This window comes from Paenibacillus shenyangensis, from assembly GCF_000346635.1.
GTDB classification, from domain to species: domain Bacteria; phylum Bacillota; class Bacilli; order Paenibacillales; family Paenibacillaceae; genus Saccharibacillus; species Saccharibacillus dauci.
The window spans coordinates 1-57,671 of record NZ_AOIG01000017.1; the positions used below are offsets into that span (position 1 = coordinate 1).

The 57,671-nt window shown below is 47.2% G+C and carries 43 protein-coding genes, 2 tRNA genes and 1 riboswitch (1 of these 46 running past the window's edge); of the genes, 29 read left to right on the forward strand and 16 right to left on the reverse strand.

Annotated features, from left to right (window positions below; all coding sequences use genetic code 11):
* The first annotated feature begins 252 nt into the window (after positions 1-252).
* From H065_RS0114235 to nrdR, 12 genes are all read left to right on the forward strand, one after another.
* Complete coding sequence (locus tag H065_RS0114235; RefSeq protein WP_017813750.1) at positions 253-1,113, forward strand: SDR family oxidoreductase; 861 nt, start codon at positions 253-255, stop codon at positions 1,111-1,113.
* Between the two features lie 844 nt (positions 1,114-1,957).
* A complete protein-coding gene (locus tag H065_RS0114240) occupies positions 1,958-2,944 on the forward strand; it encodes a bile acid:sodium symporter family protein (RefSeq protein ID WP_017813751.1) in 987 nt (328 codons plus the stop codon).
* A 12-nt stretch (positions 2,945-2,956) separates the two neighbouring features.
* A complete protein-coding gene (pnpS, locus tag H065_RS0114245) occupies positions 2,957-4,774 on the forward strand; it encodes a two-component system histidine kinase PnpS (protein WP_017813752.1) in 1,818 nt (605 codons plus the stop codon).
* 212 nt (positions 4,775-4,986) lie between these two features.
* Complete coding sequence (locus H065_RS0114250) at positions 4,987-5,718, forward strand: response regulator transcription factor (RefSeq protein WP_017813753.1); 732 nt, start codon at positions 4,987-4,989, stop codon at positions 5,716-5,718.
* Positions 5,719-5,883: 165 nt separating this feature from the next.
* Entirely contained in the window at positions 5,884-7,158 is a 1,275-nt protein-coding gene (locus H065_RS0114255; RefSeq protein WP_017813754.1) for a methyl-accepting chemotaxis protein, read from the forward strand.
* 139 nt (positions 7,159-7,297) lie between these two features.
* Entirely contained in the window at positions 7,298-8,053 is a 756-nt protein-coding gene (gene pstB / locus H065_RS0114260; RefSeq protein ID WP_017813755.1) for a phosphate ABC transporter ATP-binding protein PstB, read from the forward strand.
* Positions 8,054-8,197: 144 nt separating this feature from the next.
* Complete coding sequence (phoU, locus tag H065_RS0114265; RefSeq protein WP_017813756.1) at positions 8,198-8,857, forward strand: phosphate signaling complex protein PhoU; 660 nt, start codon at positions 8,198-8,200, stop codon at positions 8,855-8,857.
* A gap of 154 nt (positions 8,858-9,011) precedes the next feature.
* A complete protein-coding gene (polA, locus tag H065_RS0114270; protein WP_017813757.1) occupies positions 9,012-11,696 on the forward strand; it encodes a DNA polymerase I in 2,685 nt (894 codons plus the stop codon).
* Positions 11,697-11,719: 23 nt separating this feature from the next.
* On the forward strand, positions 11,720-12,565 hold the full coding sequence (mutM, locus tag H065_RS0114275; RefSeq protein ID WP_017813758.1) for a DNA-formamidopyrimidine glycosylase: 846 nt from the start codon (positions 11,720-11,722) through the stop codon (positions 12,563-12,565).
* A gap of 9 nt (positions 12,566-12,574) precedes the next feature.
* On the forward strand, positions 12,575-13,171 hold the full coding sequence (gene coaE, locus H065_RS0114280) for a dephospho-CoA kinase (RefSeq protein WP_017813759.1): 597 nt from the start codon (positions 12,575-12,577) through the stop codon (positions 13,169-13,171).
* Positions 13,168-13,743, forward strand: a complete 576-nt coding sequence (locus H065_RS0114285) for a lytic transglycosylase domain-containing protein (protein WP_017813760.1) — start codon at positions 13,168-13,170, stop codon at positions 13,741-13,743. The genes coaE and H065_RS0114285 overlap by 4 nt, the downstream gene beginning before the upstream one ends.
* Positions 13,744-13,789: 46 nt before the next feature.
* Positions 13,790-14,320, forward strand: coding sequence for a transcriptional regulator NrdR (gene nrdR / locus H065_RS0114290; RefSeq protein WP_017813761.1), 531 nt, complete (start codon positions 13,790-13,792; stop codon positions 14,318-14,320).
* Between the two features lie 273 nt (positions 14,321-14,593).
* Here the strand turns inward: nrdR and H065_RS0114295 are convergent, their stop codons facing one another.
* The 5 genes from H065_RS0114295 to H065_RS0114315 all read right to left on the reverse strand — a co-directional run bounded on the left by H065_RS0114295 (position 14,594) and on the right by H065_RS0114315 (position 20,558).
* A complete protein-coding gene (locus H065_RS0114295) occupies positions 14,594-16,702 on the reverse strand; it encodes a serine hydrolase domain-containing protein (RefSeq protein WP_017813762.1) in 2,109 nt (702 codons plus the stop codon).
* 202 nt (positions 16,703-16,904) lie between these two features.
* The gene (locus H065_RS0114300) at positions 16,905-18,203 is read right to left on the reverse strand and encodes an ATP-binding protein (protein ID WP_017813763.1); all 1,299 of its coding nucleotides are present in this window, start codon (positions 18,201-18,203) and stop codon (positions 16,905-16,907) included.
* A gap of 1 nt (position 18,204) precedes the next feature.
* Complete coding sequence (locus H065_RS0114305; RefSeq protein ID WP_026136236.1) at positions 18,205-18,945, reverse strand: LytR/AlgR family response regulator transcription factor; 741 nt, start codon at positions 18,943-18,945, stop codon at positions 18,205-18,207.
* Positions 18,946-19,175: 230 nt separating this feature from the next.
* Positions 19,176-19,259, reverse strand: a tRNA-Leu gene (locus tag H065_RS0114310).
* A 324-nt stretch (positions 19,260-19,583) separates the two neighbouring features.
* Positions 19,584-20,558, reverse strand: a complete 975-nt coding sequence (locus tag H065_RS0114315) for an ABC transporter substrate-binding protein (RefSeq protein WP_017813765.1) — start codon at positions 20,556-20,558, stop codon at positions 19,584-19,586.
* Positions 20,559-20,923: 365 nt separating this feature from the next.
* Here H065_RS0114315 and H065_RS0114320 point away from each other — a divergent pair.
* Positions 20,924-20,996, forward strand: a tRNA-Ala gene (locus H065_RS0114320).
* A 184-nt stretch (positions 20,997-21,180) separates the two neighbouring features.
* Here H065_RS0114320 and H065_RS0114325 read toward each other — a convergent pair.
* Positions 21,181-21,765, reverse strand: coding sequence for an NAD(P)H oxidoreductase (locus H065_RS0114325; RefSeq protein WP_026136237.1), 585 nt, complete (start codon positions 21,763-21,765; stop codon positions 21,181-21,183).
* A 239-nt stretch (positions 21,766-22,004) separates the two neighbouring features.
* On the opposite strand from H065_RS0114325, the gene H065_RS0114330 reads away from it, so the two are divergent.
* From H065_RS0114330 to H065_RS0114345, 4 genes are all read left to right on the forward strand, one after another.
* Positions 22,005-22,376: a winged helix-turn-helix transcriptional regulator gene (locus tag H065_RS0114330; protein WP_017813767.1), complete on the forward strand. Its 372-nt coding sequence runs from the start codon at positions 22,005-22,007 to the stop codon at positions 22,374-22,376.
* 242 nt (positions 22,377-22,618) lie between these two features.
* On the forward strand, positions 22,619-23,590 hold the full coding sequence (locus H065_RS0114335; RefSeq protein WP_017813768.1) for an aldo/keto reductase: 972 nt from the start codon (positions 22,619-22,621) through the stop codon (positions 23,588-23,590).
* A 510-nt stretch (positions 23,591-24,100) separates the two neighbouring features.
* Entirely contained in the window at positions 24,101-24,937 is an 837-nt protein-coding gene (gene licT / locus H065_RS0114340) for a BglG family transcription antiterminator LicT (RefSeq protein WP_017813769.1), read from the forward strand.
* Between the two features lie 143 nt (positions 24,938-25,080).
* Complete coding sequence (locus H065_RS0114345; RefSeq protein ID WP_017813770.1) at positions 25,081-26,985, forward strand: beta-glucoside-specific PTS transporter subunit IIABC; 1,905 nt, start codon at positions 25,081-25,083, stop codon at positions 26,983-26,985.
* A gap of 247 nt (positions 26,986-27,232) precedes the next feature.
* On the opposite strand, the gene H065_RS0114350 is transcribed toward H065_RS0114345, so the two are convergent.
* A complete protein-coding gene (locus H065_RS0114350; protein ID WP_017813771.1) occupies positions 27,233-27,511 on the reverse strand; it encodes a hypothetical protein in 279 nt (92 codons plus the stop codon).
* Positions 27,512-27,825: 314 nt separating this feature from the next.
* Here H065_RS0114350 and H065_RS0114355 point away from each other — a divergent pair, with 314 nt between their 5' ends.
* The 3 genes from H065_RS0114355 (at position 27,826) to H065_RS0114365 (ending at position 31,350) form a co-directional block, all read left to right on the forward strand.
* The gene (locus H065_RS0114355; protein ID WP_017813772.1) at positions 27,826-29,604 is read left to right on the forward strand and encodes an acid phosphatase; all 1,779 of its coding nucleotides are present in this window, start codon (positions 27,826-27,828) and stop codon (positions 29,602-29,604) included.
* A 275-nt stretch (positions 29,605-29,879) separates the two neighbouring features.
* Entirely contained in the window at positions 29,880-30,227 is a 348-nt protein-coding gene (locus H065_RS0114360; protein WP_017813773.1) for a hypothetical protein, read from the forward strand.
* A gap of 97 nt (positions 30,228-30,324) precedes the next feature.
* The gene (locus H065_RS0114365) at positions 30,325-31,350 is read left to right on the forward strand and encodes a hypothetical protein (RefSeq protein WP_017813774.1); all 1,026 of its coding nucleotides are present in this window, start codon (positions 30,325-30,327) and stop codon (positions 31,348-31,350) included.
* A 258-nt stretch (positions 31,351-31,608) separates the two neighbouring features.
* Here the strand turns inward: H065_RS0114365 and H065_RS0114370 are convergent, their stop codons facing one another.
* Positions 31,609-32,766, reverse strand: coding sequence for a cation:proton antiporter (locus tag H065_RS0114370; protein ID WP_017813775.1), 1,158 nt, complete (start codon positions 32,764-32,766; stop codon positions 31,609-31,611).
* A gap of 517 nt (positions 32,767-33,283) precedes the next feature.
* On the opposite strand from H065_RS0114370, the gene H065_RS0114375 reads away from it, so the two are divergent.
* Positions 33,284-35,428: an ATP-dependent Clp protease ATP-binding subunit gene (locus H065_RS0114375; RefSeq protein WP_026136239.1), complete on the forward strand. Its 2,145-nt coding sequence runs from the start codon at positions 33,284-33,286 to the stop codon at positions 35,426-35,428.
* 230 nt (positions 35,429-35,658) lie between these two features.
* Here the strand turns inward: H065_RS0114375 and H065_RS0114380 are convergent, their stop codons facing one another.
* From H065_RS0114380 to H065_RS28260, 6 genes are all read right to left on the reverse strand, one after another.
* Positions 35,659-36,678, reverse strand: a complete 1,020-nt coding sequence (locus H065_RS0114380; protein WP_017813777.1) for an alpha/beta hydrolase family protein — start codon at positions 36,676-36,678, stop codon at positions 35,659-35,661.
* A 44-nt stretch (positions 36,679-36,722) separates the two neighbouring features.
* Positions 36,723-37,385, reverse strand: a complete 663-nt coding sequence (locus tag H065_RS0114385; protein WP_017813778.1) for a GNAT family N-acetyltransferase — start codon at positions 37,383-37,385, stop codon at positions 36,723-36,725.
* Positions 37,382-38,266: a helix-turn-helix domain-containing protein gene (locus tag H065_RS0114390; protein ID WP_017813779.1), complete on the reverse strand. Its 885-nt coding sequence runs from the start codon at positions 38,264-38,266 to the stop codon at positions 37,382-37,384. Before H065_RS0114390 ends, H065_RS0114385 begins: the two co-directional genes overlap by 4 nt.
* 387 nt (positions 38,267-38,653) lie before the next feature.
* Positions 38,654-40,369 carry an ABC transporter ATP-binding protein gene (locus tag H065_RS0114395; protein ID WP_026136240.1) on the reverse strand — a complete coding sequence of 572 codons (1,716 nt, stop codon included), beginning with the start codon at positions 40,367-40,369 and terminating at the stop codon, positions 38,654-38,656.
* 347 nt (positions 40,370-40,716) lie between these two features.
* Entirely contained in the window at positions 40,717-40,905 is a 189-nt protein-coding gene (locus tag H065_RS0114400; RefSeq protein WP_017813781.1) for a hypothetical protein, read from the reverse strand.
* Positions 40,906-41,047: 142 nt separating this feature from the next.
* A complete protein-coding gene (locus H065_RS28260; RefSeq protein WP_017813782.1) occupies positions 41,048-42,991 on the reverse strand; it encodes an adenine deaminase in 1,944 nt (647 codons plus the stop codon).
* A 75-nt stretch (positions 42,992-43,066) separates the two neighbouring features.
* Positions 43,067-43,166, reverse strand: a riboswitch (purine riboswitch).
* Positions 43,167-43,505: 339 nt separating this feature from the next.
* On the opposite strand from H065_RS28260, the gene H065_RS0114410 reads away from it, so the two are divergent.
* Positions 43,506-44,933: an FAD/NAD(P)-binding protein gene (locus H065_RS0114410; RefSeq protein WP_017813783.1), complete on the forward strand. Its 1,428-nt coding sequence runs from the start codon at positions 43,506-43,508 to the stop codon at positions 44,931-44,933.
* A 172-nt stretch (positions 44,934-45,105) separates the two neighbouring features.
* On the opposite strand, the gene H065_RS28265 is transcribed toward H065_RS0114410, so the two are convergent.
* Positions 45,106-46,872: a GDSL-type esterase/lipase family protein gene (locus H065_RS28265; protein ID WP_017813784.1), complete on the reverse strand. Its 1,767-nt coding sequence runs from the start codon at positions 46,870-46,872 to the stop codon at positions 45,106-45,108.
* A 178-nt stretch (positions 46,873-47,050) separates the two neighbouring features.
* Between H065_RS28265 and H065_RS0114420 the strand changes: the two genes are divergently transcribed.
* A complete protein-coding gene (locus tag H065_RS0114420) occupies positions 47,051-49,294 on the forward strand; it encodes a helix-turn-helix domain-containing protein (protein WP_017813785.1) in 2,244 nt (747 codons plus the stop codon).
* Between the two features lie 223 nt (positions 49,295-49,517).
* On the opposite strand, the gene H065_RS0114425 is transcribed toward H065_RS0114420, so the two are convergent.
* Positions 49,518-50,402, reverse strand: a complete 885-nt coding sequence (locus tag H065_RS0114425; protein ID WP_017813786.1) for a carbohydrate ABC transporter permease — start codon at positions 50,400-50,402, stop codon at positions 49,518-49,520.
* A 396-nt stretch (positions 50,403-50,798) separates the two neighbouring features.
* Here H065_RS0114425 and H065_RS0114430 point away from each other — a divergent pair, with 396 nt between their 5' ends.
* The 6 genes from H065_RS0114430 to H065_RS0114455 all read left to right on the forward strand — a co-directional run.
* A complete protein-coding gene (locus H065_RS0114430) occupies positions 50,799-51,656 on the forward strand; it encodes an ABC transporter permease (RefSeq protein ID WP_443146860.1) in 858 nt (285 codons plus the stop codon).
* A gap of 67 nt (positions 51,657-51,723) precedes the next feature.
* Positions 51,724-53,238, forward strand: coding sequence for an extracellular solute-binding protein (locus tag H065_RS0114435; RefSeq protein WP_017813788.1), 1,515 nt, complete (start codon positions 51,724-51,726; stop codon positions 53,236-53,238).
* A gap of 27 nt (positions 53,239-53,265) precedes the next feature.
* Positions 53,266-54,435, forward strand: a complete 1,170-nt coding sequence (locus H065_RS25990; RefSeq protein WP_017813789.1) for a glycoside hydrolase family 88/105 protein — start codon at positions 53,266-53,268, stop codon at positions 54,433-54,435.
* Positions 54,422-55,777: a glycoside hydrolase family 28 protein gene (locus tag H065_RS0114445; RefSeq protein WP_017813790.1), complete on the forward strand. Its 1,356-nt coding sequence runs from the start codon at positions 54,422-54,424 to the stop codon at positions 55,775-55,777. Before H065_RS25990 ends, H065_RS0114445 begins: the two co-directional genes overlap by 14 nt.
* Before the next feature lies 1 nt (position 55,778).
* A complete protein-coding gene (locus tag H065_RS0114450; RefSeq protein ID WP_017813791.1) occupies positions 55,779-56,672 on the forward strand; it encodes a dienelactone hydrolase family protein in 894 nt (297 codons plus the stop codon).
* A 65-nt stretch (positions 56,673-56,737) separates the two neighbouring features.
* Positions 56,738-57,671 carry the 5' portion of a pectinesterase family protein gene (locus tag H065_RS0114455; protein WP_017813792.1) on the forward strand. 188 nt of this gene lie beyond the right edge of the window, so 934 of the gene's 1,122 nt are visible here — the first part of the coding sequence; the start codon lies at positions 56,738-56,740; the stop codon falls past the right edge of the window.

A 57,671-nucleotide genomic window follows, 5' to 3' on the forward strand; every position in this document is an offset into this window, starting at 1 on the left:
TCTACAAAATAGGGGCTTGACCATCTAACGGTGGAGGCTCTTTTGCTGGTTGAAAAGGCAAAAAATGCAAAATCAATTGTTTAGACATTTAGAACGTGTGGTAATAATGCAGCGTAGCGAAATGAAGAGCAGGCACGGTTGAATGAATAGAAGTACAGTTGATACAGGCGTACGATAACCTTATTCTTCATCCGGCACGATCGGCTCATAATGAACAACCTAGATAATCCAATGATGAGAGGAGAATGAATGATGTCGAACAGACCCGAAAGTTTACCTCCACAACATCAGGAGAGACACCCTGGTATTGAATCCGAAATGACACCACGCCCGCAGTTTGATGCACCCGAATACAAAGCAGCAGGCAAACTGGAGGGCAAAGCAGCTATTATCACAGGTGGTGATAGCGGGATTGGTCGCGCAGTCGCGATCTATTTTGCCAAAGAAGGTGCTGACGTTGCGATCTTCTACAAAGATGAGCACGAGGATGCAGAAGAAACCAAAGCTCTTGTTGAAAAAGAAGGACGCAAATGCATAGCGATTGCCGGTGATATCGGAGACGAATCCTTTGCGAAAAGTGCTGTCGAAAAAGCCGTCGCAGAACTTGGAAAACTCGATATTCTGGTAAATAATGCTGCAGAACAGCATGTACAGCAGACCATCGAAGATATTTCTGCAGAGCAATTGGAGCGTACATTCCGTACTAATATCTTCGGTATGTTCTTTACGACCAAAGCTGCGATGCCGCATCTGCATGCAGGCGCATCCATTATCAATACAACATCGATCACTGCTTATCGCGGTGAGCCGGTACTGCTCGATTATTCATCCACCAAAGGAGCGATCCTGTCCTTTACCCGTGCGCTGTCCATGAACCTGGCAGAGAAAGGTATCCGTGTGAACGGTGTAGCTCCAGGCCCAATCTGGACACCACTGATCCCGGCTTCCTTTGATGAAGAGAAAGTCAAGGAGTTCGGTCAGAGCCAGCCAATGAAACGCCCAGGCCAACCAGAAGAACTCGCTCCAGCCTATGTGTATCTGGCAAGCAGCGATTCCTCTTACGTAAGTGGTCAGGTGATTCACGTCAACGGTGGCGAGATTATAAACGGTTAATACTTTGGTTTACAACGAGCGCTTAGTGAAATGAATTCTGCAGTGAGTGTAGATTACATTATGCGTTAGCGTATAGAAATAATAGAAGACGAAGGTCGTCCATGTTTGATGTGGGTGGTTCTCGTCTTTTTTTGTAGCATGGTACGGGGGATCGTTAGCCACTCCGGAAAGGAATAAGGGTATCTCCTTCAGTTAAGCCTGGAGATCCTGAATAGGATAGAGAAGCAGAGGATCTCCAGGCTTAAATGTCGTTTATTCCCTTATTCCCTTTCCTGCGTTCCATGCGTCGCGTATCATTCGTATAAGCAAAATCCGGCGGTATATCGTAGGTCTGTGAAGTGCGAATTTCTGAAGTATATATTATATATTGTTTAATATCAGCGGGATCATACAATTGATGAGGACTTAGAGAATCTGCGGAAGCTAGGAATAAGTACAACGTACTCGCAATGAACTCCTACAACCAACTATATTTTTATTAAGAACTTAGCATTAAGAATGTAGTACTCTGGATAAAATTCGCGAATGACACTGCATGCACGGAACGGAAGAAAGGAAATAAGAGCAAAGGACGACCTTTAAGCCTGGAGATCCTCATTTTCTACAACTATTAAAGGATCTCCAGGCTTAATCGGAGGACGTGCTCTTATTCCTTTCTGGAGTGCTTTATCATCAACCCCCAAGCAATCCGATATCTGCAAAACTTAACACAATAACCATTAGACTACTAAAATGCACACGTTAAACTTTTTTTGCTGTCAGTTACCATTTTCACCTTTGCTGCTCGCATACGTGTGTTATCATGGTACATACAACAATTGTAAAAGGCTGGAGATGAAGAGAAATGAGACAATGGACAGCAGCATTTACCCGTAATTTTGAAAAGTACATGTTCGCGATTATTCCTTGTACTTTGCTGCTTGGATTCGTATTATCCGATTATCTGATTGCTTATACCGGCTGGATTCCCTATCTGTTCGCTTATGTGACATTCGTGATGGGAATTGGTTGCGGACGCAAGCATTTACAGGGTGTTTTGCAAAAGCCTGCACCTGTGTTTGTAACACTGCTTTTTGCCCATGTAGCTGCACCACTGCTGGCTTATGGACTGGGTGAGCTAATGTTTGGTCAGGGTTCGCCGTACACGATTGGTCTGGTGCTGTTCACTGCTATTCCGCTGGGCGTATCCTCTGTACTATGGGTGAGTATGTCAACAGGCAATGTAGCTCTTGCCCTGGCGATGGTGATTGTGGATTCGGCGATCAGCCCGTTTGTCGTACCAGGTATTATCGAGTGGTTTTTTGGCGCCAATATCCAGTTTGATACGCTGGGCATGATTCAGGATCTGATGCTGATTATTGTACTGCCTACGCTGCTTGGTATGATTGTGTACGAAGCATCCAAAGGAAAGTTCAAGGAATGGTCTGCACCAGTGACACTGCCCGTCTCCAAACTTTGTTTTGCTGGCGTGGTCTTGCTTAATGCGGCTGCAATCGCTCCACAGCTCAGCGCACTGCGCAGCGATCTGCTGCTGGTTGTTCCGGCTGTGTTTATTATTGTGGCACTCTGCTATGGACTCGGTTACGTATGTTCTGGTATACTTCGCGCAAAAGGCAGAGAGCTGCCGGTGACGCTGGCTTATACGTCGGGAATGCGCAATATCTCGGTAGGTATGGTCATAGCCATGTCGTATTTTAGCCCGCAGACGGCTGTACCAGTCGTGCTGGGCATTATGCTTCAACAACCTATGGCAACGCTTCAATATTCTATATTTATGCGTATTGCCAGCTACCGGAGCAAGCAGAAGCTGCAGGAAAGCAAAACATCGTAAAAGGAGAGAAGCATGAAACCGTTCCGTGTCCGCCTGACCCTGATTATTATGCTGCTGCTGGGAGTGCTTGGTCTGGCAGCTGCCTTTACCATGGGGAAAATCTACAAAGATTCCCATGTGCAGACCCTGGAAGATAATATGCTGCGGGAAATTCGTCTGCTGGAGACTACATTTGATTTTAAAAATGAAGGAACACTTGGTTCGCCTACTCAAGCTGTACTCGATTATTACACGAGCCAGTCAGTGGCGATTGGCAAGCTTACTGATTCCAGAGTGACCTTTATCGAACAAGATGGAACCGTTATCGGGGACTCGCAGAGTGATCCGCGGAGCATGAATAACCATAAGGATCGCGAAGAAATTGTAGCCGCCCAGGCCAACGGGCTCGGCAGCGCGATCCGGTACAGTAATACTTTGCAGGAGAATATGCTGTATGTGGCCGCACCTGTACATAAGCAAGGGCAGTTTGACGGTTATATCCGTTTATCCATGAGTCTGCAAGCGGTAGAGAATGGGGTCCGCAGTGCATGGACTGTCATGGGCATCAGTCTCGCGGTATTATTCCTCGTGGCAGCGCTCGTCAGCTATCGGGTTGCGTCCAGTCTCACCCGGCCACTGGAGCATATTACCCGTGTCGCCAACCGGATCTCACGGCTGGATTATGGAGCCAGAGTGAAGCTGGAACGGCAGGACGAGATCGGCGATCTGGGTAAAGCGATCGATAATATGGCCGACAGTCTGGAGATGCAGCTCAAAGTCATCCGTGACAATGAAGATCTTCTGCAAAGTGTACTCGCCAATATGACCGGCGGTATGGTTATGGTGGAATTCAATGGCAATGTAGCACTGGTGAACCGCTTTGCAGAAGAGATGCTGGGGATTAGTTCCAAGCGAATTATCGGCAAATCGTATCAGGAGTTCAAGCAGCACTACGAGCTGAGCAAGCTGCTTGGTGAAGGGCTGCGCCGCAAGGAACGCATCCATGATGAACAGACCCTGTATAATCCGGAGCCACGATTGATTGAGATTGACGGAGTGCCGATGTTCGAAGACGATGATACGTACCGGGGCATGCTGTTCCTGATCCAGGACGTCTCCAATATCCGTCGTCTGGAGCGGATGCGCAGTGAATTTGTTGCCAATGTCTCCCATGAACTGAAAACGCCGATCGCTGCAGTCAAAGGCTTTGCCGAGACCTTGCTAAGCGGTGGTGTACAGGATGAGCAGACTGCACGTTCATTCCTGCAGATCATTTATGATGAAAGTGAGCGGCTGAATCGATTGATTGGCGATATTCTGGAATTATCCAAAATCGAATCCAAGCGCTCGCCGTTGAATTTCTCACCGATTCATTTGCAGCCCTTTTTTGATACAATTCGGGAAATGTTGAACTCTTCGGCAGCCAAGAAAAATATTACGATGACAATGAATGTACCGGAAGAGTTGTTTATGGAGGCGGACGAGGATCGGCTGCGGCAGATTGCTGTAAACCTGATCTCCAATGCGATCAACTATACGCAGGATGGCGGCAAAGTCACGCTCGATGTCAAAGAGGTAATGTCGCCGGAAGGTGAGGAACGCATTCAGTTTGATGTGAGTGATACAGGGATGGGCATCCCGCGCAAGGATCTTCCGCGTATCTTTGAACGATTTTACCGGGTGGATAAGGCACGTTCACGCAGTTCAGGCGGTACTGGGCTTGGATTATCGATTGTGAAGCATCTGGTGGAACTGCATCATGGAATGGTCACGGTAGAGAGCGAAGTGAATATCGGTACTACATTTACCGTGAATCTGCCGCTGCTGCAGGAGGATGAAGGAGACTTCTAATCCGGATCATATGTGACACAGAAAATACAGCTTCTCACTGATTTTAACAGATCTCTGCACACGATAAATGTAATGAAAATGCAGGCTGGCAGCTGCGGATTTGATTTACCGCTAACTGCTGGCTAATCAAATTCTATATTTTTACACTGTGTTAACAAAATAGTGATATGCTGTTCAAGGTGGATGAAATGTGAACCCATATGGAGGTTATCATGACTAAACGATTGCTGGTCATTGAAGATGAATCAACGCTGTCCCGACTGTTGTCCTACAACCTGACACAGGAAGGATATGAAGTTACAGTAGAAGACCATGGCAGTGCCGGTCTGGAACGAGCTCAGAATGAATCGTTTGAGCTGATTCTGCTGGATTTGATGTTACCGGGAATGTCGGGATTAGATATTTTACGAAAACTGCGCAGCTCCGGCATACGCACGCCTGTCGTTATTTTGACAGCCAAGAATGCGGAAGAAGAAGTCGTCGAAGGTCTCAAAGCCGGCGCCGATGATTATATTACCAAGCCTTTCGGCGTATCGGAGCTGCTGGCACGTGTAGCTGCTGTACTACGCCGGGCAACCGGTCGTGAAGATCAGCCAGTGGAAGAGAATTCCCAGGAAAGCCGTATTGAGCTGGGTGATCTGATGATCTATCCGGACAAATACGAAGTAGCACTCGGTTCCCAGCAGATTACACTGCGTCCCAAAGAGTTTGAAGTATTGCTGTATCTGGCACGCAAGCCAGGCGTGGTTATGACACGGGATGATCTGATGAATGCGGTATGGGGATTTGATTATATCGGCGGTCAGCGTACTGTTGATGTGCATGTGAGTTCTCTTCGCAAAAAGCTCGAATTGGATCCGGAATCGGTACATATCGATTCAATCCGCGGCGTAGGCTACAAACTCGTTGTCCGCAAAAAAGCAGGTGCTCCTCATTCCGGTTAACGGAATGACGGGCATCTTTTTTTGTGCAAAAAGAAGAAGAACACGAAATCAGAAATTTTTACTTGGATGATTACATAATCGCGTATTAATCTGCAAATTAAATTTACAATCATGAATTAGTCTGAGAGGAGAAGTGATACTAAAGAACTAAGGGAGACGATAGGTTTGTCTAATCTATTGCTGGAAAATCCACAAAATAAAGTAAAATATGGAGATCACCAAACTATAATAAAACAGGCAAGCACAGAGGATGCCGGTACAGAAATAACGGAGATTCGGGAAGGTGAAGAGACGAGAAATCAGTTGCCGGATACTAACGAACTGGATCGCACTTTGAGGGTCCAAAGTCCTGTCGGGCAATCATCTACACCCATAACAAACAGCGATTCTGAACAGATACTGCTGCATTACCGGATTACGATTCCATCGATTACGGCTGATGAGACATGCGGCGTGACCCTGCAGCGTTTTCGCAGGGAAGAGCAGCTGCCCTGTATTGCGGTATGCAGTGAAGCAGGAGAACCGATCGGTCTGATTATGAGGGAGCAGTTCTACCGCCGTATGGCGAGTCGATTTGCTACCGAGTTGTATGAAGGACGTCCGACCAGCCAATTTACCCGTCCGGGTATCCTGGTCATGGATATTCATACTGATGCAGCAGCAGCCGTAGATGCGGCTCTGGGGCGGGAAGGCGAAGCTTTTTATGAATGTATGCTGCTCACGGATCGGGGACAGTTGGTCGGAGCGGTCACGATTCGGGATATGATGGAACTGTCCCGTTATTTGCAATCTCTGGCGGAACAACAGCGAGTACAGTCGCTTCGGGAGACTAGTGCTTTCGTTATGCAAATCGAGCAGGCTGTGCAGACAGTGACCGGAGCTGCCTTGCATACTTCCAGTCAACTGGCAGCAATCAAGAGTCGTACGATATCCGGGCATAGTGAGCTGCAGGCAGCGAACGAAAGCTTCCGGGAGGCACAACAGCTGGTCAGCCGCCAGCGTCTTCAGGCGGAAGAAATGCTCCGGCAGACCGTTCAGGCACGTAAAGTGCTGGATGATGTCTCCCAATTGGCTGGACAGAGTACCATGCTGGCACTCAATGCTTCTATCGAAGCAGCGCGTGCTGCTCAGGCTGGCAGCGGATTTGCAGTGGTCGCTGGCGAGATGCGGCATCTGTCCAGCCGAATTACTACGCTCTCTGCCGATGTGACGAGGCTATTGAATCATCTGAATAAGATGATTGGACAATCGGCCGTATACAGCCAGACAACAGAACAGACGATGGAACAAAGTATGGCTTCTATTGTCCAGGCGGATCGTCTGTTTATCGAGATGGCCGCAGGTGCGGATGAAGCTTCGCTCCATGCGAATCAGCTGCTGGAGCGAGCCGCAGAGGCAGGTCGTCTGACCACTCTTGTATCGGCTGGATTGCAGAGCTGACAGACGATCGGAAGTTTTACATTCTCTTTACAATACGGGAGCTCTCGGTTTACAAATATCACGTATGATGTATAGATGCCAGTCGGAATCATGACCCGGTTGTGATTGCCAGACAAGAGAATCAAGGGAGTGTGACTCTGTGTCAGACATTATTCGCATTGAAGAATTGAATTTATATTATGAGAAGCATCACGCTCTTAAAAATATCGGACTTACTATTCAGGAAAAAGCAGTCACTGCATTTATCGGGCCGTCGGGCTGCGGTAAATCGACGCTGCTGCGTACATTAAATCGGATGAATGACATGATCCCCGGCACACGGATCGAAGGCAAGGTAGAGATCGCCGGTTCCGACATTTACGGAGATGAAGTGGAAGTGGAGGATCTGCGCCAGCAGGTGGGCATGGTATTCCAGCAGCCCAATCCGTTTCCCAAATCCATTTATGAAAATGTAGCCTATGGACCTCGCCTGCAGGGAATTACCTCCAAATCGCAGCTAAACGAGATTGTGGAACGCAGCTTGCGACAGTCCGCTCTGTGGGAGGAAGTCAAAGACTATCTCAAAAAGTCGGCGCTGAGTCTGTCCGGCGGTCAGCAGCAGCGTCTGTGCATTGCACGTGCGATTGCCAGCCAGCCGGATATTCTGCTGATGGATGAGGCGACTTCTGCCCTTGATCCCATCTCTACTCTCAAAATTGAAGAGTTGACGCAGGATCTCAAAAAAGATTACACCATCGTTATGGTTACCCATAACATGCACCAGGCAGCACGGATCTCCGACCAGACGGCATTTTTCCTGAATGGAGAAGTGGTAGAGTCTACGGATACGACAGAAATGTTCTCGAATCCGACCGATTCCCGCACGGAAGATTATATTTCCGGCCGATTCGGCTAAGGCGGCAGTTCTTCGCTTGTTGAATAGCTGACCGCTCCAAGCCGGTACCGGAAAAGATCAACCTGTCGTCCGGGCGCAGAAACCGACCAACTGTCATAAGCGGTGTAATCTGCATTATTCAACCAGCCTAGAGGAGGATTATGAATGCCTAACCGCAAAGGATTTGATGAAAGTCTCGGTGAACTCCGGCAACTGCTCACTGCCATGGGAGATCATGTGATCGAGGCACTTGAAGACGCGGTAAAGTCATTGCAGACGCTGGATACAGCCAAAGCCAAAGCCGTCGTGGACAATGACTATCGCCTGAATGAAATGGAAGAGAAGATCATGGATATCGGTTCACGCCTGATTGTGACCCAGCAACCGGTTGCCAAGGACCTGCGCCGTATTATTGTCGCATTCAAGATCTCCAGCGATCTGGAACGGATGGGGGATCTGGCTCGTGATGTAGCCAAAGTTACGTTGCGTATGCAGGGCTCCAACCTGATTAAACCTCTGGTAGATATTCCGCGCATGTCGGATATCGTTATGCAGATGACCCGGGATTCTATCCAGTCTTATCTGGACGAGAATACGGATCTGGCTCATAAAGTCGGTAACGATGATGACCAGGTCGATCATATGTACAGCGGCATGATTCGCGAATTGCATCAGCATATGATGGAGAATGCGGCTGACGGTCCACAGGTTATGCTGCTTAATCTAACTGGACGTTATATCGAGCGTATTGCTGATCATGCAACCAATATCGGCGAAAGTGTCGTATATCTGGTTACCGGCAGACGTCCGGATTTGAATAACTGACAATTTCATCGCAATACCACCCAAGCACCGGAACTTATCCGGTGCTTTTGTTTTGGAAAAGGGGGCCTTGTGGTATCATAGAATAAGCAATGTTATTACTGAAGAACCTCAAAATACTTACTTGTACATGTACGCTTTGACTATAGGAGGATCTATGGAAAAATTTATGTTAATAGATGGAAATAGCATTATTTACCGCGCTTTTTTTGCGATGCAGCAGCCGATGACCACATCGAGCGGTATGCATACCAATGCGGTGTACGGATTTACCAATATGCTGCTGCGGCTGCTGGAAGAGGAGAAACCGACTCATGTGATGGTCGCTTTTGATGCCGGAAAAATTACGTTCCGTCACAGCAGTTATCAGGAATACAAGGGTGGTCGTCAAAAGACACCGCCCGAGCTATCCGAGCAGTTTCCTTTACTCAAGGATTTATTGACAGCCTTTGGCATCAGCCACTACCAGCTGGAAGGTTATGAGGCCGACGATATTATCGGTACACTCTCCCTGCAAGCCGAGCAAAAAGGCTGCGAAGTAATCGTCATCAGCGGGGACAAAGATATGCTGCAGCTGGCTTCCGAGCATGTCAAAATCGGTCTGACGCGCAAGGGTGTCAGTGATATTGAAGCCTACGGACCTGCCGAGGTGCAAGAACGCTATGGTCTGACTCCTGCGCAGATTATAGATCTTAAGGGACTCATGGGTGATGCTTCCGATAATATTCCCGGTATTCCGGGTGTGGGCGAGAAGACAGCACTGAAGCTGCTTCATCAATATGGAACAGTCGAAGAAGTGCTTGATCATACGAGTGAGCTCAAAGGCAAAATGAAAGAGAAAATCGAGACCCATGCCGACGATGCACGCATGAGCAAGGAACTGGCGACCATTTTCCGTGAAGTTCCTTTTGATGAGACATGGGATAGCATGAAGTATGAAGGCATCCAGGCTGCTACCGCTGTATCTGCGCTGCAAAAGCTCGAATTCAAGTCGATTCTGCAGCGATTGGATCTGTCATCTACAGCTCCGGACGCTGTACTGGATCATCTGGATCTGGATGAATCTGCCGGACAGCAGGCTGAAGAACTAGCAGTGACAGTGATTGGTGAGGGAGAAATGGCCGAGCTGGAAGCTGCGCTTCCGCAAATTGATGTGGTGCACATCGAGAGCCGCGGAGAGAACCCGCATCATGCCAGTCTGGTTGGTATTGTACTGTCTGCACCGGATCAATATTTCTTCCTGACGCCTGAGACGCTGAAAAGTGAAGCGGCGGCTCCGATTCGCAGCTGGCTGGCGGATGAATCGATTCCAAAGGATGGTCATGATCTGCATCGCGCCGATCTGGTGCTGTTCTGGGACGATATTCCTTTTGCCGGTGCACGGTTTGATATTCAGATTGCTGCCTATCTGCTGGACCCGACCGATTCGGGTCAGAGCCTGAGCGTACTCGCTGGCCGCAGCGGACTGCCGCAGCTGCCGGAAGATGAGGCGATATTCGGCAAGGGTGCACGCTACAAGGTACCGGAAGCAGACGTACTCAGCCTGCATCTCGCCCGCAAAACAGCGACGATTCGTCAGCTTGTGCCGCTGCAGCGTGAACAGCTGGAGCAAAATGAGATGACCAGTCTGTTCGTGGATCTGGAGATGCCATTATCCCGCATTCTGGCAGATATGGAAAAGCAGGGTGTTGCTGTAAATGCCGATGAACTGCGTGCACTTGGCAAGGAGTTCGAAGGTCAGATTAATAAGCTGGTTACACAAATCTATGAGCTGGCGGGCACCGAGTTCAATCTGAATTCACCCAAACAGCTTGGTGATATTTTATTCGAGCGGCTTGGATTACCGGTGGACAAGAAGACCAAGACCGGATACTCCACCAGTGCGGATGTACTGGAAAAGCTGGCACCCTATCATGAAATTGTGCAGCTGATTTTGAATTACCGTCAGCTTGCCAAACTTCAATCCACTTATGTGGAAGGATTGCTCAAAGAGATTCATCCCAAATCCGGCAAAGTGCACACGTACTTCCGCCAGACGATTACTGCCACCGGACGCTTGTCCAGCCAATTTCCTAATCTGCAAAATATCCCGATTCGTCTGGAAGAAGGGCGCAAACTGCGCAAAGTATTTGTGCCTTCCGAGCAGGGCTGGTCGATGCTGGCGGCAGACTATTCGCAGATCGAGCTGCGTGTACTCGCCCATATTTCCGATGACCCAAGACTCAAAGACGCCTTCCTGCATGATATGGATATCCATACCAAAACGGCGATGGATGTATTCGGAGTAGACCATGAACAAGTCGACAGCAATATGCGCCGCTCTGCCAAAGCTGTCAATTTCGGAATTGTATATGGTATCAGTGACTATGGATTGTCCCAGAACCTGAATATTACGCGTAAGGAAGCATCGGAATTTATTGCCCAGTATTTTGAAGTATTCCAGGGTGTACGCCGCTATATGGATGATATCGTGAATGAAGCCAAAAAGAACGGCTATGTGAAAACGATGCTGGAACGTCGCCGGTATTTGCCAGAGATTCGTTCATCGAATTTTAATTTGCGTTCTTTTGCCGAGCGTACAGCGATGAATACGCCAATTCAGGGAACCGCAGCAGATATTATCAAACTGGCGATGGTGCATATGGACAAGGCACTCAAAGATCGGAAGCTTATCAGCCGTATGCTGCTGCAGGTACATGATGAATTGGTATTCGAAGTACCTGCCGATGAAATGGAAGAAATGAAAACTCTCGTTCCACAGGTGATGAAGGAAGCCCTGCAGTTGGCCGTTCCGCTCAAAGCGGATGTGAGCTATGGCTCCAACTGGTACGAAGCGAAATAGTATATAAAGGATAGGTGAATCATATGCCGGAATTGCCGGAAGTAGAAACAGTCAGACGCACTCTTAACACCCTGGTCACCGGCAAACAAATTGAACGGGTTACCGTATCGCTGCCACGCATTATCCAGCGTCCGGATGATCCACAGCAGTTTGCACTGGAACTGCAGGGACATACCATAGAAACCGTAGAACGGCGCGGCAAATTTTTGCGAATTGTTATGGATGGACTTGTCATGGTATCCCATTTGCGGATGGAAGGACGCTATGGTGTATATGAACAGAATGAACCGGTGGAAAAACATACCCATGTCATTTTCCATTTTACTGATGGTACGGAACTGAGATACAAGGATGTACGCCAATTTGGAACCATGCATCTGTTCAAAACAGGTGAAGATCTGGAATCCAAACCGCTGATGCAGCTCGGCCAGGAACCACTCGATCCGGAATTTACAACAGAGCAATTTATCCGGGTAATCGGCAAGCGCAAGACGATGATCAAACCGGTACTGCTTAATCAGGCGTACGTGGTAGGAATCGGAAATATCTATGTGGATGAGGCCTTATTCCGTGCCGGTATCCATCCCGAGCGAATCGCCGAGGATCTGAGCGAAGAGCAGCTGATTCGTCTGCATGAAGCTATTGTCTCGACATTGACCGATGCTGTAGCAGCAGGTGGATCATCCATCAAATCCTATGTGAACGGCCAGGGTGAAATGGGCATGTTCCAGCATAGTCTGCGCATCTATGGACGCAAAGCACAGCCCTGCTATGAATGCGGGACGTTGATTGAGAAGACGGTAGTAGGCGGCAGGGGTACACACTTCTGTCCGGTCTGCCAGCCTCTTCCGATACGACAGAAACATTGAGGTGACAGCATGAATATAGGATTAACCGGAGGAATCGCTACGGGGAAAAGTACAGTCTCCGCCTGGTTGGTACAGCATGGAGCTGCACTGGTCGATGCTGATCTGATCGCACGGGAAATCATGATGCCTGGTCACCCGGTACTGCAGCAGGTCAGAGAGCGCTTTGGAGCACATATGCTGAATATGGACGGTACACTGAACCGCAAGCAGCTGGGCGAGCATATTTTCACTCATCCCGAGGAACGACAGGCGCTGGAAGGCATTACGCATCCGGCGATCCGCGCTCTGATTCACAGCCGTGTAGCTGAGCTGGAAGCAGCCGATCCGCAGCGGCTGGTCATTGCGGATATTCCTTTGCTGCTCGAAGCAAAGGATGCTTACCAGTTCGACGAAATTATGGTCGTATATGTACCACGCGAGGTACAGCTGCAGCGGCTGATGCAGAGGGATGGATTAACAGCGGAGCAGGCAGAGAAACGGCTTGCTGCACAGATGGATATCGAGGAGAAAAAACGGATAGCGGATATTGTGATCGATAACAGCGGCACACTGGAACAGACACAGCAGCAGCTGCAGCAATTCTGGGTGAATAGAGGCCTGTCATGAACCACCTCAAACATCAACTGATCCGTAAACGGATTCTGCTGCCGCTGTTTTTGGTTGTATTGGTATTGGTATTGTTCAATACCCGCTGGCTGGCATGGATCTATCCGATCGAATACAAGAATGAAATTCGTGCCCATGCTTCGGCATATCAGGTCGATCCATTTCTGATTGCTTCCATTATCCGGGTAGAGACGAATTTCCAGCCTAGTAAGGAATCCAAAAAAGGTGCTCTTGGCGTCATGCAGCTGATGCCTGATACGGCTCAGTGGGTGATGGACAAAGCACATCTGAACAATGTATCCATGGATACGGTCAAGCATGATGCCGATCCGAATATCGAGATTGGTACCTGGTATCTGGGCAATCTGATGCAGCAGTTTGGTGGCAATGAGATTGCGGTGATCGCAGCCTATAATGCCGGCCCGAGCAAGGTGAAAAGCTGGATCAGCAGCGGCCAGTGGGATGGTACATTGGAGCATGCCAAAGACATTCCCTATGGCGAGACAAGACATTATGTGCAACGTGTATTATATTATTATAAGCAATATACCAAATTATATGACGCCTTCTGAATAGATGGAATAAACGGCATAAAGGGAAAGGAAGGTGACACTGGAAATGAAATGTCCTTATTGTGGTCACAACGGAACAAAAGTGCTGGATTCCCGTCCAGCCAATGATAACAAGTCGATCCGTCGCAGGCGGGAATGCGAGAGTTGCAGCCGCCGCTTTACCACATTCGAGATGGTGGAGGTTACTCCGCTTATCGTCATCAAAAAAGACGGCAGTCGTGAAGAGTTCAGCAGGGACAAACTGCTGCGCGGTCTGATTCGTGCCTGTGAGAAACGCCCGGTATCAGTTGACCAGCTGGACGCGATTGTATCAGAGGTTGAGAAGAGTCTGTATGCAACAGCCCTGGCCGAGGTAGAAAGTCGTGCTGTAGGGGAACTGGTGATGGAACAGCTGTATCCTGTTGATGAAGTGGCTTATGTGCGCTTTGCCTCGGTATACCGTCAGTTCAAGGATATCAGCATGTTCATGAAAGAGCTGGAAGGACTGCTGAATGACGATTCCAAACAGGACAAAAAGCATTCGATCAAGCAGGATTCTATTCTGTCACAGCATGATCGCGAACGCGAAGATCAGTAATTTGGACATATGGTTTGCCGTATCGAAAAAACAGTAAAAGAAAGCATCACCGCTTGGAGTCTCCAGCAAGGGAGACAGGAAGCAGTGATGCTTTTTTGTATAAGGTCAGAATAAAACCGCATTGCTGCTGCATACCTCCGGGGAAGGAGAGCGGCAGAAATACGGTTTATTTAGTTGAAGCAGGATTCCGATTACAGAGGTTATCGAGCTTTTATTTCTATAGAACGGTATAGCATGATTTCTGCATCAATTTGTTCCAGACGTACCAATGATTTAGCGGTTCAGCGATAGCTTGAAGTGGTCTCCTGCTTTGCCGCCGAATACGATCATACCGCTTTGTGGCAGTTTAGTGCTGTGACCACCATTAACGATAGAAGAATACGTGATTTGTCCTTTGTCATCATAGACGACAAAACCTGCACCTTTCGGAAGAGTTACATTTATTTTCTGTCCAGCCGTTTTTTTGCCCAACTTCATCCATGTAGCATGATGATCTGCCGGGATTTTCAGGGAAGAGGACGCTGAGAGAGTAGATAAGCCATCTTCACTGATAAAGGATTGTCCGTTGATCTGCAGATATTCTGTTTTGCCCTGACGGGAGAAATTCAGATCAAATGTATCACGTCCGGACATAACCGGAATCTGCATAATATTCACACTCTTGTTTGCATCTACAATTTTCGTACCCAGTGCATAACCCAGTTGAGTGTCTGCCTGGATCGTTTTGCTGATTTCTGTCGGAATCAGGTAGAATGCCGAGTTGATTTTTTCGTCAATATTATAATAGATTTTGCCATTACGCTGCTGCCATGTCTTTTTGACAGCAGAAGGGAGAGACTGTTTGTCCAGCTTTTGTCCGACATACAGAGCCATCTGGGATTGCTCCAGCTCAGGTATATTGAGATATGCATTCAGCTTCAGATACGTACTGCCATTTTTCTGGCGTTCAAAGCTGGCGAGAGCAGAGCCATCTTCACTACGGAATTTGCCTTTACCTGCATAGATATACTGCTGTGCCGGAATCATGCCGGACATCTGTGTAGCCAGTTTGAATTTGCCATTACGAATATTAACGTCAAATGTCTCACCGACGACGCCATAGGTGCCGTTATACTTTTTCATATCAGCTGGCATAGCGACTTTATCAGCTGTCGGGAACTGCTGATCTGGCAGAATACGTTTAATTGTGCCTTTATCTTTCAGTACGCGCAGCATCACTTCACTGGCTACCGCTTCATTGTACATGGAGGAACCGCCGGACGTTAATACAGCCATACTGAGCCGCTGCTCCGGTACACTAATCAGACTGGCATGATACATAAGTGTATCGCCGCCTTTGGATACAGCTTTTAATCCGTAACGATCAAATGGAGACAGCTGTACGGAATCCCAACCCAGTCCATAGTTGAAAATATTGCTTGTCTCGGATACCCACATGCCGCTGCGATATTCGGGACGTGTCATTGCATTGGTCGAAGCAGTGGACAGCAGATCTGGACGGTGTCCGGTAAGTACTTCGGCAAATTTGACTACATCTTCTGCGGTAGAGTATACGCCGCCGGTACCGATAATATTGGTATTTTCTACTGGCAAAGCCTTGTCGGTCAAGGTAGGGAAATACGTTTTCACCAGACGACTCCGGTCAAACTGATCTAGCGGTGTCAGTGTCGACTTCAGCTGTAGCGGCTTGGTGATCCGCTCCTGGATAAACTGCGGATAGCTTTTGCCACTTACTTTGGCGACCATGAGTTCAAGCAACTGGAAGCTGTCATTGGAATACACAGAGAAGGCACCCGGATCAGCTTTCAAAGTTTCATTTTGCAGCGCAGGCAGTAGATTGTCGCGATTGAATGTATTATTGTCATTGAACAGGATAGAGTTGCCATAGTGACTGCCATACAGTCCGGAAGAATGATTCATCAGAATACGCGGTGTAATCTGTTTGTATCGTTCATCCTTCATTTTGAATTCAGGCAAATAGTCGGTCAGCGGACGATCAATATCGATTTTGCCTTCATCGGCCAGCATCATTGTTGCCGCTGTTACATACATTTTGCTTGTAGAACCGATACCGAACATATCATTTTTACCAATCTTGCTGTTGCCTTTGCGACCCGATGTTCCTGCACTGCCGGAGAGAACAATTTTGCCATGATCCATTACGGCATACTGCACCCCGGTCACGCCGTATTTGTCCAACAACACTTGGGCCAGCTGTTGAGCCCGGGAGGAAGTAGCGGCAGTTACAGTCTGCGGCTTGGCAGCAGCTGCTGTTTGGGTTTTGGTTTGTTCAGCAGCAGAGATACTGCCGGTTGGCAGTAATGCCGAAGTAACGATCACGATACTCAGCAGACATTTGCTGACTTTGTTCATTGTATTCATTCTATTCAGTCCTTTCGATAGGTAGTCAGATGTCATCTCATCTGTACACAACTGAAGCATACCGCAGATTGGAATCAATAGACCGAAAATGGGCTGAAACGAATATCTTTATCCCTGAATAGCAAAAATGAACCGGCATTATCGCCAGTTCATTAAAAGGTACAGCTTATTATTGATCTGTCCATCTCTATCCTTATTGGCATCATTCTTCATAAAAGGGTAGCACGACCATATTTTCAACCCGATTATTGTGATTCTCGATCGTCATATGACCTCCATATTTCTCGCATAGACGGGAGATGTTAGTCAGTCCCAATCCATGATAACCATCACCTGGCTTGTTGCTGCTCCAGTCCGTATTCGGTGTACTGGAGTGATTGATAATGTGGATATACAACGTAGATTCATTGGAATGAATCTGGATAGAGATATATCGGTCGTCTGCCAATCGGATGTGCTTGCTCGCTTCGATCGCATTATCCAGCAGATTGCCGAGTACGACGCACAGATCATAGCGTTCGATGCGTACAGTCGGCGAGTGCAGACGCAGCCGGGTATCGATCCGTATGCCATTGGATTGTCCAATACTGAGCGTATTGCTAACAAGAGCATCAATTACCAGATTGCCGGTATTAACGCGATGGTAGGCCTGATCAACCCGGTTCAGCGTCGTCTGAATATGCTCGATCGCCGCTTCCGGCTCCTGGCGACGTATACATTCTTCGATATAAAGCAGATGCTGGTTCGTATCGTGAATAACACGCTTGATATCCTTGAACGTATGCACCGTCTTCTCATAATTGGCATCCTGATAATCCATCTGCTGCTGCAAATAAACATTCTGATTGAGCAGCCGGAACCGCTCCATCAGCATATCGAACATATAAATAACAAATACATTCAGAAACAACAGCCCCAGTACGGACACTACATAATAGCTATTTTTCTGACTGTAGGCAAACAGCACATTGATCTGCCAGATCGAGATCAGCGGTACAATCAGAAATAGCAAATAATAGCGCGGCTGCAACACGATGCTGCGCCGCCGACTGATCAGCCGAATCAGCTGGGAGACCATTAGCATCACCAGGAAACTGAATAGCAGCAGTTTGATCGAGCGATTGTAATGAGTTTGCATCAACTCATAAGGCGTTTCGATCGAATAATTGACCCCACCAAAAAAAAGATAGACACCCATGGAATTGATTATGGTCTGCAGGACTACATAGATAAAAGTAAACACGATTATCGTACCCAGCTGCACTTTGTAAGATAGTGCCATACAGAGAATCATTACTATAGCCAGAATTGAAGAGAGGGTCGACGGCATATTCACCAGATAATACACAAGGTGCAAAATAACAAATCCGATAATATATCCATATCGATTCTGTCGACGGTTCACTTTGCCCAGTACGGCATCAAAGTAAAACTGACCCAAAAACAACGTAGGAATGATAAATAGCAGAACAAGCAGCATATAGCTTATATTCGTCGGCATCTCAGTTCAGCTCCTTGATCATAAAGCGTGTACAGGCGTCCTTGACTTCCTTTACCCGGGAGCGTCCGATTGGCAGCTCCAGTCCATTGGACATCAATACCTGATTGCCGGCGAACTTTTTGGCATGACGCATATTGATAATAACAGAGCGGTGAATTTGCAGAAAATTTTGTTCCTTGAGGGCAGAGGCGTAAGTAGCCAGCACGCCTTTGCTCTCATAGGTATCCTGAGCAGTAATGAAATGTAGTTTGTTTTTGAAAGTCAGACTTTTGACAGCTTCAATCGCGATCAGTTCATCATGCTTGATAACCAGTTCATCATAGCCGGATTTGATCACGAGCAATTTGTGCTCCTGAGACTCCCAGTAGCGATAAAGAGACAGAATTACTTCATCAAATCGCTCAGGCTGCACAGGCTTGATCAGATATTGAAACGTCATCACATCAAAGCTGTCGACCATATATTCCGGATAGCTGGTGAGGAATATAATCTGTTCGTCCATGTGCTGCCATTCCCGCAGCTTGCGCGCCGTCTCGATACCACTGCGACCAGGCATCTCTACATCCAGAATCCAGGCATGAAAAGAAGGCTGTGCCTGTTCGTAATGCTGTAGCAGCAGTTCCCCGGAAGCAAATTCCTCAATGACAAATTCAACACCTGTACGAACCGACAGCGTAGTCAGCAGCTGATGAACCTGCTCACGCTGTTGATCGGAATCATCGCAAATCGCTACTCTATACATAATAGACACCTCCGTTCCGGTATGACTGCTCCAGCTCCAGTGTAGCATGGGAGAGAGCAGCAAACTGCCGATATTGCCGAAAAGCAAAAATCAACCCCTGAACAGCAGCACCAGGAGATACAGGCTCCCTTTATGAATGCAGGGGATATACAAAATCAAAATCATATTTCAATAAAAGCATCAAAAAAAGCCTGCTTCACCGAAGTGAAACAGACTTGATAGATAAGGTATGCGGTCGAGAGGACTCGAACCTCCACGGGGGTAAGCCCACACGGACCTGAACCGTGCGCGTCTGCCAATTCCGCCACGACCGCAAAAAAAATATGTAACTTCCTGATCCTCATGTTGTGTGTTCTAAGATGTCAGACAGGAAGTGGTGAACGAATCACCGTAATTAAGAGTATACGCTTTTTGGAAAGGGGATGCAAGCATTTTTTGAAAATAATATATGCTGATTGGATAGGTTATACTACTGACGCTTTAAAGATTATCCAGTGGCGCTACAAAAGCTTTCTGAAAGAAACAATGGAGCAGACTGTAATCACCTGAAAAAAATAAGGACGCAAGGAGATCCGGAATACAAACCGGTATACAGCAGATCTCATTTTGCGCCCTTGATTTTCTTGCATGTATTACAGTTACTTGTCGGATAATTGCTTCACCATCGTGTCGATCGCATACGATTTGGCGAGCGGCGTATCATTGAAGAAGCTACTGTCTACAATATAGACATGTTCTGACTGAACGGCAGTCAGCTGATTCCAGATCGCACCCTCAGGAGAAGCGGTCATGCGCTTGTTCAGTGCCGCTATTGTATCATCTTCTATACCGGTGGAGATCAACAGATAATCCGGATTCATCGTTTGCAGCTGCTGCAGCGTAATCGGCGAAGACTCACTGCCAGTCGTCATGCCCTGTGGTGTTTTGAGTGCCAGATCCTGATACAGCACTTCACCTACACTGTCTTTGACATTATTGTGCAGAGTCAGCTGATTATCCTGCATACTCAGCGCAGCGATGGTAGAAGTCCCGATAATAGGTGCCAATTTGCTTTTGGCTCCGTTAAATTTTTGTTGGTATGCATTCATAAACTGCTTGGCTGCTGTATCATGGTCCAGGAAAGTGCTGTACATGTACAGCTCGTTACGCCAGTCCAGCGCCGGATCGATATAAGCGGTCGGAGCGATTTTGGTAAGTGCATCGTAAGTGGCACGGTCGCCATTATTGGTAATGATCAGATCCGGTTTCTCGGCAGCGAGAGCATTAAGATCCAGCTCGCCGTTCTGACCTTCAATTACAGTCAGTTTGTCACGCTGCTCCTCACTGGTGTAGGGAGGAAATACATAGTTGCCCGCTGCAGGCTTCGGTGCCAGCGAGATGTCTGCGCCAATTGCATTCATGTAGTCCATCGCGTACTGGCTGGTAACTGCGATGCGTTTGGCAGAGATCGGCACATTGACCGTACCATACGAGTCTCTGACCGGCATTTCCTTAATACCGTTTGGGTTAAAAATATCCGCCCGCGTCTCTTTGGGTTGTCCGCAGGCTGTCAACAAAACGAGGAACAGGGATAGTACCAGTCCTGCTCTGATATAAGCTGTTGAATATTTCAAAATCATCCGCCTCTTTTCCGAGTATGCTTGGATATTGGAATGGTGATGGTGGCAGGTCGGCAATCTACCTGTTATTATAAAATACCCAATAACTTTATTATACCAATAGCAGAGGAACGAAAGTCAACGCATTGACACAACTGTCACCGGCTTGTCACAGAGTGTAGACACAGATGTGAAAATACCCGTTGAATGACTTGAAATTCAAATCAGAAGCCTGGTAAATCTCTGTTTATATTCAAGCAAGTAGACAAGATCATATAGATAGGAAGTACAAATAGAAACGAGAAAATCTCCGATAAAAATGTTGACTGTTTTGCTAATTCATGATACATTAAAAAAGTTGTTGAACAATTACATATTATGGGGCCTTAGCTCAGCTGGGAGAGCGCATCGCTGGCAGCGATGAGGTCAGGGGTTCGATCCCCCTAGGCTCCATTATCAAAAAGTCCGTCAAACACAAGTATTATCAAGTGTTTGGCGGACTTTTTTGATGTATATACTTTTTTGTTCAGGTAGGAAGAGGTAAATCCAAATAAGCTTTTCCATGTAATTGTCTTATTCTGTTATTGCATATTTCGGCTATACCTTACTGCAAAACCTTACATAGTACAGATCTGGCTTACGATTGCTGTTCCTTGCCGTAATTCAGACCCAACTGATAAGCATGCTCAAGCAGCCGATCATAATGTTCGGGCGGGGAACCCAGTGTCTCATATAACAGCTCCACTGTGGAGTTGGTCACACCGCAATAATCGGCAATACCCACATTCAGCAAATGCGAGATCATTTGATCGTAATTCCGCTTTTTCATCTGTTGTTCCGTGATGCCTGATAGCCCGATCCACAATACCTGTTGGTGATGAAGATGATTCGCACCGTATGCAAATCCGTTGTTCCATACCCGGTCAATATAACCTTTGAGCATGGCTGGCAGACTCCACCACCAGACCGGGAAAATAAATGCCAATGCATCATGTTCCTTCATTCGTGCCATTTCCTTTTCAATCTCCGGGCTAAAGCTTTGCTCTTCGAGGGATGGATTTGGTTCATCCATCCCCTGGAGTACAGGATCAAAACCGATTCGGTGCAGATCCAGTATCTCATATTCATGCCCGGCAGCAGCCAGTCCCTGTACAAAACGATCGGCAACTGCAAAGGTCAGGGAATCCTGTCTTGGATGCGAGACGACAGTTAATACTTTCATGGTATCTTTCACTACCTTTCTCCTGTTTGATCTTTCTCCTAATGGATGACTGATGCTATTATAAACAGGAACCCAAAAACCTGGAAGTACGCACTTTGATGTCACATAGGATCGTTCAGGTGCCCTGGGAACATAGAGGTTCCCGAAATAACGATTGCTCCAAACCTGTCTGAAAATGAATGGAAGCCTATCAAGCAAGGCTTTTCCAGTATCATAGCCTGCTCATGGAGGGATAACAGATGGAAGAAGAAAATAAAAATAGCACTGAAAAAAAATATAGAGTAGGTGTGGAAGCGGCTCTGGAAGTAATGGGAGGCAAATGGAAGCCTCTGATGATTTATCATCTAATGACCGGACGGAAACGGCCTTCGGAGTTTCGGCGATTAATACCCGACATTACCCAGAAAATGCTGACTACACAGCTGCGCAGTCTGGAAAAGGATGAGATCATCACACGGCAGGCGTATACAGAAATTCCGCTTCGGGTAGAGTATGAGCTGACGCCGTACGGCTGGGGACTCAAACCCGCACTGGATCTGCTATGTTACTGGGGTGAAGAGCATCTGGACAAAGTATACGGCGATAGATCTGCGGTGCTTGAAGAATTTTAAGGTAGTATATAGAAGAATTATACTTATATACTTGAACAAGATGGAGTTGTACCAAACATCGTAGCGTCAAAGGACAATCCTTTTATATTCAGATAAAGTCTCGCTGCATACAGATCTCCTCCAGCCTGTTAGTCCCATTACCAGTATAAACACACTGTGGTTGCTCTTCGGCAGAACTCCTACAATAAGAATTGTTCACGACGTACAACAATTCATCCGCTAGGCGGAAAAGGAGCGAATAGATGAAAACACGTAAACTGGGTAATCAGGGATTGGAAGTATTTGCACTGGGACTGGGAACAATGATGATGCCAGATAATGAGGAGTCTATTCATACCCTCCAGGGAGCAATCGATCTGGGAGTGAGCATGCTGGATACAGCAGATATTTACGGTGGATTTGAGCGCGGACGTTACGGAGAAAATGAAAAGCTGGTAGGACGCGCACTGCGTGGACGACGCGATCAGGTCATAGTTGCCACCAAATTCGGTATTACATATAGCGGTGAGAAGCCCAAGGGCGATGCTGCCTATGTACGCAAATCCGTCGATGCCAGTCTCTATAGTCTGGGACTCGATTATATTGATTTGTATTATCAGCACCGTCCGGATATAACCGTGCCGATCGAAGAAACCATAGGCACGATGGCTGATCTGGTCAAAGAAGGCAAGATTCGCTATATTGGCTTGTCCGAAGCTTCACCCGAACGAATTCGCCGTGCCCATGCCGTCCATCCGCTGACTGCGATCGAATCAGAGTATTCCCTTTGGAGCCGTGAGACCGAAGACGAGATCCTGCCGCTGACCAAGGAACTGGGTATCGGTTATGTAGCATTCAGTCCGCTTGGACGCGGATTTCTGACGGGTCAGATCAAGAGCTTTGACGATCTGCCGGCTGATGATTATCGCCGCATGTATCCACGCTTCCAGGGAGAGAATTTCAATAAGAATCTGGAAGTGGTCTCATTGATCGAAGAGATGGCTGCGCGCAAGGAATGTACTCCGTCCCAACTGGCTCTTGCCTGGCTGCTGTCGCAGGGAGAACAGATTGTACCGATTCCGGGAACCAAGCATCTGGATCGGGTCCGTCAGAATCTGGGCGCACTGGATGTACAGCTGTCTGCAGATGATCTGGCAGAGATCGAACGAATCTCTCCGCAGGGAATAGCTGCAGGTCAACGTTTTACCGAATTTGAACTGAATTGGGTAGAATAATTCTGTTAGTGGAATCGGCGCATTTCAGTTAAGCTAGTATATGTGCATGAACGTACTCTTTTAGGCTGAGGATTTAAATTATAAATAAAGTATGAATTTACTTATAAGAAGACACCTTCCACCTAGTATATAAGGGAGGGTGTCTTCTGTTATAGGTATGTATCTGGAAGGGAGAAGCGGAATAGAAATAAAGCGAATTAAAGATATAATAATAGTGAATTCAAAGTAAAAATCATTTTTTGTAAAAGACCAAAAGAAAGCGCTTGCCAAATTGCAAAGTAGGTGTTATTCTAACTTTGGGATTGTTACTGAAAAGGCAAAACCCAGTGCATGTACAGCTTGTTATGAGCTGTCCACATGTGTTGGGTTTTGCCTTTTTCTGTATCCTGGTGAAGCTGTACGATCAGGGAGGTATTCCATCATCACTATGGATAATTTCCTGATATCCAAAAGGGTAGGGTGACAGATTCATCCCGTATACACCTGTGGGATCAAAGGAGGGCAGACTGGATGATTATCCGGAAAATTTTTAACAATAATGCCATTATAGCCAGCGATCCCGGTAAACAGGAGTTTGTCGTAATGGGTCGTGGAATCGCTTTCAAAAAAAGTGCTGGCGAACCGGTAGATCAGAGTTTGATCGAGAAAATCTTTGTACTGCAGCAGACGGAAGCATCGGAGAGGTTCAAGGTGCTGCTCGAAGATATACCGCCCGAATACGTATCGGTCTGCTACGATATCATCGAGTATGGCAAGAATAATCTGAATGTCACATTGAGCGATTATATCTACGTCACGCTCACCGACCATCTGAACAATGCGTTCAAGCTGCATGATGAAGGGATACGCAATCCGAACCCGCTCAGCTGGGAGATCCGCAAGTTTTATCCCAAGGAATATGGTATTGGTGTCAAAGCGCTGGAATTTATCGAATCCACGCTGAAGCGCAAGCTGCCTGAAGATGAAGCGGCGAATATTGCACTTCATCTCGTCAATGCCGAGCTGAACGGCTCCAGCAGCCGTATGGCAGATGTGTCGGCACAGGCGGAGAAAATTCAGGACATCCTGAATATTATCAAATATACCTACCGCCTGGAGCTTGATGAACAGTCAATTAGCTATGAACGCTTTATCACGCATCTCAAGTTTTTCTTTCAACGATTGGCCCAGCCGCACAGGCAGGTGCTGGAAGATGATTTTCTGCTCCGACAGGTCAGAACCAAGTACAAAAAAGCCTATAATTGTATGCTCAAAATCGAGAAATACCTGAGCACAGAACTGTCGGATGAAGAGAAATTATACCTCACGATCCATGTCCACCGGGTCACAAGCGATACAACTTCATAAAAATATTGGATTGTTACTGGTAATGCAGGCGAAACCAAGATCAGATCGTGCAGGAGTTATGCTGCTGCAGACGGTGTGACTGGTTTCGCCTTTTTTGATAGATATGAGGCTCTATTCGGATACCCCATAAAGGAGGAAGAACGATGAAATACGAACAGCTGGCAAAAGATATTATTCAAAACGTTGGTGGCAGGGAAAATGTAAACAGTCTGGCGCACTGTGTAACACGCCTTCGTTTCAAATTAAAGGACGAGAGTAAAGCCAATACCGATGTACTGAAAAATATGGATGGTGTAGTGACGGTCATCCAGAGCGGTGGACAGTATCAGGTCGTTATCGGCAACCATGTATCCGAAGTCTATGCGGATGTGAATACTGTCGCTGGATTTAGCGGCGACTCCTCTGCAGCCAGTGATGACTCCGGACAGAAGGTAAGTCTGTTCAACCGATTTATCGATATGATCTCCGGTGTATTCGCACCTACACTGGGTGTGCTGGCAGCGACTGGTATGATCAAGGGTCTGACCGCATTGTTCCTGTCACTCGGCTGGCTGGTCAAAGAGTCCGGCACCTATATTATCCTGAATGCGATAGGTGACTGTCTGTTCTACTTCTTCCCGATCTTCCTCGGCTATACGGCTGCCAAGAAATTCAACGCCAATATATTTATCGGGATGGCGATTGGTGCAGCGCTCGTATATCCGACGCTGTCAGAGGTAGGAAAAGGCACACCGCTGTATACATTGTTCGGTGGAACACCATTTGAATCACCGGTGCATATTACATTCCTCGGTCTTCCGGTTATTCTGATGACGTATTCATCGAGTGTTATTCCGATTATCGTATCGGCTTATGTAGGTTCCAAATTCGAGAACTTCTTTAAACGAGTTATTCCTAGTGTAGTACGTACATTCATGGTGCCATTTTGTACCCTGTTGATTACAATTCCACTGGCATTTCTGATTATTGGTCCGGTAGCTACCTGGGCAGGACAGCTTGTAGGTGCAGCGATTCTGGGCGTGTTTAACCTGAGTCCGATCATTGCAGGTCTGCTGTTGGGTGCATTCTGGCAGGTATTCGTTATCTTTGGTCTTCACTGGGGCTTTGTGCCAATCGCGATGAACAACCTGAGCAATCTGGGTTCGGATCCGATTCTGGCTGGTATGTTTGGTGCTTCTTTTGCACAGACAGGGGTCGTTCTGGCAATACTGATCAAAGCCAAAAGTACCAAACTCAAATCGTTGTCTATTCCAGCCTTTATCTCCGGGATCTTCGGCGTTACCGAACCGGCGATTTACGGAATCACCCTTCCGCGCAAAAAGCCGTTTATTCTCAGCTGTATTGGTGGCGCTGTCGGCGGCGCAATTATCGGAGCCATGGGAACCAAAGCATATATTGTCGGCGGCCTGGGTGTATTCGGTATCCCGTCCTACATCGGACCTAATGGAATTGATAGTGGATTCTACGGCGCCATTATCGGTATGATTGTCAGCTTTATTGTTGGTTTTGTACTGATGTTCTTCACTCGTCTGCAGGAAGATGAAGCACCAGGTACAGGCACCAAGGAAAAGACAAGCGCAGATGCTGCCGTGAAGCAGGAGACAGTATTCAGCCCGCTGAAAGGCGAGGTGATCTCGCTGACACAAGTAAAAGATGAAGCGTTCTCTACCGGTGCTCTTGGTAAAGGAATTGCTATTGAACCGATTGAAGGTAAAGTATATTCTCCGGTAGACGGCGTACTGACTTCGCTGTTCTCCTCGGGACATGCAATTGGGATTACCAGTAACAACGGTGTAGATATTCTGATCCACGTAGGACAGGATACCGTCAAGCTCAAAGGCAAGCATTTTACTCCAAAAGTGAAACAGGGCGATACAGTTAAAAAAGGTGATCTGCTGATGGAGTTTGATGTGGCTGCGATCAAAGAAGCCGGCTATGTGTTGACTACTCCGGTAATCATCTCGAACTCCGGCAACTATCTGGATGTTATCGAGACCGACAAGAAAAAGATCGGCTATCAGGAAGATCTGCTGACGGTTGTGATCTGATGTCTTGATCTAAAATAAAGACTAGAATCACAGCTGGCTCAAAATAAAATAAAAAATAGCAAAAAAGCTTCTACAGCGGGCACCGGGAGGTGTAGCAAGTAGAAGCTTTTTTGCCTGTCATAGAGTGAATAGAGACAGACTGCAGAAAAATATGCAGACACAATAACCAGCTGTTTGTTGCAAGGAATAAAATCTATTATGTACATATTAATGACCTGCTCTTATCCAATGATCTGATTAACATCGATTATTCAACCCATAAGGCAATATACACAAATCCAATAATCGAAAAGACCGGAATGATAATAGCCAGTATATATAGCCAGCGTATGAGCGGTATACTCAAATACGTTTTGATCCGTTCCCAATCGGTTACCGTATAATCTTCACTGACTAATGAGCTTTGCTCCTGTTTTTGCAGATCATCTATAAGATAGGTTAGAATACGTTGTTGTTCCTCAGGATCTCGCTTGTTTAATTCCTTATGTAGTTGCTGTTGCAGGCTGGCTAGATGGGAATGATTCACTTTATTACCTCCTTGAATAAAAGTCTTCAGATAATAACTATAAAATAGATTGGAAGAAAATTCTATTTATCGGCTTTTTTTTCTTTTCGACAATTCATTATAGTATTCGTCAAAGTTCTGAATAATTAACATTTGCCAAACAAACCATTATGATCCCGTTAACAAATGAGCTTTACCATGTAGTAGTACATACGGGCTGAGCATGCTGCTATCGAGTAGATGCGCCCATTACGGATGATGTGCTGACCGATTGCAGGTCTGCATATGATTTGGCATGTAACGCTGCAGGAAATATGAGGAGGATTATCGGGAGTATGAAGAGTCAAAAAAACAAAATTATCGGGTTATCTCTATCTTTGTCCGTACTGGCTGGTTCACTGGGCGGTACATATGCGCAAGCTGCCGATCTGCCTTCCAATGTAACACCACCCAAGCCGACATGGGGTTATTTTGTCGATAATTACAAAAACAATACAAGTGATAATATGTCGGTTACATCCAATCCGGCGATCGGCGTATTGTCTGAATTCAATAAAATGTGGAAACCAGGTACAACCTGGGATTCCGGTACCAAGCTGAACAGCGAGCTGCTGGATATGAATATCCAGAAAGTGATTAATACGGCCAAGAAGCGTACCGCAGCACAAGAAGAAGCTGCCTACCTTGATGATCGCCGCAATCAGAGCTACAGTGTGATCGAAGGTCTCGGTGCGCTGACCGATATTTACCGCAAGCAAGCGGGAGCAACGACGACCATTACGGAAGTACAAGCTGATGCGACCACCAAAAAGTATGACGATGAAGGCACCAATTCCGGTGATCCAAACTCCAGCCTTGGCAGTATGGTGACACTGGTCAATACGCTGCGCGGCAGTTACTCTTCGACCAATCCGGCGAAAGGCTTCTATAACTACAAGCGTCCATTCCGCTGGAGTCCGGAGGCGACGGTGCTGCCTACTCTGGTACCGGCGATCAAAGCGGATCCGACTACCGATGGCGGCTATCCGAGCGGTCATACCAATGCCGCTTATTTGACTGCCTTTGCCATGGCTTATGCCGTGCCGGAACGCTATCAGGAACTGCTAACCCGAGCTTCCGAGCTGGGTAACAACCGTGCAGTATCGGGTATGCACTCGTACTTTGACGTAATGGGTGGACGGGTCATGGCAACGGCATTGTCTGCATCCATTCTGAATGATCCGGCGAACAAAGAGATCAAACAGGCTGCCTATGAGCAAGCCCAGTCCAAGCTGCTGACCCAGACAGGTACAGCCAAGGATCGCTTCAATGATTATAAAACCAACAAAAAAGAGTATACAGAGCGTCTGACTTATGGATTCCCGCAAGCCTATGCCAAAGACAAGCCGGTTCTCGTACCGAAGGGAGCCGAAGTACTGCTGGAGACACGGCAGCCTTATCTGGATGCAGGTCAGCGCCGCTGGGTGCTGGCAACAACAGGCATTCCGTCCGGGTATCCGGTGCTGGATGATGCCGAAGGCTGGGGTCGCTTGAATCTGTTTGCAGCTGCTGACGGTTATGGGGCATTCGTTAACAATGTAACGGTGAATATGGATGCTGCCAAAGGTGGATTCAACAAAGAAGATACCTGGCGTAATGATATTGCCGGTAAAGGCGGTCTGACTAAAAAAGGGACCGGTACACTGAATCTGGATGGCAAAAATACGTATACTGGCAAAACCCGAATTGTACAGGGGACACTGGAAGGTGGCAGTACAACTGCATTTGGCCGCGGCGATGTATCCAATGAAGGGGGTACGCTGGTAGAGAATGCGATCGGCAAAGTGAAGATCGGCGGCGACTACAAGCAGTCTTCCAAAGGTACACTGACGCTGACTATTGGTAGCAAAAAGGATGTACTGGATATCGACGGAACTGCAGTCTATGCTGGCAAGCTGCAGCTGAATTTTGTGGATAGCTATGTACCGAAAAATAACAGTACGATCATCGTTAGCGACAAATCTCCAAAACACGGCAAGTTCACTTCTGTACAAGCCGCAGGTCTGCCAGCAGGTTATACAGTGAAAGCTGTATATACGAATAAAAGTGTGAAGCTACAGGTGAAAAAGAAATAATACGAGTTACCATATATTCAGCTAGACACCAAATCCGCCAATCATGTGTATTCATGCTGGCGGATTTTTATTTGCTTAATTGGTTATTCCAGCTATTGAATGTGAAAAACACTTATGATCGCTTGGCTTGATCAGGGTGCTTTTTGTATAGAGGGAATCGGCATCATAGAGCATAGAACGCCCAACGGACAGGATAAAAAGTTATCCGCATTGATATGAATATGATACAATTACAGCATTTACAGCTGCATGTTGATAGCGAAAGGAAGAAGCCGATGAGTCTTCATCAACTTACATACACACTGCAAAGTGGAGAAGTTACTTATACCAACGAAGCGATTAACGCTTCGGTTATTGTTGATCTGATTACGGAGCTGAATGATTATATCGTCTTAAACCCATCCATTCCTTTGGAGAACAGTATTTATTTGCAGGCTGCCTGCATAGGTAGCGAGCAGGATCTGGTTATGGAGACCCGGTTGCAGTATGAGGAAGGACGGTTCAGACATTACAGCCGCATCACAGGCGACCGTACGGAAATGATACAGATATTTCTGGCTTACTGGGGACAGCAGCAGCTGCCGGATTTGAGTGATTGGCAGGATATTACCGACGAGTTCTGAGCCTTTTTTACGATAAAGCAATAAAAGATGTAGATGTCTATACGTGTTAGTCCAAGATCTGTATTACCCAAGTCAGACCTATTTAAAAGGAGGAATCATGCTTCATCGGTATACAGATACTCACTTATTACTGTATTACAATGACAGTCTGCTGATGATATCTGCCAGACCCCAAGGATACGAATCCTATGATGAGCTGAGCGAGTATACGCAGGTATTCATGGTATCAGGGCCGGAGGAACTGGAGTCGTTTGATCCAGCAGGCGATCATAGCGATAATCATGATCCCCATGGTCAGTATGTGATTGACTACGGTTATCATGATCATTTGCTGGAACAGATTAATGGGCTGCTTCGACCGGAGAGAGAGCAGCGTACCATACCATATACTGTCGCCAACCATCACCTGATGAATACGCTGGTGAAAAACTATACACGAGTCGTCTATACAGAAGGACCGATTAGTACTGCGAATGCAGATATAACAGAGATGATTCTGCTGCCCGAGGATGAGCTGCCTGCGGAGATGACCGCATTGGCACAGTATTTTACCGCCCATGGCATGTGGCTTGGGGCACTTTCGCGTCTGCAGATCCAGGCAGGCAGTCCGAAGACGCAGCATATGCTGCGAACAGAAGTACTGCCTCATTTTGAGAACAAAAAGCAATCTGCTAGTAATGGAGATATACAGACTTTCTATATGTACCGACTGCGTGCGCAGTCCAGAGAACTGTTCGAGCGTACCCATACGGGGGCGCTGTCTATTATCCACGATCTGTATCGCCATCATGATACCGAGGAGTGGTTCCGTCCTGGTGTACAGGATACCGAGGAATATTTGATACATACCGAGCATTTGGAGAGTGATATGGATTCTGAGCTGGATCATTTGAGGGAATGGATAAAAGACAGTTATCTGGCATATGGACAGCATTATCTGGTCATGCCGTTAGGCTGGATGCTGGATGATTCGCTGCTGCATTCGGTGGCTTTGCGATTTTTTGCAGGTATCGCGCCAGCGATCCGATTGCGGGTAGAGAGTGGAACAGGACGGATTATTCTGATCGAATTGTGTGCAGACGAACCGGCGCATTCTGTATATTTTGTGGGGGAATCCAGATAGAGACAACTGGTTTATTAAGTGCTGTATGGCAACCAGCGTCATGCACAGTAGCCATTACGGTAACACGTTTGCTTCAAAGAAAATATCATTAATATGGAAAAGGACTCTACTCCTGTATACGGGAGAGAGTTCTTTTCCATATTGGTGGACCAGTTATCCCGTTGTCTATGTTCTTCTTGTACCATTCATCTCTTATAGCAAACACGAGTATCATTGTATATACAGTGTGTATCGTATACTGCACACAGAAAGAGAAAATCAGGCACGATCCAATTGTGAATCCGGCACCCTGAACATCATTTTTAATAGCGGCGGAGCTACAAGCGTAGTAATGATGATAACAATAACAATAGATGTAAAATATGCCGGGAGCAGAAGACCTGCTTGCAGTCCGGTTGAAGCAATGATCAAGGCAACTTCTCCTCTAGACACCATACCCGAGCCTATCGCAAAAGAAGAACGGGTATTAAATCCGGTCATTCTTACTCCGGCTGCTCCCCCAATCAGTTTGGATAGCACAGCAGTAAGCGTCAAAATAACGATAAAGCCGATTTGCTGTCCCAATCCTTCAAAAGATACATGCAATCCAATACTCACAAAAAATACAGGTACAAATACCGAATAGGCGATCGGTTCTATTTTATGTTCCACTTTTTCCCGGAAAGAGGTTTGTGAAACGGCAAGTCCTGCTGCAAAAGATCCGATAATAGCAGCCATGCCCATCAGGTCGGCAAAATAAGCAAAGCCAAAGCAAATTATCAGTGCGGCAGAAATTAACGGTTCCGTGACTTTCAGTCTAGACATGAACTTCATAATAACAGGTACGGCTCCCCATCCGGCAAGGATAACCACAGCGAAGAAAATAATCTTTTTGCCAATAATCCATCCGAGTGAACTCTGTTCTCCACCACCCATGAAACTCATCAATACAGCCAGCAGAATCACGACCAGTACATCATCCACTACAGCTGCACCGAGAATAGTGGTTCCTTCCCTGGAATGAAGACGATTCATTTCCTTGAGTACCTGCACAGATATGCTGACGGAAGTTGCACTGAAGACAACGCCCATAAACAGGCTGTACGAATGTCCGAGACCGAATAATTCACCTGTTCCATATCCTCCGCAAAAAGGCAGAACAATACCACCTATAGCAACAGCAAAAGCAGACTTCCAGTTTTTGCGGAGTTCATCCAGGTCAGTCTCCAGACCCGCGATAAACATTAATAAAATGACTCCGATTTCGGACATATAATGAATAAACTCATTACTATCTATCCATCCCAGAACCGCAGGACCGAGTATAATGCCTATAATTAATTTTCCCAATACAGCAGGTTGCCCGAGGCGAACAGACCAATCACCCGCCAATTTGGTAAAAACAAGAATCAATGCCAGATACAAAATAAATTCCATTATACCCTCTGCCTTTCCCAATATATTAAATTACAATGTGTATATGAACGCGTTCCTGTAACAATATAAAGGAAGGAAAATCAAAGGTCAACATAGCATTTCAAGCTCCAAAATCATGGTATGAAAGCTCGAAAAACCATCTTTGATCCCCGTATATGTAATAGGTATTATTATTCTTTAAAATGAGGAGTAAGAGGTTTGAAGAGGTGTCCTTAAAATGAAGTTTATAAAATATACTGTATGGAAACAGGGATAAGTCAAAATAAGCATATACAATACTTCAATACATTCTATTTATATTGTGCACAAAATTATTTACAAAAATAATATAAAAATCATCTGTAAGTTGTTGACATTAAATCTGAATGCGATATAATAGTCAAAGAAAGTCAAAGTCAAAAAATATTGATCAAACATCAAATATTCATTACCAAGGTTGTTCAAGTTAACAATTTATAATCCCATTCTTTTGACCATTTTTAGATAGCAATACGATTTAAGAAAGGGGCATGTATATATGCGTTGTCAAAATTGTAATCAACACGAAGCCACTGTAGGATTGAGCTTCACTGTAAATCATAAATCAGAGAAGATGTATCTGTGCCAGGAATGTTATGCCAAAATGAACAACAATCCACTGTCTGGTGGATTCGGCGCTTCCGGCATGTCACCACTGGATCAACTGTTCAAAGGCTTCATGCAGCAAGGGGGTCAGGCAGGTGGATCCAATAATCAGCGTGCAGCGACACGTACGGTAGAACCGCAGCGCGGCAATGGTATTCTGGATCAGCTAGGACGTAATCTGAATGATGCTGCCAAAGACGGCAAGATCGATACAGTGATCGGCCGCGATGACGAGATCGAACGTGTGATCGAAATTCTGAACCGCCGCAATAAAAACAATCCGGTCCTGATCGGTGAACCGGGAGTTGGTAAAACAGCTATTGCCGAAGGTCTGGCACTGCGTATTACCGAAGGCAAAGTACCGTCCAAACTGCTAAACAAGGAAGTCTATTCGCTTGACGTGGCTTCACTCGTAGCGGGAACCGGTATCCGCGGTCAATTTGAAGAAAAAGTCAAACAGTTGATCGCCGAGCTGCAGCAGCGCGAGAATATCCTGCTGTTTATCGATGAGATCCACTTGCTCGTCGGTGCAGGATCTGCCGAAGGTTCCATGGACGCTGGTAATATTCTCAAACCGGTGCTGGCTCGTGGGGAACTGCAGGTTATCGGTGCCACTACACTCAAGGAATATCGTCAGATTGAGAAAGACGCTGCTCTGGAACGTCGCTTCCAGCCGGTTATGGTCGATGAACCAACGGTAGAAGAAACGGTTGAAATCCTGAAAGGCCTGCGTCCAAAATACGAGGAGTATCATGGTGTACGTTACTCCGATGAGACGATTGCAGCCTGTGTTCAATTATCCAATCGTTATATCCAGGATCGTTTCTTGCCAGACAAAGCGATTGATCTGCTTGACGAATCGGGTGCCAAACTGAATCTGCGTGCTTCTGCAGGCGATCAGGGAGAACTGATGGCTCGTATCGAGAAGATCAAAGCTGCGAAAGAGCAGGCGACTCGAGAAGAACATTACGAACGTGCAGCCCAGCTGCGTGATGAAGAGACCCAACTGCTGAACCAGTTGAATAGTGGGACAAGCAGCACAGAGCCGGTCGAAGTACACATCGAGGATATTCAGAATATTATCGAACGCAAAACCGGTATTCCTGTCGGCAAACTGCAGCAGGATGAGCAGAACAAAATGAAAAATCTGTCTGCTCGTCTGGAGACCAAGGTTATCGGTCAGCATGAAGCCGTAGAGAAAGTCGCCAAAGCAATCCGCCGTAGCCGTGCCGGATTGAAACCGAAAAACAAACCGATTGCGTCCTTCCTGTTCGTCGGACCAACCGGTGTAGGTAAAACCGAGCTGTCCCGATCACTGGCTGAAGAGCTGTTTGGTCAATCCGATGCGATGATCCGTCTGGATATGAGTGAATATATGGAGAAACATTCCGTGTCCAAACTGATTGGTTCGCCACCAGGATATGTGGGTCATGATGAAGCCGGTCAGCTGACTGAGCGTGTACGTCGTAATCCGTACAGCATCATCCTGCTCGACGAGATCGAGAAAGCACATCCTGATGTACAAAATATGTTCCTGCAGGTGATGGACGATGGTCGTCTGACAGACAGCCAGGGCCGTACCGTCAGCTTCAAGGATACCGTTATTATCATGACATCCAATGCAGGTATTACCGAGAAGAAAATCACTGTTGGTTTCTCTGCTGCCAAATCAGAGCAGACTAGTTCGATTCTGGAATCGCTGGGCTCTTACTTCCGTCCGGAGTTTCTGAACCGGTTTGATGCGATTATTCCATTTGCTTCTCTTAAGGAAGAAGATCTGGTACAGATCGTGGACAATATGCTGGAGGATATCCAGTCTACACTCGGTGAACAGGGTATTACGCTGAACGTCTCCGATGAGGCGAAGAGAAAACTGGCTGAGCTTGGTTACAATCCAGCCTTTGGTGCTCGTCCGCTGCGCCGCGTGATTCAGCAGCATATCGAAGACAGCATTACCGATCTGGTACTGGATGATGAGAATGTAGAAAATATCCAGGTAGATGTACAGGAAGAAGCGATTCACGTAGCAAGAGTCTGAGAATTAAATAAAGACAATAAGCTGTATTATCCCATTAGATGAATCTCTAAATAGATCTCTAAATAGATCTCTAAATAGATCTCTAAATAGATCAATCCCCTCTTACCGTAACTAGGCAGGAGGGGGTTTTTTATGTCTGGATAAGCTATAGCATTCACTCCATATCAGCTACAACGATTTCTTGACATGCAGCAATATAGCAGGAAAGGGCGCAGCACTATGAACCGACTTCAACGCGGGATAGTGGACAGGAACTGCTCCAGATCATTCAAATAAGCTGGACTGTTAACCTGGCGTGGGAAAAATATCGCTGTCAGCATCATCTGCCACGAGGAATGAACGAGACGAGATGGTACCATGGAATGATCTACACCCGGTAATACAGTGACCGACAGAAGCGAATTAGGGATCGAATGACGGTAGAACTGCTCGGTTTCTTTGACATCTACATTAATATCTTCCGTACCAAGTATCAGATGTACCGGATGATGGAAATTACGAAGTTCCTGACTGGCATCGGATCGATAGTTACGCACAATAAATGTCCAGCGTTCAGCTGAAATAGGATCGACGGGATGGGCTATCCGTAGATAATCGGCATAGGAGGCGTGGCGCTTGAGCAGCTGCAGTACTAACTGATCCTGCTGTTCCACATGACGAATCTCCTGTTCGCTGGCGCCGGATTGAAGCATTTCCTGCCTGGTATTATAACGGCCCTGACGTATCCAGTTGATCGCAGGTGAGACGAGAATGCTAAAAGCGAGGGAGGGTTCTTTGGCAACTACTTTGGGAATGACCCATCCTGCCTGACTGGCTCCCCATAATCCAATACGTTTGGGATCGATAGAGGGCAGTGTACGAGCCCACCGAATAGCGGTTACAGTATCATTGGCCCGATCGTCCATGCTCTGCTGCAGCCAGCTGCCGGCTGATCCACCAATCCCGCGTTTATCCAGCGATAGGGATGCATAACCCATTCTGGCAAATCGCTCCCATACCGGTCGATAGAATCCATCATAGCTGGCGTCGATCGGTCCATCACCATGGACAAATACGATCAGTCCAACCGGATGCTCGGTATGCCCAGGCATAGTCAGAATCCCCCTCAATACACCATCGGTAGTAGGCACCGATACAGATTGTTCAGTCATATCGTATGAATTCTGATACAGGAAAATAGCCAGTAAAGTAAATAGAATAGCAGCAGCGATACTAATAGGGACAATCCATTTGAGACGTCGTTTATGCAAGTATATTCACTCCTTGAATTAAATAAAATTACGGATGGGAATAATCATCTATTCGTTGGCGATAGGGATTCAGGTATCCAGGCCATATAATGCCAGCCCGGCTGCTGCAGGAACAGCTGCTGAATCCAGCTGGAGTGGGAAGAGTGATGATAAAATCCTATTTTCTTATATAATTGACTTGCATGTACGTTGTTATATGATACATGCAGAGTTAATTGGTTCCACTTCTGTTCAGCTGCATACCGTTGTGCCCACTGCAGCAGCGATCTGGCAATACCACGCCCGCGATATTCAGCAGCTGTAGCGAGATGTTCAATATAACCTTCATGAAGACGGGGGTTGTGTTCCAATGCAGATATGCCTATTGCGAATCTGCACATATTCCAGAATCCATATAGTCTGATTAACGAGCCCAAGTGGGGCAGGATTGATCGGGTAGATGAATGGCCGGCAGACCATTGCAGCCCGATCACTCCAACAATCTGTCCATTTAGCCGCGCGGCAACCTGTAGACGATCGGCAGCAAAAGCATAGGGCGACCAGGTCTGAATGAGCAGGGCTACCAGCTGCTGTTCATTGAGCTGAACCATGGAACCGAATATATCGGCAAATGAGGTAGCCAGCAATGTACAGACAGCAGGCAATTCTTCGGGAAGACAGGGACTGATCACAAGATCCAGAGGCTGAGAAATATGGGCCGTTGTCATGGCTGCTCCTCCTGGCTCACTTCGCTAGCGCTCAAAGGCATTTGCAGCTCATAGTGGAGGCTGGCATTATCGAACAGGGACAGATATGACTTTTCGATTAGGATTAATGGACCGGCAGGCAGTAACTGTTGCTGCTCCATATACTGCTCCAGCTGCTGAATCTGTACATAAAGTTCATCTTCTTCGGTAATCCTAATATAAGCTGACAGATACGAGCTTGCAGCCAGTTCTATATCGGGTGTGGAATGGTGAGCTTGATTTAAATTTTTTCCGCAGCGTATCTTCTCTGTCGAAATGCTGGAATGGTCGCTGTCAGGGTTGATTTTATCTTTTGGCTGTTCTTCATAACAGAGCAGCAATTGATGATCTTGCTGGATATAATACAGATCCGTCTCGAATAGATCTTCGGGATAGGGATTCAGCTGCAGCATTTTGCGGGCAGTGAGTACTTCTCCGGTCTGCAGTTCGGTCCAGATACAGAGTTTCCTTGATGGACAGTCTATAATCTGGTAAAGGCCTCTATCTAATCCTGGGGCATAATGCTGCTCATATTCACTGATTACGCCGGCAGTGAGCTGCTTCAGCCGGGTGAGCTGCCCAATCTGCTGGTCCAGCTGAAGCATGGAATCCTGAAGCAACTCATTATATTGATCCGCCGAAAAGGAAGACAGACTTTCACGGATCTGCCGAACCGGAATACCCAGCTTGCGCAGCAGTAGGATATGAGACAGACGATAGATTTCATCGGTTCCATACATTCGATATTGATTATCTGCAATACAGGCAGGCAATAGAACGCCTTGCTCTTCAAAATAACGGATCTGATGGGTAGATACATTCATCAGCCGAGCCAGTTCGCTAATCGTGAGATAATGATTCATAAGGGAAGGCTCCTTTCTGTACATAAAAAGTATAAATATATCGCAGAATAAACTAATTTAAAGAAAGAACATCCGGCAGGGATAGACGGAGCCATGATTCGTTTCGGAAAAAATATATTTCGTGAATCCGTTGAAACAAAGTGCTTATCTGCAAAAGAAAAAAAGTGGATCATGCTGGTTGCGGCAAAATAGTATAAGTGCAGCAAAACGCTTGAACATCTTGTCTATATCTTTACTATAAAGCTTGGGTCAGACCCAAGGTCAAGCAAAGAAATCAGAAGATATTTCTCCATACCTATACTTCTATATTTTAAGAACATTAAAATGCCCGGCAATCACTACAGAAAGAGTGATTGCCGGGCATGGATGGTATACATGGATAAATACTTAACTGCCAAATTGCGCACGGTGCAGACGACTGTAGATCCCACCGGCAGCGATTAGTTCTTGATGATGTCCTTGTTCGGCGATGCCATCTTGATTGACGACTATAATCCGATCGGCATTTTTGATCGTTGCCAGTCGGTGGGCGATCACCAGGGTAGTCCGTCCGACAGCCAGCTCGGAGAGAGACTGCTGGATAGCCGCTTCGGTCTCGGTATCGAGTGCCGATGTCGCTTCATCAAGAATCAGAATCGGCGGATTCTTAAGGAACATACGGGCGATAGACAGACGCTGCTTCTGTCCGCCGGACAGCTTGACGCCACGCTCGCCGATAACGGTCTCGATGCCATCCGGCATATTGCGAATAACGTCTGCCAGATGGGCACGTTCGGCAGCGAGCCAGATCTCATCCAGACTGGCATCCAGCTTGCCATAGGCAATATTTTCCCGGATTGTACCGGAGAACAGGAATACATCCTGCTGCACAATACCGATCTGACGGCGTAGAGACTCCAGCTTCATATCCCGTATATCAATTCCATCGATGGTGATGCTGCCTTGATCCACTTCATAAAAGCGCGGCAGCAGACTGCATATCGTCGTCTTGCCGGCACCCGAAGGACCGACAAAGGCTACGGTCTCGCCAGGATGAATCTCAAGACTGATATCCCGGAGAATCGGGCGATTGGATTCATAGCCAAATGATACCTGATTAAAGCGGATATTCCCTTCCAGATGCGTCACTTCCAGTGCATTGGGGCGATCCGCAATATCCGGTTCGGTATCCATAATTTCCAGATAACGCTTGAATCCGGCGATTCCTTTGGGATAACTCTCGATAACAGCATTAATCTTCTCGATGGGACGGAAGAAAATATTGGCAAGCAGCTGAAAAGCAACGAATTCCCCGATTTTGATCTGGCCGCTAATAAAGAACCAGGCGCCAAAGATCAACACAAGAATCGTAATCATCCGCATCATCATATAGTTGACGGCGAGACTGCGCGCCATTGTCTTGTAGGCGAGCAGCATCGTACTGCGATAGCTCTGGTTGTCGACTTCGAACAGCTTTTTCTCATGCTCTTCATTGGCAAAAGACTGCACGACCCGGATACCGCCTACATTATCCTCGATACGGGAATTGAAATTACCGACATCCCCGAACAATCTGCGGTAAGCCGTAGTCATCCGGCCTCCGAAGAAAATAATCACCCAGGCCATGATCGGAATAATTACAAAGGTAATAATAGCCAGCTGGGGATTGATATTGTACATCAGGATAAAGGAACCGATCAATGTCATAATGGCGATGAATATATCCTCCGGACCATGGTGGGCAACTTCGCCAATATTGTTAAGATCGTTTGTAATCCGGCCAATTAGATGACCGGTCTTGTGATTATCAAAAAACCGGAATGACAGCTTTTGTAATTGTCCAAACAACTTACGGCGCATATCGGTCTCGATATTCACTCCAAGCATATGCCCCCAGTAGGTGACGATATACTGCATAAATGTATTCAGCACATAAATTCCCAGCAGTGCCAGACTGGCAATCAGAATCAGATTCCAGTTTTGTCCAGGCAGCAGCTTGTCGATAAACGTATTCACTGCCAGCGGAAAAGACAGTTCCAGTACGCCAGCCAGCACGGCACAGGTAAAATCGAGAAAGAAAAGCCCTTTATAGGGACGATAGTACGCAAAAAAACGCTTTAGGATAATAACCACTCTTTTCTATGTAATTTTCTTGGGCCACAGGCTGCGGCAGATCACGTCCCCATACTATTTTTCGGTACCGGTTGGCTGGGCCGGAGCCGATCATTTACGCGGCTGCATAACAGCGCATATAGATATAGTAATATCTTACAGACAGTCAAGTCCATTGTTTTATCGATATCCCTTAGCAAGAAAAAGCAAAACCTCCCCGATATGCCGGAGAAAGGCAGGTCAGAGAGGTTATTATTTATATATTTCACAAGGTTGATTCCGTCATCGAATTTCCATAAAGAATGATCTGCCGATACAAATAGCAGCAGAAGAAGCACGCTAGAAGGAGAATCCGGAAATTACAAGCGTTGTTCGTTATGCGCCTTGTTGATTACTTCATGTGCAGGATACGTATAAGCCTGTTCGATCTTGCTCGGATGGAGAAAGTATTGCATAGGACCGGTATGGATAAATACGGCCAACAGCACTGCCGCTGCTCCTACCATCAATCCATAAACAATCAAAAACAATCCTTTAAGCCAAATCATATATAATCGATTCTCCTTTGCGTGTATAAAATGGAATTTCCTTATACTATATATCGGCAAAGGTTTTTCATTTTATACAGCAAACCTAAAATAGTCCGGGAGAATATACCGATTATTTTATACAGGATCAGCAATCAGCTAATTACAGGGAAGCAGACTTCCTGTTCCGTTGTACCTCTACATCAATATGTGCGTTGGCTGCAAAATCAAACAGTCCCAGATCAGTCAACTTGAGCGTCGGGATCACAGGCAGTGCGAGGAAAGAGAGCATCAAGAAAGGGTTGAAATGCTGGGCGGCACCAATCTGCAGCAGCGCTTGATTGAGCTTTTTCATTTGATGATAGACTTCTTCATAAGGAAGCTCGGATAACAAGCCTGCAATCGACAGCGGCAGGGAGGCGAGCACTTCGCTGCCAGACACGACAGCGAGACCGCCATTGACACTGACGATATGCTCGATAGCGAGCAGCAGCTCCTCATCCGAAGTACCGGCTGCAATCAGATTATGCGAGTCGTGGGCAACAGTAGAGACGATAGCTCCTTTTTGCAGCTGGAAGCCTTTGACGATACCAAGTCCTATATTGCCTGTAGCCTGATGACGTTCTACAACGGCCAGCTTGAGCAGATCCTGATCGGTAGAAGCAGTAAAATAGCCGTTTTTACGATTTACTTTATACTGTGCGTGAGCAGTAACCAGCGAATTGGGAATGATCTCAATTACATTGCAGTAGTCATGGGTCAGTGGGAGTGCCAGATGATCCAGTGTGATGGGAGCGGTCTGGCAGCGGGATAATGCAGCTGCACTAATAGGGAACGCCTGGCTGGAAGCTGGATCTATGCTGTCAGAAAGTATCTCGTGATGTGACTCGGCCAAGGCATCATGAATGAGCGAAACAGCTGGATTCACTGGGTCCAAAGCAGTGGATTCAGCTGTGAACGTAGCATCCGACTGTTCTATATATGCAGAATCTGGAAGGGTAGAGGATGCAGTTGGATTAGTAACCGGCTGTTCCAGTAGCTTGCCGCCTTGAACAACGCACTGTCCATTTTTGTAGACTTCATGAATGGTCAGTTGTTCCAGATCATCCAGGATAACCAGATCGGCTATATATCCCGGAGCAATAGCACCTCGGTCCCGGAGTCCAAAGCATTCTGCTGTATTAAGCGTCGCCATCTGGATAGCAGTCACTGCGGGCAGTCCATGACGAACCGCCAACCGGATATTGTGATCGACACTGCCTTCATCGAGTAGATCATCGATCAGCTTGTCATCGGTAACAAATAGACAGCGTCGCGAATTATAAGGAGTAATGACCGGAAGAATAGCTTCCAGATCCTTGGCAGCAGTGCCTTCACGTATCATTACATACATACCAAGTTCCAGCCGCTGCCGGGCTTCATCGGTATTAATACATTCGTGATCGGTACGAATACCTGCGGCTGCATAAATTCCCAGCTGTTCCTTGGCAATACCTGCTGCATGACCATCTACATACTTGCCTCTGCTATGAGCGGCAGCGATTTTACCGAGCATACCGGGAGCTGCACTGGACAGCGCACCAAAGTCCATGACTTCCGCCAGTCCCAGTACCCGGGGATGATCATAAAATGGTTCCAGATCCTTCGCTTCCAGACAGGCGGCGCTGCTCTCAAAAGACGTCGCCGGCACACAGGAAGGCAGCATGATAAACTGGTCAACCGGCAAATCTTCTGACTGTTCCAGCATATAGCGGATACCATCAACTCCGGCAACACTGCCAATCTCATGCGGGTCTGTAATTACACTGGTTACCCCGTGTTGAATAACTACCTTCGCAAATTCCTGTGGAGACAGCATGGAGCTCTCGATATGTACATGACCATCCATCAGACCCGGAATAATCCATTTGTCTGCTGCATCGACGGTTTCGATTCCTTCATACGTACCGATCCCTGCGATTACACCATCCACGATCGCGATATCCTGTTGGACCAGCTCTCCTGTAAATACGTTCACAATCTGTCCGCCCCGTATGACCAGATCTGCTGGTTCTCGGTGACTGGCAACATCAATTCTTCGTTGTAGTGCTTCGGTTGTCCATGACATAGGCATAGTTCACTCCTTGGTAGTTATAGGTTAAAAATGAATACAAAAATCCCGATCACAAAAAATGCATGGCAAATTCATCGCAGCATTTTTCGTAATCAGGATTTTACGGTTCCTGGTAGAGACCCCCGGACCGTATTACCGGGGTTATACGAAAGAACATGAGTATTTGAGAAGATGGGTTCGAATGAGATAAAAGGGTTTGAAAATTAAAATTTAGTGTAAATCAAGAATGTTCAGATAGCAAGTAGAAGTTAGATTTAATTCCATGAAGAGAGTAATAATGATTATATGTGCATTAATGTAACCTAGAAGGCACATTTTAATTATTTTTTATGGTTAATTTGAATTAAATAGGAATTTTAAATCTGAATCCTATTACTCGTGTTAGTTTATTTACACAATACCTTATGATTTTGTTATATTCAATGACAAAATAATTAACATGTTCTATCGCTGATCCAAGTCTTATCGCTATAATAAGGCAAATGATATGGGGAAAGGCGGAGTATATATGAGTCTGGAAGCATTGAATGAGCGTGTACGACGGGATCTGGCTTATCTCGCATACGGTGGAGCGGATTGGGTGCGACCGGTGCAGCATTCGGAGGGACATGTGTATGACGCAGTTATTATTGGCGGCGGACAAAGTGGATTAGGGGCAGCTTTTGGTCTGCTGCGTGAGCGGGTATCGAATATTCTGGTTATCGATGAGAATCCTGCCGGACTAGAAGGTCCATGGCAGACGTATGCACGTATGGTCACACTGCGCACTCCCAAGCATCTGACATCCATCGATCTGGGTATTCCTTCGCTGACTTTCCGCTCATGGTGGGAAGCTCAGCATGGAGAAGAGGGTTGGGAACAGGTGGATAAAATTCCACGCGGAGAATGGATGAACTACCTGCGCTGGTACCGGAAGCTACTGAAGCTACCTGTAGCGAATGAAGTGACTTTGAAGCTCATTGAGCCTGTTACCAAAGGACTGCATCGGTTACATATTGGCGGTGCGGGAGCTCCGCGAGATACCGTAATGGCTCGCAAGGTGATTCTGGCAACCGGAATTCAGGGCGGTGGGGAATGGCATGTGCCGCCAATGATTGCAGAGCGGCTGCCCCGTCATCTGTATGCACATACTTCTGGAGCAATCGATTTTCGTCGTCTGCAGGGCAAAAAGATAGCCGTTCTGGGTGGAGGAGCTTCTGCGTTTGACAATGCCAATCATGCGCTGACTGAGGGCGCCGCAGAAGCTCATGTATTTGTCCGGCGTGAAGTACTGCCCAGTGTAAATCCGATTCGGCAGATGGAAGTGTCTGGCATGATCGAACGGTTCCATGCACTGAATGATGAGGAGAAATATGCAGTGATCGCCCACTTTTTCAAATTCAATCAGCCGCCGACCAATGATACGTTTGAACGTGCGGCAGCCTGGCCGGGATTTGAGCTGCATCTGGGTTCGCCATGGTTGGATGTGCAGCCATGGAGCGATGGAGCGAGAGTGACCACACCACATGGGCAGTATGAATTTGATTTTCTGGTGATCAGTACCGGGCTGCTCAGCGATCCGGCACTGCGTCCGGAGCTGGAGCTGGTAAGCGGGCACATTGCCCGCTGGCAGGATCATTATCAGGCGGCACCCGATCTGCGGAATACACTGCTTGATGCCCATCCTTATCTCAGTCCAGGATTTGCGCTGCAAAGCAGGGATGAGCTAGGGGTGGACAGAGTGCATGGGCTCTTTATGTTCAACTATTCCGCTCTTGCCAGCTGCGGATTGTCCGCATCTGCTATTTCCGGCACCAAAAATGCCGTTCCCCGGCTGGTAAGTGCCGTAGCGGATCAATTGTTCCTTGATGATAAAGAGCATATTTTGCAGCAATTCTTTGCTTACGATCAGGCAGAGTTTGTCGGCCACTGGTCGAAGATGGTTACCGGTTCTTGAAGGATGGAGTTATAAAGGGTGGTTATTTTAATTATTGTGTACTAAATAAAAGAGACAGATCTACGCTGGGCAGATCTGTCTCTTTTTTTGTATGTCTTTTATTTGAATACTATCTGCTTCGACATGAAGGAATGCGCATATCATCTGTGACATTCGTATTTCAATCGAATAATCAATGAACGCTATGCTCCTGTGTGCGCTCGATATAAGGATGCAGCGCAGCAAGTTCCGGATGCCGGAGTATAGCAGAGACGATCAGTTCGGCAATTGCCTGAGCGCCTTGTACCGAGAAATGGGTATCGTCGGCAATGCCATCCATGTAGTTTGGATGCTGTCCGGGCCGCAGATGCATGAACAGATCCATGGAAGCAGTCTCGCCAAGCGCTTCATACAGCTGCCGGGAAGCTGTGAAAATATCCAGTAGCGGAACATGGGCTGTCAACGCAGTTTGCTTCATTGCTTCGGGATAAGCACCCACTGCCAGCGGATCAATCGTACCATTGGACAAGAATCGGCGGCGGCTGACTGAAGTGAGCAATACCGGAATAGCACCATACTGACGTGCTGTATCAATAAACTTCTGCAGATTATAACGATAATCGGTATGTGGTTCCGTATAGCGCATGGGATCAGCAGATTTCTCGTCATTGTGGCCGAACTGGATCAATAGATAATCACCGGGCTGCAGCTGGTTGGCGATATATTCGAGCCGCCCTTCTGCCAGAAAGGAGCGGGTACTGCGACCGTTAATAGCATGGTTCGCCACAGTTATGCTGCTACCAAAATACGGCTGCACATATTCTCCCCATCCGCTCATTGGCTTGTCAGAAGCTCCTTTGATCGCAGCTGTGGAATCTCCGGCAATAAACAGGGTGGGACGCCGTCCATCAGTTTGCCGGCTGATCGGCTGATGATGATCGCTGTCAGGTGTACTATTTCGGGTGAATAAGCAAGGTGTGAATAGGACATCATCTGCTGCAGCCTTGTCGCTTGTTGAATGAATATAGCCATGCCGATCCAGCCAGTGTGCTGCCCATTCTGTCCATCTGTGGCAAGAGGGATGAGTCTGTGCCAAGCCAAGTCCATGTCGGCCGCTCTCCATAATATGCAGTTCGTGGGGGATTCGATGGGCAGCAAGTGCTTCACTAAACAGTAAGCTGTTGTGAACCGTCACGCTCGCATCGTCAGCGGTTGTCCAGATAAAAGTAGGAGGTAACCTGTTATCAACCTGCCGTTCAGCAGAAAATTGATCAATCATTGCAATATCCGGCGATTCCCCCAGAAAATGAAGCCGACTGCCCTGATGAGCATAAGGGCCGCGAAAAGTAATAACCGGATAGCCAAGCAGGAGCAGGTGCGGACGAATCCGGCCCATCGTCGCGGTCAGTGCAGCCAAGTGACCGCCTGCAGAGAATCCCATTAATCCTGTCTGTTCCGGTAGAATACGCCATTCCCTTGCATGCTGCCGAAGCAGATGCAGAGCCTGTTCGGTTTCCTGTAATCGTGCGTGTGGATCAATCAGCGGGGGAACAGCATCAGATGCCGGATCGGTATGTTGGGAAAAGGAACGATTATGCGAGGAGTCTGCTGTTGAATTTTCGCTTGGCATCGTTGTCTTGGATGTATCGGTCTGTAAGAGATCATCGTCTGATTCAGCCGAGAAAGTAGGATCATGCGGATTGAAATTACCCTTATCCGTCAAGGAATCGAATGTGCTGTATTCCAGCACGGCAGCATGAATACCGAGTGTGTTCAGCCAGCGGGCGACCGGTTCTCCTTCATGATCGGCAAGATGATGATACCCACCGCCAGGCAGAATCAGTATACACGGACGGGGTGTGCTGGAGTCCAGTAGATACAGATGCAGCGCGGGTACAGCATGGGTTTCGGTGATTTTACGTATATCATTGTCACTGGAATGATTTATAATGTGGAGCATATTGGTTTGTTCCTTTCTGTACATCCAGTTGGCAGAGCAGGATGTGAAATAAGACCGAAATTCCTGTTTACATGATAATTTACGGGGAAGTAGATGATATTTGCTAAAGAAATCCTTAACATCCAGATTATGATAGCGTTATAATAGAGACTGATGACTGAACCGATGGAGGGACATGATGAAAAAGGGAATTATGTTTTACAAAATTTTTATTCCTATTCTGGTATTAGGAATCGGTCTGTCCATTAGCTTTGGCATATATATCTACTTCAATACAGTCCAATCAGTGATTGATAGTGTAGCCAACAGCAAGCAAAGTTATATTACACAAATGAGAAATAATCTGGAACAAAAAATACGTACTATTGAATACGCTTTCAATACATACAGCACTACCAGTTCATTTAATGAGGTGGTGAACCATCCAATTACGGAAAAAGACTTTATCGCGTATCGGGATGTAAATACCCAGCTGAACTATATTGCTACAATGGGGATGGAAGGGGCAGAGTACTCTCTGATCAGCATCAATCAGAGCTGGCAGATTTCCAATGGAACCTTATCACATCTCACTTCCGAAGAGCGACAGAAGCTATATGACGAATATATTGCTGATCAGGATCAGGGATTATTCTGGGTGAAAACAGATTCCGGGCTGCGATTTGTTAACACATTGCCGGTATTCTCCAAGCAAAAGCAGGCAATTGCTTTATCCGATATTTCCCTGGAGACGCTGAACCGCAGTCTGAGCGCGGAAAATAATGCACCTGTCTTTATCCTGAACAAGCAGGGGAGTGTCATGTACGATACCGGCAAAACATCCGGATTGTTAAGTACCAACCAGCTGACACAGATCCCATCCATGATCGGACAGGATCAGAATACCGGAATGCTGACGCTCAATCAGGATAAAGGACCCGAGCTGCAGCTCATTTATGCCAAATCGCCATATAACAACTGGATTTATGTGACGATGCTGGATCAAAAGGAGATTGCCAGTGCCCTGCAGACGACCAAGTATGGGCTGATTCTGATGGAACTGGTATTGATTCTGTTGATTATCGTGGTTGCTTACGGAATTTCGGTTTATTTTACCAAGCCGATCCAGCAGATTACGCGTAGCCTGCCAAGAGATGCACAGCTGACAGCCAAAAATGAGATTGAGTGGATCCTCTCATCTATCGATCATATTCTGACCGAGAAGCAGAGTCTGGAGAGTCTCATCGAAGCAGAGCAGCCGCAGCTGGAGACCCAGCTGGTACTGAATTTGTTCCGCAACCGTGTATCTGCCGATGAACTGGAGCATCAGCTGAACCGTCTTGGTCATTCCAGCCTGGAAGATCAGCAGTATGTAACGATGCTTGCCCAGCTGGACAATGTGGGCAAGCGCGATGCGGCTGACAAGGACGTGTTGCTGCTGGCGATCAACAAAATTGCCGAAGAGCTGATTCCCCAGCAGCAGCGGCTGCTGCCTATTATCCTGAATGATGATACCCAGGCGACGATTCTGATCTTCTCCGGTGTGAATGAACAGGAGATGCGCAAGCAGATGCTGGCTTATGCCAAAGCGATGATCCGTACGGTACGTGAATACCTGAAGCTATCAATCAGTATAGGGATCAGCCAATCCTATTCCACACTACTGCGTAGCAAGGAAGCGTGTGAAATGAGCAAGCAGGCACTGCATCAACGTCTGAATCTGGGCAAGGAATCAATCATTTTCTACGAGGATATCTCCAATGTAATCTCCGGTCCGGTACTGCTGCATTATCCGGCAGAGCTGGAATCCCGATTGTTCGATGCGATTCGTCTGGGTGATGAGGAGCAGGTGTCCCGGACGCTCTATCCGCTGATGGCGGAATTTATGAAGAAAAGCCGGAATTCCATGGACCTTGAAGTCATGCTGGTACGCCTTGTCAACAATCTGATTCAGCTGGAGCAGCTGCTTGGACTGGAAGTGCTGTTAACGCACGATAATCGTGCCTTGTATCACCGGCTGCTCAGTATTCGCAACCCCGAGGAGATCGAGCGTATTCTAATCGAACAGGTCATTTTCCCGATGGTACGCAGTATGAAAAACAAGACCAATGAGCAGTTCCGCTGTCTGTCCGAGACGATCGCCGAGATTGTGCGTTCCGAATATGATCAGGAACTGTCACTGGAGATTATCGGTGACCGGCTGCATTATAACCCAAACTACCTGAGCAGCATTTTCAAAAAGGAATACGGCATTACCTTCAGCGATTATCTAATGAGCTACCGCCTGGAGATGGCCAAACGCTGGCTGACCGAGACCGACCAGACCATCAAAGAAATCGCCGAGCGGCTGCAGTATCATAATCCACAGAACTTTATCCGTTCGTTCCGTAAAAAGGAACAGGTAACGCCTGGTACCTACCGCAAGATGAGACAGAGTATCTGATCGATCACCCGGCGTAGGGGCAGCCTGCTGCTTGGAACCGGGCTGCAGGCTGCTATAGTGCAATAAGTACATCGTACAGACCGCCAAAAGTCTTATGCTCTGCCTTGCAGAAGATAAGACTTTTTCTATGAAACGGTGTTAAGGATACATATGACAGAGATAAATATGCGCCTCACGAACAGAGCAACAAGCAAGCCGCTATTTCCATCGCTTCCGGTATGCGTTAACCTTTGACTGCGCCAAGCAGTGCACCTTTGGTGAAGTGTTTTTGTACAAATGGATAAGCGATCAGCATCGGTACGGTTGCAACTACGATAACGGCCATTTTGATCGTCTGTGCCGGTGGGATGACATCGACTGAACTGCCTTCCGCCTGCATACCGCTGGAGACGATAACGATCTGACGCAGCAGTACCTGTATCGGCCATTTATTGGAATCATTAAGATACAGAATCGCATTCATATACGTATTCCAATAGGTTACGCCATAGAACAGGGAGATCGTCGCTATAGAAGGCAGTGCCAGCGGCAGCATGATTTTGAAAAAGACGCCAAAGTCATTACATCCATCAATCTTGGCCGATTCTTCCAGACTGTCCGGCAGTGCCTGGAAAAAGTTGCGCATAATGATCAGGTTGAACGCGTTGATCGCAACCGGCAGGATCAGGGACCAGTAGGAATCAATCAGGCCGACCCCTTTGACAATCAGGAAGGTCGGAATCATTCCGCCACTGAATAACATCGAGAATACGATAATAAAGTTGATTGCATTTCTTCCATACAAATAGGTGCGTGATAATCCATAAGCCATAAAGGCGGTTAGTGCCATACTGACCAGTGTACCTACAATCGTCGTGCCGACGGATACGCCCAGTCCTTTGAATATAGTAGGGGTGGACAATATATACCGGTAAGCATCGAGGGAGAATGTAGTAGGGAACAGGATGAATTTCTTGGAGACGACTTCCTGGGTAGAGGCGAACGAGCTGGCAATAACATTAACAAAGGGCAGCAGACACGCAAGTGCAACCAGAATCAATAAAGTATTATTTACAATCGTAAAAATTTTGCTTCCTATTGTAGTATCTTTCCGTAGAGACTGTTCCATGCATGATAACCTCCTTAATAATCGTGTACTCCCTAACTGTACCAATGACAGCTTGTTCCGTATATAATCCGGGGATAAGATCATGGTGTCTGCCCTCCAAAAATAACGAATGATCATTAGCTCATAATATAATCATCAGCTGAGGTGAGAACAAGGTAATCCCCTTATACAAAAGGTTTTGTAAACGCTATCAACTGATGATTATATACGGAATGACCGGATTGCTTTAGTGTGAAAGGCGTAACGTGAATGTCCATTAAGGAGGCTGGTGATCCGGTGAAGATGTCTAATCCAATGAAAGTATCCGATGCTGCCGCACTGAAGCTTGAAGGTACACAAAAAGCCGTCAAACGTAGAGGGCAGCATGGAATACTTCGTAACAAATTTCTCTATTTAATGATTCTGCCGGGATTTCTTTATTTTGTTATTTTTAAGTATCTACCAATGGGTGGGCTGATTATTTCCTTTCAGGATTACCAGCCGTATCTCGGAATTGCAGACAGCCCGTGGGTAGGCCTCAAGCATTTTATCCGTCTGTTTACGGAGCCAACCTTTTTTATGCTGCTGAGTAATACGCTGATTTTGTTCGCACTGAATATTGTTATCTTTTTCCCGATGCCGATTATTCTGGCGCTGATGCTGAATGAAGTCAGACATCGTTATTTCAAAAATGCGATCCAGACGATTATCTATATTCCTCACTTTATGTCCTGGGTTATTATCGTCTCTATTACTTATGTATTTCTGACCGTAGATGGTGGGGTTATTAATGAACTGCTTGCTGCGATGGGCTTCCAGAAGATCAGTTTCCTGACTTCACCGGAATGGCTGCGCACGATGTATATGGCGCAAATCATCTGGAAAGAGCTAGGATGGTCTACCATTATCTATCTCGCAGCGATTACGGTTGTTGATACCCAGCTGTATGAAGCGGCAGAGATGGACGGTGCAGGCCGTCTGCGCAAAACCTGGCATGTCACCCTGCCGGCGATTCGTCCGGTAATTATCACCCTGCTGATCCTCAAGATCGGAACTACACTGGATCTTGGATTTGAACATATGTACCTGCTGCTGAACTCGCTTAACCGAGAAGTGGCCGAGATTTTTGATACTTATATCTATACGGCAGGTCTGAAAAATGGACAGCTGAGCTTCAGTACCGCTGTCGGATTGTTCAAAGGGCTGGTTGGGCTGGTTCTGATCATGCTGGCGAACAAGCTTGCCAAGAAATTCGGAGAAGATGGCGTCTACTGATCGCTGCTGCAACCTGTTCAATCGTGTACCACATTAACCGGTGACCATATGAGAGGGGAATAATGGAATGAGAAAAAGCCAAATGATCGCAATGAAAAAAGTAGCCGCAGTCGTGGTGAGCAGTGCTATTGTATTGACTGCCTGCGGTGGGGAGAATGCTTCTTCCGGTGTATATGATGCCAATTCCAAAGCCGAAATCAGCTGGCTGAATATTCTGCATACCGCTTCACCACCAACGGATACGGTATTGAACAAGCTGGAAGAGAAAACGAACAGCGATATCACCTTCTCCTGGATTCCCGATGCTTCCAAGGAAGAACGGATCAATACCGCGCTGGCATCCGATTCGCTGGCCGATATCATAACCTTGACTCTACTCGATAACTCTTCTGTACGTAATGCGCTCAAATCCGGCATGTTCTGGGAAGTGGAGCCTTATCTGAAAGATTATCCGAACCTGGCCAAAATTCCGCCAGAAACGATCAAATCGGCTTCAATTGGTGGCAAGCTGTACGGGGTACCTTTCCAAAAGGATCTGGCGCGTAACGGCGTAACCCTGCGCAAGGACTGGCTGGATAAGCTCGGTCTGGAAGTTCCCAAAACGACGGATGAACTGATGGCCGTAGCCAAAGCATTCACCGAAGAGGACCCAGACGGCAACGGTGTAGACGATACGACCGGATTTGTTGACCGTAATGATCTGGTATATGGCGCATTCAAGACGCTGAGCTCCTACTTTGGCACACCGAATAACTGGCAGGTGAGTGAAGACGGCAAGATGACGCCCGAATTCATGACCGAAGGTTACATGAAGACTATGAACTATATGAAAGAATTATATGACAAAGGTTATATCAACAAAGACTTTGCAGTAACGGCCAAAACCGACCAGCAGCAAAAGTTTGCTCAGGGTAAGGCAGGGATCTATGTAGGTGCGCTGTTTGACAGCAAAAACCTGCTCAACATGTCCAAAGGTGTACAGGACAAAATGGAGCTGGTGATGGCGAATGATATTACATCAACCGGTAATGAGAGCGACCGTGCCATCTGGGCAGCGAATAATGGTATTGGCGGTCTGTTATCTTTCCCTCGTTCTGAAGTGAAAGATGAAGCCGAGTTGAAGCGCATCCTGAAATTTGTTAATGATCTGCTGGATGAAGACTCCTATGCACTGATGACCTACGGTATCGAAGGCACGCATTATACGGTGGATGACAAGGATGCAGCGACGATTACCAATACGGATCTGTGGCAGCAGGAAGTGCAGCCTTTTGCAGCCAGCCGTCCAAAAGAGAGTGGCTTCAAAATCCATGATGCCGATCCACTCAAGCAAATGGCCGATAAAATGATTGCTGATAATGCCAACTATGCGGTACTGAACCCTGCTTATGCACTGGAATCCGAGACGTATAATACCCAGGGTTCCGAACTGCAAAAAATGATCACTGATGCAACCTACAAATACATTCTGGGTGAAATCGATGCCAACGGATTCAACCAGGCGATCGAGAGCTGGAAAAGCGCCGGAGGCAGCAGCATTATTTCTGAATATGAAGCATCGTACAAAGCCACTCAATCCTAAACGACACATAAACCGATGGAGGTCAGTATGAATACTAATCAATGGGCGATACGCACTGCCAGATCGATTATGGAGAGGACTCCCCGGCTGTATGAAGACCGGGGACACCGTGAAAAGTGGTCTTATGATTACGGCGTCATTCTCAAAGGATTCCAGCTGCTCTGGCAGCAGACTGGCGATTCGATCTATCTGCAATTTATCCGCGATAATATGGATCATTTTATTCAGGAAGATGGCAGCATTATGGGCTACCGCCAAGATGAATACAATATTGATCATATTAACAACGGCAAGCTTCTGTTCCTGCTATACCACGAAACCGGAGAAGAGAAGTACCGTCTTGCGGCATCACGGCTGCGTGAACAGCTGCAGAATCATCCCCGCACCTCGGAAGGGGCTTTCTGGCACAAGCAGATTTATCCGTATCAGATCTGGCTGGATGGGTTGTATATGGGATCGCCGTTCTATCTGGAATATCTGCAGAACTTTGAAAACAGCCAGGGAATCGATGATGTGACCCGCCAGTTTATCCTGTGCGAACGTCATACTCGTGATGCGAAGACAGGACTGCTCTACCATGCCTGGGATGAGCAAAAGGTACAGCCATGGTGTGATCCGGAGACTGGATTATCTCCGCACTTCTGGGGACGTTCACTGGGTTGGTTCTGTATGGCGCTGGTGGATGTGCTGGAGATTCTGCCTTCCTCCCATGCAGACTATTCAGAATTAAGCCGTATTCTGACGGATACGCTGACAGCGTTAAGAAATCATCAGGATCCCGTAGCAGGCGTATGGTATCAGATTGTGGATCAGCCGGAACGCAAAGGCAATTACCGGGAAGCTTCGGCGACAGCGATGATCGCATATACTATGGCCAAAGGAATTCGATTGGGCGTTTTGAGCACCGACTGGCAGTCTACACTGGATAAAGCTTATAACGGCATGATTGATGAATTCGTACTGACGACCAAGGAAGGCTGGGTCAATCTGAACAAAAACTGTCAGGTAGCCGGGCTGGGCGGTGCCGATCAGCGGGATGGCAGCTTTGCCTACTATATCAGTGAACCGATTGTAACCAATGATCAAAAGGGATTGGGTGCGTTCCTGCAGGCCTGTACCGAATACGAGCTGCTCGCGCAAAAGGAGAATATGGCTGCCGCCCCAACTAGCGGAGGTACAGCTGATGTCAGTCTATAATATAGCGGATTATGGAGCTTCCCGGGATTCCGGGAAATTGTCGACAGAGGCTATTGCTGCTGCAATCGAAGCAGCCAGTCAGAATGGCGGCGGAACGGTATATATTCCGGCAGGTACGTACCAGACCGGAGCAATCCGCATGAAAAGTCATATTGAACTGCATATCAGTCCGGGATCGGTGCTGTCCTTCAGCACCAATCCGGCTGATTATCCGGTCGTACAGTCCAGATGGGAGGGAGCCAGCAGGGAAGTATACAGCTCCTGCATCTATGGCGAACATCTGGAGAATGTATCGATTACCGGCAGTGGACTGCTGCTTGGTAATGGTCAGGTCTGGTGGGATCTATTCCGGCAGTCCCCCGAGCAGCTGCAATATCCGCGTCCCAAGCTGATCAGCTTCCATCATTGTCAGCGGCTGACCATACGGGATGTACGGATGCAGAATTCACCGAGCTGGACCGTTAATCCAATCTGCTGCTCTAATGTCACGATTGATAATCTGTCGATCCATAACCCGGCAGATTCACCGAATACGGATGGCATTAATCCCGAATCCTGTTCCAATGTACGGATCAGCAATTGTCATATCGATGTAGGTGATGACTGTATAACGATCAAGTCGGGTACCGAAGATGCCGCAGAGCGCATTCCCTGCGAGAATATTACAGTCACCAACTGCACCATTATGCACGGTCATGGCGGTGTAGTGATCGGCAGCGAGATGAGCGGTGATATCCGTAATGTGGTGATCAGTAACTGCATATTCAAGCAGACCGATCGCGGTATCCGTCTCAAGTCCAGACGCGGACGCGGCGGAACTGTCGAAGATATCCGGATCAGCAATATTGTAATGGAAGATGTCATCTGTCCGTTCATTATGAATCTATATTATTTCTGTGGTCCGCGTGGCAAGGACAAATATGTATGGGACAAGAATCCCTATCCGGTAACCGACGAGACGCCATGCTTCCGCCGGATTCATTTTGCCAATATTACGGCTCGTCGTGTACATGCTGCGGCTGGATTCCTGTATGGATTGGCAGAGCAGTACATATCGGAGATTACCTTTGCCAATATTGATATCTCGATGGCCGAGAATGCTACACCGGGCCGTCCGGCCATGATGGCAGGCATCGAAGAAATGAACAACCGGGGCTTTTACCTCGGCAATGTCCGGGATATCCGTTTCCAGCAGGTCACGATCGACAATCATGAAGGCCCTGCCTTTTATATCGAAAATGGAGAAGCCGTAGAAATTACAGACTGTCATTCCCGTCATACCGCCAAGCCCGAGCAGCTGGTACAACAGGTGACAGCCAAAGTAACAGCAGGAGGGCTCTAAGATGAAGACCAGAGATCAGCTAATCACCCTACTGGGTGATCTGCCGGAGCAGTACACGCTGGACAGCGAACTGCTTTGGCAGGAAGAGCGAGATGGCTACCGGCTGGAGACACTGCTGCTGGATCTCAATGGTATGGAAAAGGTATCAGCGTATGTAGCGGTTCCTTCCTCAGGGGAGGGACCTTTTCCATTGGTCATTTTCAATCACTCGCATGGTGGCGATTATACCAATGGTAAACGCGAATTCCTGCGCAGCAGTCCATATCTGCAGCAGACCTCATTTGCCGAAGTGTTAACCGGGATGGGCTATGCTGCCTGCTGTATTGATATGTGGTGCTTCAATGAACGTGGCGGCAGAACCGAGAGCGAGACGGTCAAGGAGATGCTCTGGAAAGGCCAGGTACTGTGGGGCATGATGATCCATGATAACCGCAGACTGCTGGACTATATGTGCAGCCGGCAAGATATCGATGCTTCGCGTATCGGTACGATCGGCATGTCGATGGGCGGACTAATGGCCTGGTGGCTGGCGGCACTGGATGAGCGTATCACAGTTACTGTGGATATTTGTGGTCAAGTGGATGCACAGACACTTGTAGATCGGCGCGGACTGGATCATCATGGCTTCTATTCCTATGTGCCGGGTCTGCTGAAATACTATTCCACATTCGATATCCAGCAATGGATTGCTCCGCGTCCCCGGATGAGTCTGGTAGGGCGTAATGACCGTTTATGTCCGGTAGATGGAGTGAAGCATCTGGCAAGCGGACTCCAGCAGATCTATGAGCAGGCAGGACATCCCGAACACTGGGTGCCGTTTATCGGCAGCGGCGGACATATGGAGACAGCCGAGATGAGATCGGCATGGATGTCGTTTCTGCAGAAATACCTATAAGAAGCATCAATACAATCAATTCACATACAGGATTATTATTCACATTTGTATAGAAAGGAACAGCCATGGACATTTTGGTGGGGCGACAGCCGTTTTGCGATTATCCAACTATTCAGGCGGCAGTGGATGCGCTGGATAACGTGGATGATCTGGAAAAGGAAGCACAGCAGCAGGGAGCCGGTCACCTTTTACGGGACACTGTGCAGTCTGCTGCAGCCAACAGGGAATCCGATACTTTTATGACCGGTAAATATGCAGCGGAGAATGGACAGCATAAGCCTGGATCCGAATATAGTGCCGCATCTCTGCCACCTATGGATACGATCCGTATTCTGGAAGGAACCTATGAGGAGTCTGTACAGATCTATCGTTCTAATCTGCGCATTATCGGACTCGGCAGAGTAGAGATTACAGCAGCACGGCATGCCATGGAAAAAGATGAGCATGGTGCGCCTATAGGTACCTTTGCGACGCCGACAGTCTTTTTGGGTGGGCGTAATCTGTTACTGGAGAACCTGACGATCACCAATTCTGCCGGACAAGGGGAAGGTATTGGACAGGCGGTAGCCGTGTATGCGCATTGTGATCGTACCGTATTCCGTGGATGTACGCTGCGGGGGCACCAGGATACACTATTCACCGGCCCACTGCCGCCCCATCCACGGGAACGCGCATCATTCGGTGGTATACCGATTCGTGAGCATCATAGCCAGTATCGCCAACTATACGAGCAGTGTTATATCGAAGGCACGGTTGATTTTATTTTTGGCGGAGCAACAGCTTACTTTGACCATTGCCAGATTCATAGTCTGCGTCATTATCGCAATCGATCCACTTATATCACAGCAGCTTCGACGCCGGAGCATCAATCTTATGGTTATGTTCTGTACCGCTGTTATCTGACAGGTGATCCCGGTATTGCGCCGGTCTATCTGGGTCGTCCATGGCGTGAATATGCACGTACCATTCTGGTGGAATGCCATCTGGGAGAACATATTC

Bases quoted from the DNA above. Each gene is read 5' to 3' on its own strand.
- H065_RS0114360 (WP_017813773.1), top strand. From the start codon at position 29,880: ATGAGTCTTCATCAACTTACATACACACTGCAAAGTGGAGAAGTTACT.
- H065_RS0114370 (WP_017813775.1), bottom strand. From the start codon at position 32,766: ATGGAATTTATTTTGTATCTGGCATTGATTCTTGTTTTTACCAAATTG.
- H065_RS0114355 (WP_017813772.1), top strand. From the start codon at position 27,826: ATGAAGAGTCAAAAAAACAAAATTATCGGGTTATCTCTATCTTTGTCC.
- polA (WP_017813757.1), top strand. From the start codon at position 9,012: ATGGAAAAATTTATGTTAATAGATGGAAATAGCATTATTTACCGCGCT.
- H065_RS0114390 (WP_017813779.1), bottom strand. From the start codon at position 38,266: ATGAATCATTATCTCACGATTAGCGAACTGGCTCGGCTGATGAATGTA.
- H065_RS0114385 (WP_017813778.1), bottom strand. From the start codon at position 37,385: ATGACAACGGCCCATATTTCTCAGCCTCTGGATCTTGTGATCAGTCCC.
- pnpS (WP_017813752.1), top strand. From the start codon at position 2,957: ATGAAACCGTTCCGTGTCCGCCTGACCCTGATTATTATGCTGCTGCTG.
- H065_RS0114450 (WP_017813791.1), top strand. From the start codon at position 55,779: ATGAAGACCAGAGATCAGCTAATCACCCTACTGGGTGATCTGCCGGAG.
- nrdR (WP_017813761.1), top strand. From the start codon at position 13,790: ATGAAATGTCCTTATTGTGGTCACAACGGAACAAAAGTGCTGGATTCC.
- H065_RS28265 (WP_017813784.1), bottom strand. From the start codon at position 46,872: ATGCTCCACATTATAAATCATTCCAGTGACAATGATATACGTAAAATC.
- H065_RS0114400 (WP_017813781.1), bottom strand. From the start codon at position 40,905: ATGATTTGGCTTAAAGGATTGTTTTTGATTGTTTATGGATTGATGGTA.
- H065_RS25990 (WP_017813789.1), top strand. From the start codon at position 53,266: ATGAATACTAATCAATGGGCGATACGCACTGCCAGATCGATTATGGAG.
- coaE (WP_017813759.1), top strand. From the start codon at position 12,575: ATGAATATAGGATTAACCGGAGGAATCGCTACGGGGAAAAGTACAGTC.
- phoU (WP_017813756.1), top strand. From the start codon at position 8,198: ATGCCTAACCGCAAAGGATTTGATGAAAGTCTCGGTGAACTCCGGCAA.
- H065_RS0114335 (WP_017813768.1), top strand. From the start codon at position 22,619: ATGAAAACACGTAAACTGGGTAATCAGGGATTGGAAGTATTTGCACTG.
- H065_RS0114305 (WP_026136236.1), bottom strand. From the start codon at position 18,945: ATGTATAGAGTAGCGATTTGCGATGATTCCGATCAACAGCGTGAGCAG.
- H065_RS0114345 (WP_017813770.1), top strand. From the start codon at position 25,081: ATGAAATACGAACAGCTGGCAAAAGATATTATTCAAAACGTTGGTGGC.
- H065_RS0114300 (WP_017813763.1), bottom strand. From the start codon at position 18,203: ATGCCGACGAATATAAGCTATATGCTGCTTGTTCTGCTATTTATCATT.
- H065_RS0114435 (WP_017813788.1), top strand. From the start codon at position 51,724: ATGAGAAAAAGCCAAATGATCGCAATGAAAAAAGTAGCCGCAGTCGTG.
- licT (WP_017813769.1), top strand. From the start codon at position 24,101: ATGATTATCCGGAAAATTTTTAACAATAATGCCATTATAGCCAGCGAT.
- H065_RS0114425 (WP_017813786.1), bottom strand. From the start codon at position 50,402: ATGGAACAGTCTCTACGGAAAGATACTACAATAGGAAGCAAAATTTTT.
- H065_RS0114375 (WP_026136239.1), top strand. From the start codon at position 33,284: ATGCGTTGTCAAAATTGTAATCAACACGAAGCCACTGTAGGATTGAGC.
- H065_RS0114410 (WP_017813783.1), top strand. From the start codon at position 43,506: ATGAGTCTGGAAGCATTGAATGAGCGTGTACGACGGGATCTGGCTTAT.
- mutM (WP_017813758.1), top strand. From the start codon at position 11,720: ATGCCGGAATTGCCGGAAGTAGAAACAGTCAGACGCACTCTTAACACC.
- H065_RS0114295 (WP_017813762.1), bottom strand. From the start codon at position 16,702: ATGAATACAATGAACAAAGTCAGCAAATGTCTGCTGAGTATCGTGATC.
- H065_RS0114445 (WP_017813790.1), top strand. From the start codon at position 54,422: ATGTCAGTCTATAATATAGCGGATTATGGAGCTTCCCGGGATTCCGGG.
- H065_RS0114240 (WP_017813751.1), top strand. From the start codon at position 1,958: ATGAGACAATGGACAGCAGCATTTACCCGTAATTTTGAAAAGTACATG.
- H065_RS0114430 (WP_443146860.1), top strand. From the start codon at position 50,799: ATGATTCTGCCGGGATTTCTTTATTTTGTTATTTTTAAGTATCTACCA.
- H065_RS0114235 (WP_017813750.1), top strand. From the start codon at position 253: ATGTCGAACAGACCCGAAAGTTTACCTCCACAACATCAGGAGAGACAC.
- H065_RS0114250 (WP_017813753.1), top strand. From the start codon at position 4,987: ATGACTAAACGATTGCTGGTCATTGAAGATGAATCAACGCTGTCCCGA.
- H065_RS0114325 (WP_026136237.1), bottom strand. From the start codon at position 21,765: ATGAAAGTATTAACTGTCGTCTCGCATCCAAGACAGGATTCCCTGACC.
- H065_RS0114365 (WP_017813774.1), top strand. From the start codon at position 30,325: ATGCTTCATCGGTATACAGATACTCACTTATTACTGTATTACAATGAC.
- H065_RS0114330 (WP_017813767.1), top strand. From the start codon at position 22,005: ATGGAAGAAGAAAATAAAAATAGCACTGAAAAAAAATATAGAGTAGGT.
- H065_RS0114285 (WP_017813760.1), top strand. From the start codon at position 13,168: ATGAACCACCTCAAACATCAACTGATCCGTAAACGGATTCTGCTGCCG.
- H065_RS28260 (WP_017813782.1), bottom strand. From the start codon at position 42,991: ATGTCATGGACAACCGAAGCACTACAACGAAGAATTGATGTTGCCAGT.
- H065_RS0114420 (WP_017813785.1), top strand. From the start codon at position 47,051: ATGAAAAAGGGAATTATGTTTTACAAAATTTTTATTCCTATTCTGGTA.